At 64.1% G+C, this 57,094-nt stretch carries 55 protein-coding genes and 1 pseudogene (1 of these 56 running past the window's edge); 30 read left to right on the top strand and 26 right to left on the bottom strand.

Going from position 1 to position 57,094, the window contains the following annotated elements; all coding sequences use genetic code 11:
• Positions 1-735 carry the 5' portion of a helix-turn-helix transcriptional regulator gene (locus PUN51_RS04090; RefSeq protein ID WP_275180028.1) on the bottom strand. The gene continues 42 nt to the left of window position 1, outside the view, so only the first 735 of its 777 coding nucleotides appear in the window; it begins with the start codon at positions 733-735; its stop codon lies off the left edge, out of view.
• A gap of 231 nt (positions 736-966) precedes the next feature.
• Between PUN51_RS04090 and PUN51_RS04085 the strand changes: the two genes are divergently transcribed.
• Complete coding sequence (locus PUN51_RS04085; RefSeq protein WP_275180027.1) at positions 967-1,290, top strand: hypothetical protein; 324 nt, start codon at positions 967-969, stop codon at positions 1,288-1,290.
• Between the two features lie 81 nt (positions 1,291-1,371).
• On the opposite strand, the gene PUN51_RS04080 is transcribed toward PUN51_RS04085, so the two are convergent.
• On the bottom strand, positions 1,372-2,934 hold the full coding sequence (locus PUN51_RS04080) for a CehA/McbA family metallohydrolase (RefSeq protein ID WP_275180026.1): 1,563 nt from the start codon (positions 2,932-2,934) through the stop codon (positions 1,372-1,374).
• Positions 2,935-3,187: 253 nt separating this feature from the next.
• On the opposite strand from PUN51_RS04080, the gene PUN51_RS04075 reads away from it, so the two are divergent.
• From PUN51_RS04075 to PUN51_RS04005, 15 genes are all read left to right on the top strand, one after another.
• Positions 3,188-3,361, top strand: a complete 174-nt coding sequence (locus PUN51_RS04075; protein ID WP_159633138.1) for a CsbD family protein — start codon at positions 3,188-3,190, stop codon at positions 3,359-3,361.
• Between the two features lie 803 nt (positions 3,362-4,164).
• Positions 4,165-4,584, top strand: coding sequence for a hypothetical protein (locus PUN51_RS04070; protein ID WP_275180025.1), 420 nt, complete (start codon positions 4,165-4,167; stop codon positions 4,582-4,584).
• A 209-nt stretch (positions 4,585-4,793) separates the two neighbouring features.
• Positions 4,794-6,062, top strand: a complete 1,269-nt coding sequence (locus tag PUN51_RS04065) for an alkaline phosphatase family protein (RefSeq protein ID WP_275180024.1) — start codon at positions 4,794-4,796, stop codon at positions 6,060-6,062.
• Entirely contained in the window at positions 6,059-7,192 is a 1,134-nt protein-coding gene (locus PUN51_RS04060) for an alkaline phosphatase family protein (protein WP_275180023.1), read from the top strand. Before PUN51_RS04065 ends, PUN51_RS04060 begins: the two co-directional genes overlap by 4 nt.
• 584 nt (positions 7,193-7,776) lie before the next feature.
• Positions 7,777-9,285 carry a glycoside hydrolase family 32 protein gene (locus PUN51_RS04055; RefSeq protein ID WP_275180022.1) on the top strand — a complete coding sequence of 503 codons (1,509 nt, stop codon included), beginning with the start codon at positions 7,777-7,779 and terminating at the stop codon, positions 9,283-9,285.
• The gene (locus PUN51_RS04050) at positions 9,285-10,283 is read left to right on the top strand and encodes an aldo/keto reductase family protein (protein ID WP_275180021.1); all 999 of its coding nucleotides are present in this window, start codon (positions 9,285-9,287) and stop codon (positions 10,281-10,283) included. The genes PUN51_RS04055 and PUN51_RS04050 overlap by 1 nt, the downstream gene beginning before the upstream one ends.
• 248 nt (positions 10,284-10,531) lie before the next feature.
• Positions 10,532-11,545: a LacI family DNA-binding transcriptional regulator gene (locus tag PUN51_RS04045; RefSeq protein ID WP_275180020.1), complete on the top strand. Its 1,014-nt coding sequence runs from the start codon at positions 10,532-10,534 to the stop codon at positions 11,543-11,545.
• A 78-nt stretch (positions 11,546-11,623) separates the two neighbouring features.
• The gene (locus PUN51_RS04040; protein ID WP_275180019.1) at positions 11,624-13,294 is read left to right on the top strand and encodes an ABC transporter substrate-binding protein; all 1,671 of its coding nucleotides are present in this window, start codon (positions 11,624-11,626) and stop codon (positions 13,292-13,294) included.
• Positions 13,295-13,386: 92 nt separating this feature from the next.
• On the top strand, positions 13,387-14,364 hold the full coding sequence (locus PUN51_RS04035; protein WP_224025977.1) for an ABC transporter permease: 978 nt from the start codon (positions 13,387-13,389) through the stop codon (positions 14,362-14,364).
• A 32-nt stretch (positions 14,365-14,396) separates the two neighbouring features.
• Positions 14,397-15,323 (top strand): ABC transporter permease, encoded by a 927-nt coding sequence (locus PUN51_RS04030; RefSeq protein ID WP_275180018.1) that lies wholly within the window; start codon positions 14,397-14,399, stop codon positions 15,321-15,323.
• Positions 15,320-16,267, top strand: a complete 948-nt coding sequence (locus tag PUN51_RS04025; RefSeq protein ID WP_275180017.1) for an ABC transporter ATP-binding protein — start codon at positions 15,320-15,322, stop codon at positions 16,265-16,267. The genes PUN51_RS04030 and PUN51_RS04025 overlap by 4 nt, the downstream gene beginning before the upstream one ends.
• Positions 16,264-17,334, top strand: coding sequence for an ABC transporter ATP-binding protein (locus PUN51_RS04020; protein WP_275180016.1), 1,071 nt, complete (start codon positions 16,264-16,266; stop codon positions 17,332-17,334). Before PUN51_RS04025 ends, PUN51_RS04020 begins: the two co-directional genes overlap by 4 nt.
• A gap of 320 nt (positions 17,335-17,654) precedes the next feature.
• Entirely contained in the window at positions 17,655-19,079 is a 1,425-nt protein-coding gene (locus PUN51_RS04015) for a glycoside hydrolase family 32 protein (protein ID WP_275180015.1), read from the top strand.
• Between the two features lie 91 nt (positions 19,080-19,170).
• Positions 19,171-20,175, top strand: a complete 1,005-nt coding sequence (locus PUN51_RS04010) for a PfkB family carbohydrate kinase (protein WP_275180014.1) — start codon at positions 19,171-19,173, stop codon at positions 20,173-20,175.
• 64 nt (positions 20,176-20,239) lie between these two features.
• Positions 20,240-20,497 (top strand): ParB family protein, encoded by a 258-nt coding sequence (locus PUN51_RS04005; protein WP_275180013.1) that lies wholly within the window; start codon positions 20,240-20,242, stop codon positions 20,495-20,497.
• A gap of 114 nt (positions 20,498-20,611) precedes the next feature.
• Here the strand turns inward: PUN51_RS04005 and PUN51_RS04000 are convergent, their stop codons facing one another.
• Positions 20,612-21,190 (bottom strand): DoxX family protein, encoded by a 579-nt coding sequence (locus tag PUN51_RS04000; RefSeq protein WP_201302463.1) that lies wholly within the window; start codon positions 21,188-21,190, stop codon positions 20,612-20,614.
• A gap of 254 nt (positions 21,191-21,444) precedes the next feature.
• Here PUN51_RS04000 and PUN51_RS03995 point away from each other — a divergent pair, with 254 nt between their 5' ends.
• A complete protein-coding gene (locus tag PUN51_RS03995) occupies positions 21,445-21,702 on the top strand; it encodes a hypothetical protein (protein WP_275180012.1) in 258 nt (85 codons plus the stop codon).
• 21 nt (positions 21,703-21,723) lie between these two features.
• On the opposite strand, the gene PUN51_RS03990 is transcribed toward PUN51_RS03995, so the two are convergent.
• Together PUN51_RS03990 and PUN51_RS03985 are read right to left on the bottom strand one after the other, a co-directional pair.
• On the bottom strand, positions 21,724-22,032 hold the full coding sequence (locus PUN51_RS03990; RefSeq protein WP_308209019.1) for a CHY zinc finger protein: 309 nt from the start codon (positions 22,030-22,032) through the stop codon (positions 21,724-21,726).
• 17 nt (positions 22,033-22,049) lie between these two features.
• The gene (locus PUN51_RS03985) at positions 22,050-22,715 is read right to left on the bottom strand and encodes a biotin transporter BioY (protein ID WP_224025965.1); all 666 of its coding nucleotides are present in this window, start codon (positions 22,713-22,715) and stop codon (positions 22,050-22,052) included.
• Between the two features lie 363 nt (positions 22,716-23,078).
• On the opposite strand from PUN51_RS03985, the gene PUN51_RS03980 reads away from it, so the two are divergent.
• Positions 23,079-24,743: a phosphodiester glycosidase family protein gene (locus tag PUN51_RS03980; RefSeq protein ID WP_275180010.1), complete on the top strand. Its 1,665-nt coding sequence runs from the start codon at positions 23,079-23,081 to the stop codon at positions 24,741-24,743.
• Positions 24,744-24,854: 111 nt separating this feature from the next.
• Here the strand turns inward: PUN51_RS03980 and PUN51_RS03975 are convergent.
• From PUN51_RS03975 to PUN51_RS03945, 7 genes and pseudogenes are all read right to left on the bottom strand, one after another.
• Positions 24,855-24,977 (bottom strand): annotated as a pseudogene (locus PUN51_RS03975) (gfo/Idh/MocA family oxidoreductase); the annotation flags it as partial.
• 165 nt (positions 24,978-25,142) lie between these two features.
• Positions 25,143-25,292 (bottom strand): hypothetical protein, encoded by a 150-nt coding sequence (locus PUN51_RS03970; protein WP_275180009.1) that lies wholly within the window; start codon positions 25,290-25,292, stop codon positions 25,143-25,145.
• A gap of 63 nt (positions 25,293-25,355) precedes the next feature.
• The gene (locus tag PUN51_RS03965) at positions 25,356-26,351 is read right to left on the bottom strand and encodes a carbohydrate kinase family protein (RefSeq protein ID WP_275180008.1); all 996 of its coding nucleotides are present in this window, start codon (positions 26,349-26,351) and stop codon (positions 25,356-25,358) included.
• A gap of 46 nt (positions 26,352-26,397) precedes the next feature.
• Positions 26,398-27,459 carry an NAD(P)-dependent alcohol dehydrogenase gene (locus PUN51_RS03960; protein WP_275180007.1) on the bottom strand — a complete coding sequence of 354 codons (1,062 nt, stop codon included), beginning with the start codon at positions 27,457-27,459 and terminating at the stop codon, positions 26,398-26,400.
• A gap of 31 nt (positions 27,460-27,490) precedes the next feature.
• Positions 27,491-28,408 carry a carbohydrate ABC transporter permease gene (locus PUN51_RS03955; RefSeq protein WP_275180006.1) on the bottom strand — a complete coding sequence of 306 codons (918 nt, stop codon included), beginning with the start codon at positions 28,406-28,408 and terminating at the stop codon, positions 27,491-27,493.
• Positions 28,405-29,373, bottom strand: coding sequence for a carbohydrate ABC transporter permease (locus PUN51_RS03950; protein ID WP_275180005.1), 969 nt, complete (start codon positions 29,371-29,373; stop codon positions 28,405-28,407). The genes PUN51_RS03955 and PUN51_RS03950 overlap by 4 nt, the downstream gene beginning before the upstream one ends.
• A gap of 26 nt (positions 29,374-29,399) precedes the next feature.
• Positions 29,400-30,746: an ABC transporter substrate-binding protein gene (locus tag PUN51_RS03945; RefSeq protein ID WP_275180004.1), complete on the bottom strand. Its 1,347-nt coding sequence runs from the start codon at positions 30,744-30,746 to the stop codon at positions 29,400-29,402.
• Positions 30,747-31,018: 272 nt separating this feature from the next.
• Here PUN51_RS03945 and PUN51_RS03940 point away from each other — a divergent pair, with 272 nt between their 5' ends.
• From PUN51_RS03940 to PUN51_RS03905, 8 genes are all read left to right on the top strand, one after another.
• Entirely contained in the window at positions 31,019-31,942 is a 924-nt protein-coding gene (locus PUN51_RS03940) for an AraC family transcriptional regulator (protein ID WP_275180003.1), read from the top strand.
• A 181-nt stretch (positions 31,943-32,123) separates the two neighbouring features.
• Positions 32,124-33,167, top strand: coding sequence for a LacI family DNA-binding transcriptional regulator (locus PUN51_RS03935; protein WP_275180001.1), 1,044 nt, complete (start codon positions 32,124-32,126; stop codon positions 33,165-33,167).
• A gap of 167 nt (positions 33,168-33,334) precedes the next feature.
• On the top strand, positions 33,335-34,144 hold the full coding sequence (locus tag PUN51_RS03930) for an ABC transporter permease (RefSeq protein WP_224025958.1): 810 nt from the start codon (positions 33,335-33,337) through the stop codon (positions 34,142-34,144).
• A 7-nt stretch (positions 34,145-34,151) separates the two neighbouring features.
• On the top strand, positions 34,152-35,117 hold the full coding sequence (locus PUN51_RS03925; RefSeq protein WP_275180000.1) for a carbohydrate ABC transporter permease: 966 nt from the start codon (positions 34,152-34,154) through the stop codon (positions 35,115-35,117).
• 90 nt (positions 35,118-35,207) lie between these two features.
• Entirely contained in the window at positions 35,208-36,818 is a 1,611-nt protein-coding gene (locus PUN51_RS03920) for an ABC transporter substrate-binding protein (RefSeq protein WP_275179999.1), read from the top strand.
• Positions 36,819-36,938: 120 nt separating this feature from the next.
• The gene (locus PUN51_RS03915; RefSeq protein ID WP_275179998.1) at positions 36,939-38,453 is read left to right on the top strand and encodes a glycoside hydrolase family 32 protein; all 1,515 of its coding nucleotides are present in this window, start codon (positions 36,939-36,941) and stop codon (positions 38,451-38,453) included.
• Positions 38,453-39,451 (top strand): aldo/keto reductase family protein, encoded by a 999-nt coding sequence (locus tag PUN51_RS03910; RefSeq protein WP_275179997.1) that lies wholly within the window; start codon positions 38,453-38,455, stop codon positions 39,449-39,451. Before PUN51_RS03915 ends, PUN51_RS03910 begins: the two co-directional genes overlap by 1 nt.
• Positions 39,452-39,550: 99 nt before the next feature.
• The gene (locus PUN51_RS03905) at positions 39,551-40,510 is read left to right on the top strand and encodes a PfkB family carbohydrate kinase (RefSeq protein WP_275179996.1); all 960 of its coding nucleotides are present in this window, start codon (positions 39,551-39,553) and stop codon (positions 40,508-40,510) included.
• Positions 40,511-41,037: 527 nt separating this feature from the next.
• On the opposite strand, the gene PUN51_RS03900 is transcribed toward PUN51_RS03905, so the two are convergent.
• The 4 genes from PUN51_RS03900 to PUN51_RS03885 form a co-directional block, all read right to left on the bottom strand.
• Positions 41,038-42,075 (bottom strand): 2-keto-3-deoxygluconate permease, encoded by a 1,038-nt coding sequence (locus tag PUN51_RS03900; RefSeq protein ID WP_275179995.1) that lies wholly within the window; start codon positions 42,073-42,075, stop codon positions 41,038-41,040.
• Positions 42,076-42,146: 71 nt separating this feature from the next.
• Positions 42,147-43,190: a zinc-dependent alcohol dehydrogenase gene (locus tag PUN51_RS03895; protein ID WP_275179994.1), complete on the bottom strand. Its 1,044-nt coding sequence runs from the start codon at positions 43,188-43,190 to the stop codon at positions 42,147-42,149.
• 50 nt (positions 43,191-43,240) lie between these two features.
• Positions 43,241-44,539, bottom strand: a complete 1,299-nt coding sequence (locus tag PUN51_RS03890; protein WP_275179993.1) for a four-carbon acid sugar kinase family protein — start codon at positions 44,537-44,539, stop codon at positions 43,241-43,243.
• Between the two features lies 1 nt (position 44,540).
• Entirely contained in the window at positions 44,541-45,806 is a 1,266-nt protein-coding gene (locus PUN51_RS03885; RefSeq protein ID WP_275179992.1) for a RuBisCO large subunit C-terminal-like domain-containing protein, read from the bottom strand.
• 266 nt (positions 45,807-46,072) lie between these two features.
• Between PUN51_RS03885 and PUN51_RS03880 the strand changes: the two genes are divergently transcribed.
• A complete protein-coding gene (locus PUN51_RS03880) occupies positions 46,073-46,939 on the top strand; it encodes a GntR family transcriptional regulator (RefSeq protein ID WP_275179991.1) in 867 nt (288 codons plus the stop codon).
• 587 nt (positions 46,940-47,526) lie between these two features.
• Positions 47,527-47,838, top strand: a complete 312-nt coding sequence (locus PUN51_RS03875) for a 4a-hydroxytetrahydrobiopterin dehydratase (protein WP_275179990.1) — start codon at positions 47,527-47,529, stop codon at positions 47,836-47,838.
• A 143-nt stretch (positions 47,839-47,981) separates the two neighbouring features.
• Here PUN51_RS03875 and PUN51_RS03870 read toward each other — a convergent pair whose 3' ends face one another.
• The 8 genes from PUN51_RS03870 to PUN51_RS03840 all read right to left on the bottom strand — a co-directional run bounded on the left by PUN51_RS03870 (position 47,982) and on the right by PUN51_RS03840 (position 54,360).
• The gene (locus PUN51_RS03870; RefSeq protein ID WP_275179989.1) at positions 47,982-48,866 is read right to left on the bottom strand and encodes an alpha/beta hydrolase; all 885 of its coding nucleotides are present in this window, start codon (positions 48,864-48,866) and stop codon (positions 47,982-47,984) included.
• A complete protein-coding gene (locus tag PUN51_RS20740; protein ID WP_308209017.1) occupies positions 48,863-49,051 on the bottom strand; it encodes a hypothetical protein in 189 nt (62 codons plus the stop codon). The genes PUN51_RS03870 and PUN51_RS20740 overlap by 4 nt, the downstream gene beginning before the upstream one ends.
• The gene (locus PUN51_RS03865; protein WP_308209016.1) at positions 49,051-49,521 is read right to left on the bottom strand and encodes a TetR/AcrR family transcriptional regulator; all 471 of its coding nucleotides are present in this window, start codon (positions 49,519-49,521) and stop codon (positions 49,051-49,053) included. Before PUN51_RS03865 ends, PUN51_RS20740 begins: the two co-directional genes overlap by 1 nt.
• Positions 49,518-50,669 carry a class I adenylate-forming enzyme family protein gene (locus tag PUN51_RS03860; RefSeq protein WP_275179987.1) on the bottom strand — a complete coding sequence of 384 codons (1,152 nt, stop codon included), beginning with the start codon at positions 50,667-50,669 and terminating at the stop codon, positions 49,518-49,520. The genes PUN51_RS03865 and PUN51_RS03860 overlap by 4 nt, the downstream gene beginning before the upstream one ends.
• A gap of 271 nt (positions 50,670-50,940) precedes the next feature.
• Entirely contained in the window at positions 50,941-51,486 is a 546-nt protein-coding gene (locus PUN51_RS03855; RefSeq protein WP_275179986.1) for an NAD(P)H-dependent oxidoreductase, read from the bottom strand.
• Positions 51,483-52,352, bottom strand: coding sequence for an SDR family NAD(P)-dependent oxidoreductase (locus PUN51_RS03850; protein ID WP_275179985.1), 870 nt, complete (start codon positions 52,350-52,352; stop codon positions 51,483-51,485). The genes PUN51_RS03855 and PUN51_RS03850 overlap by 4 nt, the downstream gene beginning before the upstream one ends.
• 256 nt (positions 52,353-52,608) lie before the next feature.
• Positions 52,609-53,610, bottom strand: coding sequence for an alcohol dehydrogenase (locus PUN51_RS03845; protein ID WP_275179984.1), 1,002 nt, complete (start codon positions 53,608-53,610; stop codon positions 52,609-52,611).
• A gap of 72 nt (positions 53,611-53,682) precedes the next feature.
• The gene (locus PUN51_RS03840; RefSeq protein WP_224025944.1) at positions 53,683-54,360 is read right to left on the bottom strand and encodes an NADPH-dependent F420 reductase; all 678 of its coding nucleotides are present in this window, start codon (positions 54,358-54,360) and stop codon (positions 53,683-53,685) included.
• Between the two features lie 127 nt (positions 54,361-54,487).
• On the opposite strand from PUN51_RS03840, the gene PUN51_RS03835 reads away from it, so the two are divergent.
• Positions 54,488-55,075 (top strand): TetR/AcrR family transcriptional regulator, encoded by a 588-nt coding sequence (locus PUN51_RS03835; RefSeq protein ID WP_224025943.1) that lies wholly within the window; start codon positions 54,488-54,490, stop codon positions 55,073-55,075.
• Here PUN51_RS03835 and PUN51_RS20810 read toward each other — a convergent pair.
• Both PUN51_RS20810 and PUN51_RS03830 read right to left on the bottom strand, forming a co-directional pair.
• Positions 55,072-55,521 (bottom strand): IclR family transcriptional regulator domain-containing protein, encoded by a 450-nt coding sequence (locus PUN51_RS20810; RefSeq protein ID WP_374114915.1) that lies wholly within the window; start codon positions 55,519-55,521, stop codon positions 55,072-55,074. The two genes, PUN51_RS03835 and PUN51_RS20810, sit on opposite strands and share 4 nt — an antisense overlap.
• Before the next feature lie 188 nt (positions 55,522-55,709).
• Positions 55,710-56,021, bottom strand: a complete 312-nt coding sequence (locus PUN51_RS03830) for a helix-turn-helix domain-containing protein (RefSeq protein ID WP_275179983.1) — start codon at positions 56,019-56,021, stop codon at positions 55,710-55,712.
• A 769-nt stretch (positions 56,022-56,790) separates the two neighbouring features.
• On the opposite strand from PUN51_RS03830, the gene PUN51_RS03825 reads away from it, so the two are divergent.
• The coding region (locus PUN51_RS03825) for a hypothetical protein (RefSeq protein ID WP_275179982.1) at positions 56,791-57,094 on the top strand (304 nt) is incomplete at its 3' end.

The following is a 57,094-nucleotide window of genomic DNA, read 5'->3' as shown; positions in this document are numbered from 1 at the left end:
GGGGGCCGCTGTAAACAGCCTGACGGCGTCCACGCGGTTGGTGCACCTGAGCTTCGAGTAGGAGTGTTCCAGGTGTTTGGATACCGTCCGCGGGCTGATTCCCAGAAGGTGGCCGACAGCTGTGCTTTTAAGGCCTTGCGCCACAAGCGCCAGGATTTCTGCCTCGCGGTCTGTCAGACCGAACCCGTCGGCAGGCCACGGATTGTTCGTTGCAGTAGGCGGCGGCTGTGAATAGGCCGTGTCGAGGAGGCACAGCATTGGCTGGATTTCCCTGGCAAGGACCATTTCCCTGTCGCTGAAATCATGATTCCAGCGGTTCATGACCCAACTGTGCAATATTCCCGGGCCCGCCAGTGCCGTCCGTAGCGACAATTGACGGTTAATCCGCATCTCCCGGAAGCCTTCACGATAAAGCCTCGATTCGTGGAACTCCCGGTCGGAAACAATGTCGCTGAGGCGCCGCGGGCGCCACACGCCGGCCATGGAGTCGCCTAAGGCGCTTGTGACGAGCGGATGGTCGTTTCGGAATTCAAGCAGTTTTCGGGCAAGATCACCGAACGGGTGGTTCCCGGGGCGGGCGTAGACCTCCGCCCGGACCTGCTGCATATCCAGCTCATTCCATGCCAGCCCATCGCAGGGGAAAAGCTTCGACAGGAGCTCGCTCGCCGCTTTCAGATAAGTCCCGCGGTCCGGCAGCCGGACGAGCTCGCCGGCAAGGTCACCAACAGCATCCATTCTTCTGCCCACCAAAAACGAATGGTTCGTCTTCCAAGGCTAGGGGCCGGAATTCAGCACATTCAAGGGTTTGCCAGTTGTAGGGGCTACCCCATTTGGTCCGCACCCGCTATGCGCAGAATTGCGTATGTAAGCCGCATGCAAGGGGTTCTATATTCGCCTTGCCGGACGTGGCAGGCCATCCACCCGCGCGTCTGCAAGAAACGGACCCGACCCAAGAAGGAGAAGATCATGGCAGTCGCAATCATCATGGAGTTCGACGGGTCGACGCTTGAACAATATGACGAGATCAACAAGAAAATGGGCTTGACCCCAGGCGGTCCCGGTCCCGCAGGTTCGATATCCCATTGGGCCACGGCTACGGATAAAGGATTCCAAGTCACCGACGTCTGGGAGAGCCGTGAGCAGTTCGACACCTTCGCCCAGGAAAAGATCGGACCTCTCAGCATGGAATTGGGCTTTGCGGCACCCCCGAAACTGACTTTCCATGAGGTGCACAATTACCTTACGTCCAATACCGACAGCCTCAGGACGTCGGTCCCGGCGCGGCAGTGACGGAGCCCAACAGCTGAAGAAGGTCCCGGGGCCGGTCCCTCGCAGGAGCCGGCCCCTGGGCCTTTTTCCGTCAATCGACCCCTATTTGGCGCCGAGGAAGATCGGGTTGGTCAATGCGGCCATTGGACCCAGCAGCAGCGTCGTCCCCATATTGGTCCCGTTGCTCGCCGTGCCGTCGGCCATGGGATGGCGCACCTCGGCCCGCACGTAGGCGGAGAGCTGGGCGGTGGTGATCCAGGTGTGGGTGCCCTGGCCGGAGGCCGGGAGCGTCACCTGCTGGGTCTGCCCTTCATCAGTGATGATCCGGATGACACCGTTGGGGACACCACTGACGTCGATGCTGACTGTCACCGGGGCATCGGCTTTGACGTCGAGCCGCTCCCCCACTCCTGCCTTCCGGCCGGCTGCGGACACGGTGAAGTCCAGGGAGATGCCGGCGGACTCGGCAATCCAGCTGCGGCCGTTGCGGATGCCGTCCAGGATGGCGTCGTGGGAAAGCGCTGCGGCGTTAACGACGTTATGCGGCAGGCCGATGACCTGCGGCTCGCTGTGTGCGTCGCTGTTGCCCATCGCAGGGACCCAGCGGCCGCCGGTGCGCACCGAACTGGCGAGCATGGAGTCCCACGTGTTGATGGCGTACTCATCGTCCGCGGTCCATGGACCGGTCCAGACTTCAACCGCGTCCGCGGCGTCGTAGCCGAATTTCCAGCGGCATGCGACATAGGGGCAGTACGGGTGGGCGGGGACGAGCAGGCCACCGGAGGCGTGGATGTGCTGGGCCTCCTGCTCGAAGCCCTTGTCGCGGGCGCGGTAGCGCCAGTCGATCCAGTCTCCCGGCTCGATCCCAAGGGCGAGGTAATGACCGTTGCGGGTGGTAACTTCCTCACCGGTGAGGATGAGCAGGTCGTCGCCGGCCAGCGGACCCCATACGCCGTGGGAGGCGGGAGTGTTGTGGTCGGTGCTGATCATGAAGTCGAGTTTCGCTGCCCTCGCGCCGGCGGCCACCTCCGCCGGCGTGCGCTTGCCATCCGAGTAAATGGTGTGCAGATGGGCGTCACCGCGGTACCAGGCGGGGCCACGGCCCCTGGCCTGCTTGGGCGGGTACTGGGGACGGAACGGGGTAGCGTCGGGCCCGTACTCAAGGGTGACATTGACGGTGTAGTCCATGCCCTGTTCGGCCACCTGATAAGGGCCCAGGGCAATATTCCAGGTGCCTTTGCCCACCGGTCCGGGCAGGTAGCCAGGGGTTGCTTCAGCGGCGCTGATGAAGAATTCGGTGCGGAAGCCGCCGGACCAGCCGCGGAAACCCTTCCCGGCAAGATCGGTGCCCTTCTCGTCGAAGACGCCGATGTCGCAGGCGTTGGACAACAGTCCGGGGGTAACTGTGGGTTTGCTGTAGCTGTAGGACACGCTGATCTTGTTAACGCCGGCGGGGACCTCGACCGGCAGGTACACAAAGTCCGCGGCACCGGGATCCAAGTGGCCGGTGATGGTCTTGGTCCTGCTGCTGCCCGAGTCGGCAGCGGCAAAGGACATCGGGGCCAGGGTCACGGCAGCACCGGCCAGTGCGGCGGCAAGGAATCCACGGCGGGAGGGGGACAGGAAAACACTTTCAGCCTCGTGGGCTTTACATGGTGAACTCACCGCCCGAGTCTCACGATGCGGACCGAACGGGAAGCGACGTGATGGCAAACACCATCTGAACCACGATGATTAATTGGGAGCCGCATAGCAGTTACCGGCCCTCGAATGGGACCTGGCCTGCAGCCGCTTTCGCCAGCCGGGGGCATCCGGGAAGCGGGCAAAGCAGCGACAACACTTGAAATTGGGAACCTAAGCATGCTTACTATGGATGCAGCCGAATGCGAACGGCTGCCACACCACAGGAGGTAAGACCATGGGACTGGGTGACAAGATCGATAATGCTGCCGAGAAGGCAGGCGGCAAGGCCAAGGAAGCTGCAGGCGCAGCCAGCGGCGATGAGAGCCTGCGGGCCGAAGGCCAGGCAGACCAGGCCAAGGGTGACTTGAAGCAGGCCGGGGAAAAGGTCAAGGATGCTTTCAAGCACTGACCGGATCAAGGGAAAGGCGCGCTCAGCGAACGGGGCGCGCCTTTTTTGTGTCCATCGCCGGGACGCCAACCACCGGTGCCTGCCCGCGCAAATCCCGGCGCCAATCATGCGGAGTTTCGCCCGGATGTCCCGGCCGCGTGGTCCTATGCTCTGGCTATGCACCCCTTAGTGTCGATCGGCCTGGTGTTCCTCACCGGATTTGCCTGGATGGGTACCGTAGTGATCTTGCTGGTGTCTTTGGCGAAGGCCCGACGGCGGTCGCGAACCCGGGCAGGCAATGGCGTTGGGGGTCCGGAAGCCCAAAAAGCTGAGGCGGCGGCAGCGCGGACCTCACGCGCCGCCCTTTAATCAGGACGATGACCAGCCAGCGGGCCACCCGGACTAATCACCGGAGCTCCACAGTTGCATCAATCTCCAGTGCCGTTCAATGGCTGATCCCGGAGCCACTCGTCCGGGTCAGGTCAGTACTGGCCAACAGTTGAGCCTGCCCGCGTAGGATTGCCGGAAGATCAACACACTGGGGGACGCGTGGTTCTTTGCCGAAGGCAGGCATCTGGACGGTACGGGAGCTCGGCCGCCTCGCACAAGGCTGGCTTCCTCTTCCGGCGGCCGGGGCCGGTCCTCACTGGGGCTCCGAAGTGAATGACGGCCAGCAGCAGCCAGCCCACCCTCCCCAGCCGCGCCATTCTCCGCGGGTCCAGTATCAGCACCAGCCGTACGGATACCCGCAGCCAGGCTGGCCGGGGCCTCCGCCGAAAAAGAAAAGCCGGCTTGGATGGATCCTCGGCGGTATCGCGCTGGCAGTGGCCCTGCTGTGCATTCTCGTCTTCGCGGGATGCTCGGCGCTGGGCCAGGAGATCAACGGTGGCGGCGGCTCCCAGGAGGAGAAGGCGAGTGCCATGAGGGCCCGCGCGGACAACCTACCGGAGAATGATTGGGTGGAGGTCTCCCGCCACGACCCCAAGGTTGATCCCGGGTGTCTCTCCATCGACACATCCTGTTTGCGGCTGAGCGCACGGTGGACCGTGGCCCACAAGGTCAGCCTTGAATCTGCGGCAAGCAGGTTCGGCATGACGTCCGGAACGGGCGACGCCGCCCTGGGACGGTACGTGGGTTGCATCAGGACCGGAACTGGTGGAACAAGCCGGGAGTCACTGTGCATCGAGGAGTCTCCCGAAGGCTCAGATTCCTACGAAATCACCATTCAGATGGAGCGTGACTGAGGACTGGCTCCAGGGACGGACCAGTCCGCCCCCGCAGAACCTCCAGTGAACTTTCCATGAACAGCCCCGGTTCGGAGCCAAGACCGTGACAAGCCGTGATCTACTGGTGAGCGCAAAATCTTACCGACCAGTAACTTCAGGTCCGGCGACCGGCCCAGGGCGGGGGGCGTGCCCGCGTCGCCGTCCTCCTCACCTGCAAGGAACCAGACGTGAACCTCTCCAGACGCCACTTCCTTGGCGCCGCAGGAACCGCTGCCGCGACCACCTTGGCCGCCGGCAGCGCCTTCCGGCCGGCCGCCGCCGCACCGTCCACGCTTCCGGCGCCCGGCGACTCGGGCATCGAGCACATCGTCGTCGTGATGATGGAAAACCGCTCCTTCGACCACTTCCTGGGCTGGCTGCCCGGTGCTGACGGCACGCAGTCCGGCCTCAGCTACACCGACCGCTACGGCATCCCCCACTCCACCTACCATTTGACCGACTTTCAAGGCTGCGGCCATCCGGACCCGGACCACTCCTACGAGGGCGGCCGGATCCAGTACAACGGCGGCAGAAACGACGGTTGGCTGCGGGCGGGTGAGAACGACGAGTTCGCCGTGGGTTACTACAGCGCGCCGGATCTGGACTTCTGGCGCCAGGCCGGACCGGACTGGACTGTCTGCGACCGATACTTCGCCGCCACCATGGCCGAAACGTACCCGAACCGCTTCTACCAACACGCTGCGGCCACGGACAGGATCCACAACTCCTCCACCACCTCCACCCTTCCCACCATTTGGGACCGGCTGGCCGCGGCAGGTGTTTCAGGCAAGTACTACTACGGCGACATCCCATTCACGGCACTGTGGGGAACCAAGTACCAGGGCATCTCCCGCCAGTACGCGGAGTTCCTTGCGGACTGCTCCGCGGGCGCTCTGCCTTCCGTCTCTTTTGTTGACCCGCGCTTCACGGACGAAGGCTCAGGAACCTCCGGCGACGACCATCCGCACGCGGACATCCGCTCCGGCGAAACGTTCCTCGCCGAGGTCTACAACGCGGTCACGTCCGGCCCAGGCTGGGCGAACACCATGCTTGTGGTCAATTACGACGAATGGGGCGGTTTCTATGACCACGTGCCCCCGGCGACGGCACCGGACACCAGCCCGGAAACAGCGTTGCGCGGATTCCGTGTTCCCTCCTTGGTGGTCTCACCCCGCGCACGCCGCCGATACGTTGCGCACGACGTCTACGACCACACCTCGGTCCTCAAGGCCATCGAGTGGCGCTGGAACCTGCCTCCCCTGACGCCCCGGGACCAGGCCGCACGCAATATTGCCGAGGTCCTGGACTTCGGAACGCCCGCAAACCTTGCCGCCCCCACGTATCTGGTCCCGCCCTTTGTGGCCGGCCCTGCCTGCACCCCGGTGGGCCCGCCTCCGGCCGAGGAATGGTCCGGCCTGAAAGAAAAAGCACTTGCTGACGGATGGAAGCTCCCGTGAAAATCAAACTCCGCCCCGCCCTGGCCGCCATGGCCGTGCTTGCCGCCGCCCTCGCCGGAACTGCGGCCACCCTCAACCCCGCCGCCGCCATCAGCGCCCCCACTGCGTCGACACCAAGCCAGGGCTACCTGCCAGGAGCCAACCACGTCTTCGTGATCAACCTCGAAAACAAGGGCTACGACGAAACGTGGGGCCCGGCGTCGGCCGCTCCCTACCTCTCCCAGACCCTGCGCAGCCAGGGCGTCCTGCTGAACCAGTACTACGGCACAGCGCACAACTCCCAGCCCAACTATGTTGCCCAGATTTCCGGGCAGGGCCCCAACGCCCAGATGCAGGCCGACTGCCAGACCTACACGCCGTTCGTGGGCGCCGGCACCGCGAGCCCCGGCCAGGCCGTCGGTGACGGGTGCGTCTTCCCCACTGGCGTTCCCACCGTCGCCGGTCAGCTGAAAGCGGCCGGCAAAACCTGGAAGGGCTACATGGAGGACATGGGCTCTCCCTGCCGGCACCCTGCCCTGGGCGCCGTCGATGATACGCAGAAGGCGCGGGTGGGCGACCAGTATGCGGCGCGGCACAACCCGTTCGTGTACTTCGCGGGGATCACCGGATCGCCCGACTGCGCCGCGAACGACGTCGACCTGACCGCCTTAGCAACCGACCTCGCCTCCGCTGCCACCACGCCCAACCTGTCGATGATCACCCCCAACCTGTGCCACGACGGGCACGATTCCCCCTGCGTTGACGGACATCCGGGCGGGCTTGCGAGCGCCGACGAATGGCTCAAGCAGTGGGTTCCGGCCATCACGTCCTCCCCCGCGTTCAAGCAGGACGGCGTCCTGGTCATTACCTTCGACGAGTCCGACGGGCCGCAGTCGGACGCGAGCGCCTGCTGCGGGGAAGGTCCCGGACCGAACGCTGCGCTGCCCGGCATCACAGGGATGGGCGGCGGCAGGGTGGGAGCCCTGGTGCTGTCTCCGTTCACCAAGGGCGGGACATGGTCCACCACCCCCTACAACCACTACAGCCTGCTGGCCAGCATCGAGGACACATTCGGCCTGCCGTACCTGGGGTACGCCGGAACGCCCGGACTCAACCGGTTCGGACTTGACGTCTACAACGCAAAGGTCTGACGCGCACAGGGCTCCGGCCGCCGACCCCGGATAGCAGCATCGCCGGGCGCGCTCCAGACCCTGGCGCTCTTTGACAACCGACGGGTAACGCGGGTAACTTGGATCACACCGCAGTAACGCGTGTTACCTAAAGGGGTTGGGCCACAAGCCCTCCCGGGAGAGGGCGCGTTTTCTCAAGAAGTAAAGGTGACGGTTCAATGGCGGCGGCGGGAAATGCGGCGTCGTCGAAGGACGCCGTTTAGCCACCTCCGGAGATATGACGGTGAGCGCCTTCCAGAACGTGGCACCTGGTGGACGCCGCCCTGACAGCAGGACAGTCGACCACTGCCGGCCAGCAGTTGGTCGACTGTCCGCCGCTAAAACGCTCTTCAGTCTGACCGCGAAATCAACGTCGAAGAGCACATCCCCCACCCACCCTTCACCTTGCTGATGAAGACAGGAAAGAGATATTCCATCATGACACAAAACCCGATTCTTCAGGCCGGCCCAGGCGCCGCCTGTCCGGGTCAGGGCAGCATCTTCATGCCAACCCACGGCCTCTCCATGGCACTGCGGACCGCGCACACGGCCATCAAACGAGAACAATGAACAGCGTCACCCCGACCCTCGACACCTACCGGCCGGCCATCCACTACGCTGCCAGGAACACATGGCTTAACGATCCCAACGGACTGGTCTTCCACGAGGGCGTCTACCATCTCTATTACCAGAACAACCCCTACGGAAACGTTCACAGCAACATGTCGTGGGGCCATGCCACCTCAGCAGACCTGGTCAGCTGGGAGGAACAACCGGTAGCAATCCCCTGCGATGAAACCGAGGAAATCTTCTCCGGCAGCGTCGTGGTGGACACCGGCAACACCAGTGGATTCGGCGCAGACGGAAAAGCCCCCTTGGTGGCCATTTACACTAGTGCATACAAACCGGGTTCCCCCCATCAGGGCACCCAGGCCCAGTCCATTGCATGGAGCACTGACGGCGGCTACGCCTGGACGAAGTATGCCGGCAACCCGGTCCTCACCAGGAACTCACCGGAATTCCGGGACCCAAAAGTCTTCCGCTATAACGGCCCCGCCGGCAGCTACTGGGTCATGGTGGCCGTCGAAGCACATGACTTCACTGTCCTGCTTTACCGCTCGGAAGACCTCAAGAACTGGGAATACCTCAGCACCTTCGGCCCTGCAAACGGCACCGGCGGGATCTGGGAGTGCCCGGACCTCTTCGAGCTGCCGCTGAACGGTGACACCTCGGTCAGGAAATGGGTCCTGACGGTGAACATGAACCCCGGAGGCCCGAACGGCGGGTCGGCAGGCCAGTATTTCGTGGGAGAGTTCGACGGCGCCACGTTCCGCTCCGAGACAAGCCTCACCGAGGGTATGCAGGATCCGGAGCGCGTACCCGACTACCAGTGGCTTGACTGGGGCCGGGACTACTATGCAGCCGTCTCGTTCAGCAACGTTCCAAAAGGCCGGCGGTTGATGATCGGCTGGATGAACAACTGGCAGTATGCCAACCACATTCCCACCGCTCCCTGGCGCAGTCCCATGAGCCTGGTCAGGGACATTTCCCTTGTTTCCGTGAACGGTCAACCCAGGCTCGTTCAGCAACCCGCGCCGGAAGTAAAAGCAACGTCGGAGTCCGGCCCCTTGCAGTGGCTAACCATAAACGGCCAGGCAGCAGTCGAGGGCGGCGCAGCAGTACAGGCCATTGACATCATCTTTACGCCGGGCGGTGCCGAGGAGTTCGGCCTTGTTGTCAGGGGTTCAGCCGACGGCACGGCCGGGACGCGGATCGGGATCCGGCCCCGCAGCGGAGAACTCATCGTGGACCGTACCCGCTCCGGGGACACCGGCTTTCACGAAGCTTTCCCCTCCACCAGCCTCGCTCCGATTGCCGCCCGGCAGGACGGCAGTTACGCGCTCCAGATCTTCGTTGACCACTGCTCCGTGGAAATTTTCGCCAACGATGGGCTCGCCACCGTGACTGAACTGATCTTCCCTGACCGTGCCCAGACATCCCTCACCCTGTACTCCACTGGTGGCACGGCCGACGCTGCGCTCCAACTCATCGATTTAGGAAAGGAAAAAGCCTGATGGAACACCGCAAGCTGGGATCCTCCGGCCTATACATCAGCGAAATCGCGTACGGAAACTGGTTCACACACGGTGAGCAGATTGACCAGGATGCAGCGACGCAGTGCGTCAAGCAAGCACTGGATTTGGGCATCACCACCTTCGACACCGCCGATGCCTATGCCGGAACCCGGGCCGAGCAAGCGTTGGGCGAGGCGCTCAAAGGGACCCGCCGTGAAAGCGTCGAGATCTTCACCAAGGCCTACTTCCCTACGGGGGACGGCCGGAACGACCGCGGCCTGTCAAGAAAACACCTCATGGAGTCCATCAACTCATCGCTGCGCCGTCTCCAAACCGACTACGTCGACCTCTACCAGGCCCACAGGTACGACTACGAGACCCCGCTGGAAGAGACCATGCAGGCCTTTGCCGATATCGTCCGGGCCGGGAAAGCGCACTATATCGGAGTCTCAGAGTGGACGACGGACGAGCTACGGTCGGGCGCCGCCCTGGCCAACGAACTTGGCATCCAGCTCATCTCCAACCAGCCGCAGTATTCCATGCTCTGGCGCGTCATCGAACAGGAAATCATTCCACTGAGCGAGCAGCTGGGCATAAGCCAGATCTGTTGGTCTCCGCTCGCCCAGGGAGTCCTCACCGGCAAGTACGCTCCCGGCGCCGCGGCCCCACAGGGTTCCCGCTTCCGCGCCGACAACGGCGGCCTGAAAAACGACCACCGCTTTCTCAGCGAGGACATCCTCACCCGTGTCCAGCAACTGAAACCCCTGGCCGAAGAGACCGGACTGTCGATGGCAGCCTTCGCTGTCGCATGGGTACTGCAGAACCCCAATGTCTCGGCAGCCATCGTGGGAGCATCCCGGCCCGGGCAACTCGTCGACAACGTCCAGGCTGCAGGAGTCAAGCTTGACCCGGAACTGCTCGTGATGATCGATGAGATCCTCGGCCCGGTGGTCGAAAGAGACCCGGGGAAGGTCGAGTCCTTCAAGAACCGTCCCTAACCGCCACACGTCCCGGCCGGAAGACGGCTGGGGATGTCCGCGCCCACCAGCGGCTATTGACACCCCTTAGTAACGCGGGTAACTTGGATCACACGCGCAAGGTAACGCGAGTTACTTGCAATCGGGCAGGACAGATGTCCTCCCGGCAGAACTGGCACTACCCGGCTCAATGAAGACCACTGGAGCATTCAATGGCGAAAAACGCCTCCTCAAGCAAACCCGTTGCTGCACGGCAGCGTGGTGTCACCATGAGTGACGTCGCCAAGCATGCCGGAGTCTCCCGGACGGCTGTCTCATTCGTGCTGAGCAACCGCGAAAACGCCAGCATCTCGGAAGAGACGCGGACCCGGATCGCCGACGCCGTCCAGGCCTTGGGCTACCGTCCAAATGCCGGGGCCAGGGCGTTGGCATCCCAGCGCAGCGACTGGTACGGGATTGTCACAGAGATCGTGACCGCACCCTTCGCAGTGGACATCATCAAAGGCGCCCAGGACCAGGCCTGGATCGACCATCGATTCCTCCTTATTGCCCCGTCGGACCAGGGCGATACGGCCGGCCCCAACCAAGGAATGGAGGAGGCTGCCGTTGAGAAGTTGCTGGAGCAGCGGGTGGAAGGCCTGCTGTACGCGGCAACGCACCACCGCGGTGTACATGTGCCCCCAAGCGCGCACGAAGTGCCCACGGTGCTCGTCAACTGTTTCGACCTGGACGGAAAGCTGCCCTCGATCGTCCCCGACGAAAGGGCCGGCGGACGGGTGGCCATCGAACGCCTCCTCCAGGCCGGCCACACCAGGATCGGTGTGATCAACCTGGACCCGGGCATCCCTGCAGCTGTCGGGCGTCTGCAGGGGGTCCGGGAATCCCTGGCCGACGCAGGCCTTGAGCTCGATCCGGAGCTGGTGGTGGCCGGGTATGCAACGGCAGACGGCGGCTACGACGCTGCCTGCCAAATCCTTGACCGGTACCCGGCCAAGGAGAGGCCAACCGCACTTTTTTGCCTCAATGACCGCATGGCCATGGGCGCTTACGACGCCATAAAAGAACGTGGCCTGGCCATCCCCGGTGACATCGCCGTGATCGGCTTCGACAACCAGGAACTCATCGCGGCCTACCTCAGGCCCAAGCTGACCACGGTTGCGTTGCCGTTCGAAAAGATGGGCGCTCTGGGAGTCCAGACGCTTGCCGCCCTTACAGCAGGACAGCCGATCCCTGCCGGCCAGCAGTTGGTCGACTGTCCGCTGCTAGAACGCTCTTCGGTCTGACCGCGAAATCAACGTCGAAGAGCAAATCCCCCACCCACCCTTCACCTTGCTGATGAAGACAGGAAGAGATAACCCATCATGACACAAACCAGGTTCTTCACGTCTGCCCGCATTGCCGCGGCCGGACTGGCCGTAGGCGCGATGCTGACCGGCTGCTCTGCCACGGGCAACAAGCCCGCCGGCACCGACGCCGCAGCCAACGCCGGCGCGTTCCTCACCATCCCCCGCGAAGACATGGGCACGTTCGTGCAGAACTTCAACCCGTTCGCACCAACCGTCAACCCCATGGTCCAGCAGTCCATTTACGAGTCACTCCTCATCTTCAACCCCGCCAAGGGAGACACCGTGCCGTGGCTGGCCACCGACTGGAAGGCCGCGGACGACGGCAAATCCATCACCTTCACCTTGCGTGATGGTGTGAAGTGGTCCGACGGCCAGCCGTTCGTTGCCGACGACGTCGCGTACACGTTCGAGCTTCAGAAGAAGCTGAAGGGCGGCTACGAGTACCTCGACGGCGTCACGGCACAAGGCAACAAGGTCACGTTCAACTTCAACAAGCCCTGGTCCCCCGCACTCTACGACGTCGGCCAACTCAGCATCCTGCCCAAACACATCTGGTCCGCACTGGCCGATCCGGAGAAGGAGGCCAACGCCAAACCGGTAGGCACCGGGCCGTACACCGAGGTGGACAGCTTCCAGGCCCAGTCCTTCGTGCTGAAGAAGAACCCCAACTACTGGCAGCCGGAGAAACAGAAGATCGCCGGCATCAAGATGCTCGCCTTCGCCGGGAACGACGGGGCCAACCTCGCCGCAGCCAACGGCGACGTGGACTGGGCTCCGCAGTACATTCCGAACATCGGGAAGACCTTCGTCTCAAAGGACAAGGACCACCGGCACTACTGGTTCCCGCCCACGGGCGCCATGATCAACTGGCAGCTGAACACCACCAGGGCGCCGTTCAACGACGTGGACGTCCGCAAGGCGCTGAGCATGGCCGTGGACCGGGACCAGGTCACCAAGATCGGCATGAGCGGCTACGCCCAGCCGGCCGACTGCACCGGGCTCTCCGGCAACTACGAGACCTGGAAGAACACCCAGGTCAAGGACAACTGCACCTGGACCAACCACGACGTCCAGAAAGCCAATGAGCTGCTGGACAAGGCGGGCTACGCCAAGGGCGCCGACGGCAAGCGCACGCTCAAGGACGGCAAGCCGTTCGAGTTCAAGATCTCCGTGGGTTCAAGCTCGTCCGACTGGCTCTCGGTTGCGAACGTGATCTCCCAGAACCTGGCAGAAGTCGGTGTGACCGCGAAAGTGGACTCCCCGGACTGGGCCGCTGTTGTGTCAGGCTACGAAACCGGTGACTTTGACTCCGGCATCGTCTGGAGCGCCAACGACCCCAGCCCGTACAAGTACTTCAACACCTCCATGGGCTCCTCCACGGTGAAGCCGGTGGGTACCAAGACGTTCGACAACTACCACCGTTTCGGCGACCCCAAAGCCGATGCCCTGCTGACGGAGTTCGCTACCGCCACGGACCAGTCCAAGCAGAAGGATATTGCCAACAAGCTGCAGGAAGAGTACAACGACGCCGCACCGCTGGTGCCGCTCTTCTCCGGCCCGGAGTGGGGTGCCTACAACGACACCCGCTTCATTGGCTGGCCCACCCAGGACAACCCCTACGCCACCCTCTCGGTTCGCGCACCCACCACGGTTCTGGTGCTGACCAGCCTGGAACCGCGCAAGTAAGGGCCTGGCCGCCCACCGCGCGACACCGCTGGCCGCCGGACTATCCGGCGGCCAGCCCCCACACTTCACCACTCCCGAATTGGAGGGAAACCGTGCGCTTCATCCTGCGCCGCCTGGGTTTCTACCTGATCGCCTTCTGGGCATCCATCACCCTGAATTTCCTGCTCCCCCGCTTCATGCCCGGGGACCCCGTCTCCCGAATGTTCGCCCGCTCCCAGGACCGAATGCAGCCCGAACAGATTGAGGCCCTGCGCAAGTTGCTCGGCGTCGACGACCGGCCCATCTGGGAACAGTACGCCGGCTACCTCCAGAACATCCTCACCGGGCAGATGGGGGTATCGATTTCACGGTTCCCCACACCGGTCACCGAGGTCATCTCGTCCCAGATCGGCTGGACCCTGCTGCTCGGCGGGACCGCCCTGGTGATTGCCGCCGTCGTCGGTAACCTGCTGGGCATCCTGGCAGCGTGGCGCCGCGGCGGCGCGGTCGATTCAGCCCTGCCTCCCGTGCTGGTCTTCATCGGTTCGTTTCCATACTTCTGGCTTGCGATGGGCGCGCTGTACCTGTTCGGCGTGGTGTTGGGCTGGTTCCCGATCCGGCACGCGTTCACGGACGGCCTGGAGCCGGCGTTCACCACTGAGTTCCTCGGAGACGTCGCCGCCCACCTCGTACTCCCGGCGCTGACCATCGTGCTGGTCTCCATCGGTGGCTGGATGCTTGGCATGCGGAACACCATGATCGCCACCAACTCCGAGGACTACATCACCATGGCCGAAGCCAAGGGCCTCCGCCCGGCCCGCATCATGCTCCGGTACGCCGCCCGGAACGCGATGCTTCCGTCCGTCACCAGCTTCGGCATGGGCCTGGGCTTCGTCGTGGGCGGGGCCCTTCTCACCGAGGTGGTGTTCGCCTACCCCGGCGTCGGCTACCAACTCCTCAACGCCGTCCAGGGCCTTGACTACCCACTCATGCAGGGCCTGTTCCTGACCATCACCGCCGCCGTGCTGCTGGCGAACTTCCTGGTGGACATCCTCTACGTCCGCCTCGACCCCCGCGTGCGCAGCAACTGAGCACTGCGTACCCCGTAACCAAGGGACCGACCATGACCAGCGTTATCCTCCAGCAGCCAACCGAAGCAAAAGCTGCCCGCAAAACCAACCGCGGCTTCATCCACGGACTCACCACCAACAAGAAGGCCATGACCGGCATGGCCATCATGCTCGTCTTCATCGTCCTGGCGCTGGCCGCGCCCATGCTGTTCCCAGGCGACCCCTCCCGGATCACCGGCATGGCCTCACTGGAACCGGACGGCGAGCACTGGCTCGGAACCACCGCCAAGGGCCAGGACGTGCTCGCCCTGACCGTCCACGGCGCCCGGAGTTCCCTGTTCGTGGGCCTTACCGTCGGCTTTGCGTCAACCTTCGTCGGTATCCTCGTCGGGCTGGCATCGGCCTATTTCGGGAAATTCGTCGACGAAACACTGTCGCTGCTGACCAACGTCTTCCTCCTCCTTCCCGGCCTGCCGCTGCTCGTCATCCTGGCCGCCTTCCTGCCCCCGGGACTGGGCACCGTGATCCTGGTACTCACCGTCACCGGATGGGCCGGCTCGGCTCGCGTTCTCCGGTCACAGGCCCTGTCCATCCGTTCCAAGGACTTCGTGGCTGCCGCCGTTGTGTCCGGCGAGCGAGCCGGACGGATCATGTTCCGCGAAATCCTGCCGAACATGGCATCGATCGTGATGGGAACACTGCTCGCCTGCGTCATCTACGGCATCGGGGCCCAAGCCGGCCTCGAATTCCTTGGACTGGGTGATGTCAGCACCGTCTCCTGGGGCAACAACCTCTTCTGGGCCGGAAACGAAGGCGCCCTGCTCACCGGAAGCTGGTGGGTCTTCGTCCCCTCCGGCCTCTGCATCGCCCTGGTGGCATTCGCCCTGGCACTCATCAACTACGCAGTCGACGAAGTAACCAACCCGCGGCTGCGGAAGATCCGCAAACCCGCACCCACCGAAAGGAGCGCGGCACAGTGACCGTCTCCCAGACCTCCTTCGGCTCCCACGAACCAGTCCTCGACGTCAAGAACCTCACCGTCAAGTACATCGGAGACACCCGCTCGACCACGGCCGTGGACAACGTCTCCTTCAGCATCGGTGCCGGCGAGGTGTTCGGGCTGGCCGGCGAATCGGGTTGTGGAAAGTCGACCATCGCCAACTCAATCATGCGGCTGCTCAAGGACCCGGCGAAGATCGCTGCCGGCAGCATCTCCTTCGGAGGCAGGAACGTGCTGGCGATGAGCCAGGACGAGTTGCGCCGTTTTCGCTGGCAGGACGTTGCCATGGTGTTCCAGTCAGCCATGAATTCGCTGAACCCGGTGCTGACCATCGGGGAGCAGATGGCCGACATTTTCACCACGCACGCCGGTTACTCGCGCCAGGAATCCCTTCGACGCGCTGCACAGCTGCTGGAACTGGTCAGAATCGATCCCGCCCGCCTCAAGTCGTACCCGCATCAACTTTCCGGCGGGATGCGGCAGCGGGCCGTCATCGCCATGGCCGTGGCACTCAAGCCGTCACTTCTGATTCTGGACGAGCCAACCACCGCGCTGGATGTGGTGGTGCAACAGGAGATCATGGCGCAGATCAAGGACCTCCAGCGCGAACTGGGCTTCTCCGTCCTGTTCATCACCCACGACATGTCCCTGATGGTGGAACTCTCCCACCGCATGGCCGTCATGTACGGCGGCCGCATCGTGGAGACCGCCAAAGCCCAGGACATCTACACCACACCCGGCCACCCCTACACCCAGGCCCTCATGGGCGCTTTCCCGCCGCTCACGGGCCCGCGGGTCCCGCTCAAGGGCCTGCCCGAAGGCGTGAAGTTCCGGAACATCCCGGACCTTACCGAAATTGCGCCGGGCCACTTCGTGGCACCGTTTGACGCCGAAGCCGCCGTCTTTGAAGGAGCAGCACAATGAGCCACACCGTCCACTCCCCAACACGGCCGGATGTTTCCACCCGGACCCCGGCTCTGGAGGTGCGCGGACTGGGAAAGTCATTCCACACCGGCGGCCTGTTCTCCAGCCAGACCGTCCGGGCACTGCACCATGTAGACCTCACCATCGGCCGCGGAGAAATCGTGGCACTCGTCGGGGAATCAGGTTCCGGCAAAAGCACCCTGGCCCGCTGTGTCGCGAGGCTTGAGAAACCCAGCGAAGGCGCCATACTGCTCGACGGCGTCGACGTCCTCAAACGCGACCGCTTCCTGGCCTCACGCACGTTCCGCTCCCGGCTTCAGATGGTCTTCCAGGACCCCTTCGGCTCCCTCAACCCCGTACACCGGGTCGAGCACTTCCTGCGACGGTCACTCGTGATTCACGGCAAAGGCGGCTCCGGCCGGCGCGGAACCGAAGAGCAGACCCGGCATCGTCTCGAGGAGCTCATGACCACCGTCGGGCTGCAGGCTGACATGCTCAACTCCTACCCCCACGAACTCTCAGGCGGGCAACGTCAACGGATCGCCATCGCACGCGCGCTCGCCGTCGAACCTCAAGTCATCCTGGCCGACGAACCAACGTCCATGCTGGACGTATCGGTCCGCATCGGCGTGCTGAACCTGACGCGGAAACTACGCGATGAACAGGGCATTTCCATGCTCTACATCACCCATGACCTCGCCTCAGCCCGGTACCTCGCGGACCGGACGGCTGTCATGTTCGCCGGCGAAATCGTGGAAGAGGGCGAATCCCTGGACCTGCTGGCCAACCCGGCCCACCCCTACACCCAATTGCTGGTCTCGGCTGTTCCGGATCCGGCCCGTGCCGGCTCCTACGACCCCCTTCACCGCGCCCGGCTCCGGCAGGCTGTCATGGCTTCCACCACCTGCGCCTTCGAAGGCGATCCGGATCAGCGCTGCTCAGCCGAGGAACCCGTCCGGCACCAGGTGGGCGATCCGCTGGACCGCCACTGGGTCCGCTGCCACCTGTACCGGCCAGGCGCCGGCGGCGGCCACGCACTTTCAACGGAACCGCAGCCTGCAACCTGAAGTTCCTGTGTCACAAACAGGCCACCCGTCCCGTCTGTCCTGGCAGGTGCACGGTACATCGAATACGACAGCAGCACCGCCCTGCGCTGCCCGAAAACATCAATATCCATGCTGTAGCAGCACCGAAGCTGTCTACCGAAAGGGAACCCATGCAAAATTTACCCCCTGTCTCCCGGCGTGCCCTCCTCACCGGAAGTGGAGCGGTTGCCTTCACAGGATCGCTCGCACTCTCCGCCTCCCTGGCCCAGCCGGCAGGAGCAGCACCACCAGAGACCCCAAGCGCCACTCCGGCCAAGCCGCCCTTTAAAGGACCAACCCGCATGCGCCCGACTTATCACTTCAGCGTCCCCGACAACTGGAAAAACGACCCTCAGCGGCCCATCTACATCGATGGCGAATACCACTACTACTACCTCTACAACGGCGATTACCTGCAGGGTGGTGGAGGCACATCGTGGCGCCGCGCGACCACCACCGACCACGTCTCCTTCCGCGACCGCGGCGTCGCCATTCCAAAATTCAGCAACGACAACGGCGACTGCTGGTCAGGATGCCTTGTCATCGACGAACGAAACACTGCCGGATACGGCGAGAACGCCGTGATCGCCCTCGTAACGCAGGCGCCCCAAGGCCGCCAGGCCCAATACCTCTGGTACTCCACGGACCGTGGGCGCTCGTTCCAGCCCGGTGACCCGGCCCCGGTCCTGCCCAACCCCGGAGTACAGGACTTCCGCGACCCGAAAGTGATCTGGGACGCCGACCGGGGTCAGTGGTTCATGGTCAACGCCGAAGGGCAGAAGCTCGGCTTCTACACATCCCCCAACCTGCGCTCCTGGCAGCGGGTCGGCGAGTTCATCCGCACTGATCTGGGGCTGCTTGAGTGCCCCGACCTTTTTCAAATGACCGCCGACGACGGTACTTCGCACTGGGTCCTCGGCACGAGCGCCAACGGCAAAGGCCGCGGCCTGCCCGCAACCTACGCATACTGGATTGGGTCATTCAACGGCACCTCGTTTGTTCCCGACCAGGCCGAGCCGGAATGGCTGGACTACGGCTATGACTTCTACGGAGCAGTCACCTACCCCCACCACGACACCTCCGGAGCAGAGGATGCCACCCTGCGCCGGGCGCTCGGATGGGCGAACTTCTGGGACTACCCCCACAACACCCCGACCCTGGCGACTGACGCGTACAACGGCGACGACATGATCGTGCGCGATGTCCGGCTGAAGAAGGAAGGTACCAGCTACCACCTCGTCTCAGCCCCGACAGCCGGCCTGAGCGACCACGTTAAGCAAAGCCACCGCCTTGGTGACGTCACTGTCACCGGCACCCGGGACCTCGATATCAACTCACTGGGCTATGACCTGAACTGTGAGCTGAGGTGGGATCCGGCCAGCCCGCCCGCCAACGTTGGCCTTGAGATCTGCCGTGCAGCCGGCGGGGGCCGGCACGTCGCAGCCGGCGCATTCCTCCGCGGCCCCTTCGTGTACGTGAACCGGCGACCCACCATCAACCCAACCGGCGGGGAAAGCCAGACGCCCTTCGACCCCTCGGCAGGGCGCCTAACGCTCCGTATCCTCGTTGACCGGACAAGCGTCGAACTGTTCGTAGGAGACGGACGGGTAGTGCACTCACACCGGGTGTTCCCCCTTGACGGCGACAATGGCATCCGTCTTTACGCACACGAGGGAACTGCCACCTTCGGCAACCTCACGATCAACGAAATCAGCGCGCTGTCATAACCCAACGCAAAACGCTGCGGGCAGGCCGTCCTGCCATCAGCCGCCGAATGGCCTGCCCGCTCCCCTACCATCACCTGCCGGAGAGAAGATCATGGCAAACCCCAAAACAACTCCCCATGACACCCAACGCTTCCTGGACGTCCTGGTCGTCGGCGAAGCACTCGTCGACGTGGTCACCACTCCGGACGGCCAGGTTGAGCATCCCGGTGGATCGCCGGCCAACGTCGCCTACGGCCTAGGGCTTTTGGGCGTCGCCACCGGGCTGCTGACGGCCATCGCCCCGGATGCACGCGGCACACTGATAGAAGGGCACCTACACCGGGCAGGAGTGACTCTCCTGCCGGGATCAAAGCTTCTCGCGCGCACGGCAACGGCCGCAGCAATCCTTGGGTCTGACGGCTCCGCGGAGTACGACTTCGACATCCACTGGGAACTGCCACCAGCAACGCCTGCCTACTTGCCGAAAATCCTCCACACGGGTTCCATAGCCACCTTCCTGGACCCGGGGGCGGGCGTGGTCAAAGCCCTGATGGAACAAGCCCACGCACAGTGCACCGTGACCTACGATCCGAACATCCGTCCCTCGTTGCTGGGCAGCCATGCAGAAGCGAAAGGGATTTTCGAAGAACTCGTATCCCTGACCGGCGTCGTGAAACTCAGCGACGAAGACGCCCACTGGCTCTATCCCAACAAGACCCTTGAGGAAATCGCCGACCATATCCTCCGGCTCGGCACCGGCCTGGCGGTCATAACAAAAGGGGCCGAAGGGTCCCAATTCACCTCCGCTGCCGCAGGCGTCACAATCCCTGCGGTGAGGACCTCGGTCGTGGACACCATTGGCGCTGGGGACTCCTACATGGCCGCGCTCATCCTTGGTCTCCTCACCCGGGGAACTGAAGGCTTCGCCCCTGCTGTCCTGGAGCAGCTGGGACGCACTGCAGCCACAGCGGCGGCCATCACCGTACAGCGGGCCGGAGCCAACCCGCCGACTTTGGACGAACTGAAAGGTGCAGTCGAAGCACCGGACTCCGCAACATCGAGACCCGCAACAGAACAAACCCACCAGAGCACTCCTGTAGTGGCTTCTGTGCCCTGACATGCTTCGACCCGAAAGGTGAAGAGGGGCACTGCAGGGAACCGCGAAGAGCACGGCCGGCAAAATGGCGCGCTACACCACTGCCACAGTGGGACCCCTCGTCCACCGTTCCGTACTGGTGCAGGTCCGCGCGGCCCTTCAGGCCGCCGGACCCGGGGAAGGGTACGCCTCGCTCTCTGATCTCGTGGTTGCCGCGACGATGGCGGAAGTCAAGCGACTCCAACGCAAATACAACGAGGGTCAGACCTGGCCCGGTATTCCTGCCGGAAAGCTCCGGCGGGGACGGCCCACCCTTGGTGAGGCTACGACGCGCAAGGAGTAGCCGTGACCTTCAAGAATCCAGTGCCAACCGGGCTGCCGTGCTGCCTGATAACTACTGCAGCCGGATCACGCAGCGAGAAGGGAGGGGGCTGGCGTGGCGCACCGGCATGCTGGTTCAGGACGGTTGAGAGGACCCGTCCTCCGCCGGCGTGGCGCTCGAGGCAGGCGTGTGGTCCGCAGCAAGCGCCTGGCGGCGACGGTAAATCTGGATACCGATAGCCACCGGTATGGCAGTGACGGCGACTGCCCGCATCCACGGCCTGTCCAAAACATGACCGGTGAGGGCATCCAGGGAAACCCGCCCTGGTCCCCCGATCGCGAAGGACGTGGCCGCGAGCCCGAGCACTGCGGGGTATTCCAGGCCGCCGTCCATGGCGAAGAAGCCGTTCGGCGCGTGCACACTGGCCGCCACCCCCATGGTGGTAGCAGCGGCCGCTCCCGCCGCAGGCGTGGCGAACCCCAGGGCAAGCGCCAGCCCGGCACCGGCTTCACCGAGACCAGCCAGCATGGCACTGGTCTTCGCAGGGCGGAAGCCCATGGCATCCATGCCCTTGCTGGTCTCCTCAATACCGCCGCCGCCAAACCAACCGAAGAGTTTCTGCGACCCGTGTGCGACGAGCACACCGCCAAGCGCGGCACGGAACAGGGTACGGGCCGCCGTGGTGGCGGCCGGCGTTACATTTTCATTACTCACGCTGATGAACCCTTCGGTCAGTGGTGCGGGATCAAGCCTTGACGCCATTCTAGGACTCAGGAGACGGGGAATGCTGGGGACTGGAAAGATAACGGCCCGGCGACCGCGGCGCACGTGACGGCTTTGTCATGGGCGAGGTGGCTGATGGCTGACATGGCCGTAGTTGGAATCTTCGTGGCCTGCATGGGCTTCGTGTAGTGGATCGGTCAACTTTTGACTGGCGTCGCCGGGCAAGACGGAGCGTAGGGCGGACAGTGAATGCTGATGCGCTCAGGTGGCTGATCCTGCTGGCAAGACTGGGCTTGTTCGGCTACCTGCTGGCCAAGACCTTCCTCGCGGGACCTGCAGTCTTCATCCCCATCGGGGTCTATTTGGCCCTTGCCGGTGTGCTCGCGGTCAGGCCACCTACGTCCGGACTGGGCGCGGGTCTGCTTTTTGGCCTCGGGATTTTCATCCTGCTTGGCGGCGGGATCTGCATCATGGCCCTCTCGCAGATGAGTCGCCAGATTTGAATCCATCCCGGTTGCCCGGCGTTACGTCGTTTGGAAGTACAGGTGCGTGTGGGCGCCACACCGTTCGTTAAAACGCGCGCCGCAGTAGGGGCACGATGAGCTTGCCAGATAGGTATGGATGGACATCTCACCTTTGCAGACACCGCAGAGAACTGCCGGCTCGGACCACTCGTTCCGCGGCCACGTTTGGGCCCGGTGATCTGCCTCCTCATGGCATAGATGGCAGGGATAGTACCGACGACAGCACTTGAACTTGATCGCTATCACGTCTTCCTGGGTGTGGTAGTGAATGCAGCGGGTTTGGTCATCCACGGTCCTGCCGAAAATCATCATGGGTCCGGCCCCGCTCACTTCACCCGGCGCACGAGGATGTCCGGGAAGGCTCGGTGCGCGGCCACCGCTGCTGCGGACGCCACCGCGTCCTTCACAATGTCGCCCGGGTAGAAGATCAGGTCACTGGCGAAGGCAGCCGGCCACGACAGCTTGAGGTTGACCATCATGCCGAGCACGCCGGGCAGGTGCGATGCCACCACGGTAACCACGACGGCGGAGAGGAAGAACCAGAGGCCGCGCCGCTTGGCCGGGACGCGCCGGATGACCTGCTCCGCGGCCATGCCGACAAGCAGGGCGGCGAGGATGAACCCCGCGATGTATCCGGCCGATCCGCCGGCGAGGACCTGCAGTCCCGCCCGGCCGCCGGAGAAGATCGGCAGGCCAGCGAACGCCAGGAGGAGGTACAGCGCTACAGCGGCTGCGGCACGCGGTCCGCCCAGGACGAGGCCGGTCACCATGATGGCCAGGGTCTGCAGGGTGATGGGCACCCCGAAGCCGCCGACAGGGATGCCCGGGACGATCGCCGAGGCTGCGATCAACGCGGCGAACACGGAAATAAGGGCCAGTGACTGCGCATCCCATATCCGGCGGGTCGTGCGGGGTCCGGTCCCGGCCGCGGGGCGCGGTGCCTGGGCCGGGGACTGGGACGGGGCCGGGCTCGGCGTCGCCGGTCGGGTCATGGTTCCTCCTGTGGTGTTGGGCTGGGTCCTGCGAAGAAGGCTACACAGCCCTGCCTCCGGCCTTTTTGTAGCGAGGCCACCACCATGCCGGTGATCTTTGGACCAACCACTACAAAAGCGGACGGCCCGTCGAGCCGACACCGAAGGGCGGCGCTGGCCCCGGCCAGGAACCCATCGAAATCAACACCATTTGTGCCGACGCGTGGGGCCGCGTGGGGAGTCGAGGAACTTCATCGGCGTCACAGCCGCACGGAACATCCGGACACGGTCTTCCCAACGCGTGATGAACACTTGCCGAAAGCATGTTTAACCCCGGCGCGTGGGAGCCCGCTCTGACTTCGAGGCACCCTAAGGTCGGTAACCATGATCACCCCCAATCATCGTCACCGCCGTGCGGTCATCACCGCACTGGCCGTGTCCCTCCCCTTCGCCTTCCTCACCCCCGCAGGCCCCTCCACCGCGGCACCCACGGCACCGGCTCCCGATCAGAAGGCCGCCGCGCCGTCGTCCACCCACCTGGACCTCGGCGCCAAGGACCTCTCCGAGACCCGCAACGTAACCACCCTGGCCCCGGGCCTGACCCGGGCCACAATCACCCGCGGCACCCCCAACCAGGACTTCTTCTGGACCGCCGAAGTCGCGGTCCCCTCCACGTCGCCGGACCCTGACGCCCCCGCCTCCGCGCTGTCCACCCAGTCGCAGGCCCAGATGGTCGCAGACAAGCTCAACGCCGCCGGTCTTACTGCCCGGGTTGAACACGTCCAGTCACCCCAGCTGGCCGACGCCGGCGGCGACCTCGGCTACCGGGTCCGCGTGGGCCAGTTCGGGTCCAAGGCGGACGGCTCCCCCACCGTCGACCAGGTCAAGGCCGCCGGCTACAAAGCCTCGGTGATCTACACAGGCTGGGACGGCGATGCCGGTACCAGCGAGGACGACCGCGGCCCCTGGAACCTGCAGGTCCTCACCATTGACCCGAAGGAATTCCACGGAGACCTCAGCTCCTCCTTCGGCCCCAACCTCGAAGACCGCGAAGCGACAAGCCAGCTCTCCGCTGCTTCCGGTGCGCTGGCAGCGGTGAACGGCGGATTCTTCACCATGGACCCGGCAGCAGGCGCCCCAGGGGACCCAGCCGGAGCCGCAGTCCACGACGGGAAGGTCCTCAGCGAACCCGTCGGCGACCGGCCTTCCCTGGTTCTGGACAAGAACGGCACCACTATCGAGCGCCTGCACTGGCACGGCACCGTCACCGCGCCCGGGTCGGCAGAACTCCCCCTGGACGGGATCGACCGCGTGCCCGGGCTCATCCGCAACTGCGGCGGCACCGACGACACCCCGACCAACCTTCCGCTGCACGACTTCACCTGCACGGACGCCAACGAAATCGTCGCCTTCACCCCCGAATACGGCCCCAGCACCCCGGCCGGCCCCGGACTCGAGGCCGTCCTGGACGCGCAGGGCACCGTCACCGCGGTCAACCACACCCGCGGCAGCGCCGTCCCCGCCGGCGGCCAGACCCTGCAGGCCATCGGTTCGGACGTCGACAAGCTCGCCGCCATGGCCGTGCCCGGCAAGAAGCTGAAAGTCGACACGGACTTGCTCACCGAAAATGGCAAAACCTTGACCACCACGCCGACTACGGACGTTGTCAACGGCGGCCCGACTCTGGTCCGGAACGGCCAGCTGGACGTCACCGCCAAGCGCGACGGCATGGTCCGGACCAACGACAGCAACAGCTTCTTCTACGGCTGGGTCCACAAGCGCAACCCCCGCACCTTCGCCGGCGTGGACGCCCAGGGCCGGACCCTGCTGGTCACCGCCGACGGCCGCCAAACCACCTCCTTGGGCCTGAGCCTGAACGAGGAAGCACACGTGGCCAAGTCGCTCGGCATGGTCAACGCCATGAACCTCGACGGCGGCGGATCCACCACCATGGTCGAGGGTGGCCAGGTCATGAACTCACCGTCGGACGCCACCGGCGAACGCCCCGTCGGTGACGCGCTCCTGCTCCTGCCCGGCCGAAAGAACTAGATACACCAAGGGAGAGCGGCGCATGGATACATGCCCCGCTCTCCCTCTCTTTGCCCTGTCCCGCTGTCCGTACGGCCACGGCCGCCGGGTCGGGCGCGGTTGCCTGCTCTTTCAGATCTGAACGACAATCGATTTTGCGGCCGCTGATTCCTCGATGGCTGCCAAGACCCGCTGGACCTGCAACCCCTCCTCGAACGATGGTGACGGGGCTTGACCGTCACGTATGGCGCCCAGACCCAGGCCCGGCTGGGCTTCGGGAATGTAGTCGGCGTTCTGCCCGTCTTTGCCGGTGAAGATCGTGGGCTGGCCGACAGCTCCGCGTGGATGGTCGCCGAGACACTCAGGACCTTTGGTTCGCCCAGCAGGTGGTGCGCGTAGTCGAGGACGTGGATGCCAATCTCAGCCAGGGGGCTCCTCTTCCATCCCCGCCACGGCGAGGGTCTCAACACCGTGGATGCTGCTGTAGGCCTTCAAATGCTGTTGGCCTGCCCAGCCGATGCCGACGACACTGACCTTCAGTGCGGGGGTTTGTAGCTGCTCGGAGTTCACGAAAGATGGTTCCTTATCTATGACTGGCCGCAATTCTGTGTGGATGTGTCCTGGAGGGTGAAGTCACCGCACTGGTGCTGCGGCGGACAGCGGTCCCAGTTCAGTGGTATGGGGAGGGTCGGCTCCCGGCCGGGAGCAGGTGATCCCGCCGGCCCGGTTGGCATATGCGGCCAGGGCATGGAGCTCGTCCGTGCCCAGCGTCTGCAGGCGTTGTCTTCCGGCTGCCCCAAGCGTTCCGAGCTGGGCAAGGCCGGCGATGACAGCGGCCATGAAAGAGTCGCCGGCGCCCACGGTGTCAGCCACGGTGACGGGTTCTGCTTGCATTTCAATGCGCGCGCGCCGGGTGATGATGACCGGGCCAGCGGCGCCCCGGGTCAGGGCTGCAATGGACGGTCCCAGTTCCAGCCAGGCTGCAAGGCTTTCCTCCGGGCTGCGGTCGGGGTACAGCCAGGCCAGGTCTTCGTCGCTGGCCTTAACGATGTCGCTGGCCGCCACAAACCGTTCCGCCCGTGTACGAGCTGCGGTGACATCAGGGCTGATGGCCGGCCGGCAGTTGGGGTCGTAGCTGATCGTTGCCCCCTCCCCCGCCGCCTCGAGAAGGCCAAGGACGGCCTGGTCCCCTGGCCCCAGTAGAGCCCCAATTGATCCTGCGTGCACATGGGAGGAAGTCTCGACGGCGGCCAACGCAGGCAGTGTTGCCCCCGCCAGGTCCCAGCTGATGTCGAACGCATAAGCGGCGGCACCGCGGGCACCTAACGTTGCGGTGGCCGTCGACGTCGGTGCGCTGCCGCCCCTGATCACCGCGACGCCGTTGGACTGGAGGTGCTCTTCGATCATGAGACCGTACTGATCATCGGCGTAGTGCGTCACCAAATTGCTGGCAAAGCCCAAGCGGGCCACCCCGACTGCGACGTTGAGGGGACTCCCGCCCGCGTGGACCCGGGCCGGAGTTGTCCGTCCGGCTTCCCGGATGACGTCGACGAGCGATTCACCAATGACGGTGACGATGGCTCCCCGTTCAGCCGGTAGGCGCGCAGGTGTGGGTCCGGTATCGGTCATGGCTTGCTTCCTCGCAGTTCTCTTCATCAGTCCCGGGAGCATGGATCTAGCGGCCCGGGTAGACCACGGCTTTAAGCTGTCCACGCTGCTTGCCGGCCTTAAGTGCCTCTTCTGACTGGGCGAGGTTGAATTTGCCGGTGACCAGGATGTCCAGGTCCACTTTCCCGTCAGCAATCAGCTGGATGGCCAGCGGCCAGGTGTTGGTGTAGCGGAAAACGCCAGAGAGCCAGATCTCCCGGTTCTGGATGTAGGAGACGGGCAGCTCCACGTCGTCAGCTCCGAGCCCCACCAGGATGACGCGGCCGGCGGGTGCCACTGCCTTGATCCCGGCGCGGACCGCCTGGGGTGCGCCGGAGGCGTCAATGAACGCATCGACGTCGAGCCCTTCCACACTGTCGGTCTTCGCGTTGAGCGCGCGCGTGGCGCCGTGCTGGAGGGCGAACGCGAGCCGGTCCTCGGCGATATCGGAGATGTAGATTTCGGTGGCGCCGAAGGCGCGGGCGGCCTGGGCGGCGATAATGCCGATGGGCCCGGCTCCGGCGATCAGGACCCTGCTGCCGGGCTTGATCCCGGCGCGTTCGCAAGCCCAGAGACCCACGGAGAGAGGTTCGATCAAGGCGGCGGCCTCGTCGCTGACGCTGTCCGGGATGTCGTAGGCAAAGTCCGACTGGATGGTCACGTACTCGGCGAACGCGCCGTCGACCGGCGGGGTGGCGTAGAACTCGATGTCCGGGCACAGGTTGTAGCGGCCGGCCTTGCACTGCTTGCACGTACGGCAAGGCCGTTGGGGTTCGACGGCGACGCGCTGGCCGATGCGGGCGGGGTCAACGGAGCTGCCGACGGCGGCGATCCGGCCGGAGAGTTCGTGGCCCAGGATGAGCGGGTGGTCCACAACGTAAGGGCCGATCCGGCCGTGCTCGTAGTAGTGGACGTCGCTGCCGCAGACACCGACGGCGGCCACCTGCACCAGTACCTGGTCCGCATCGGGTTGCGGGAGCGGCAAGGTTTCCATGGACATGTCGCCCTGGCTCTTCAGGACGCTGGCCCGCATGGTCGCGGGCAGTTTCGCGTGGGCGCGGGGGCGGAACCGGGTTGTGGGAGTTGTCATCGGAGCGATCCTTTCGAAAGCGGCGTGCACGTTACTTGACAGCGCCCAGGGAGAGGCCCTGGACGAGTTTGTCCTGGGCGGCAAAACCGGCGAACAGCACCGGCAGGGAAATGACGACGGCGGCCGCGCAGACTTTGGCGAGGAACAATCCCTGCCCGGACACGAAGCCGGTCAGGAAGACCGGGGCGGTGCCCGCCACCACGCCGGTGAGGACGCGGGCAAGGAGCAGTTCGTTCCAGCTGAAGATGAAGCAGATCAGGGCGGTGGCGGCGATGCCCGGCATCGCGACCGGGGCGATGACCTTGCGCAGGATCAGCAGGAGGTTGGCGCCGTCGATTTGGGCCGCCTCCAGCATTTCTTCGGGAACTTCGGCGAGGAAGGACCGCATCATCCACACCGCGATGGGCAGGTTCATGGAGGTGTACATCAGGATCAGGAACCAGATGTTGTCCAGTGCCCCTACAGTGCGGGCGAACAGGTAAAGCGGCAGGATCGCAGCCACCACGGGCATCATCTTCGTCGAGAGGAAGAAGAACATGACATCGGTCCACTTCTTCACCGGCCGGATGGAGAGTGCGTAGGCGGCGGGGATGGCCAGCACCAGGACCAGGACCGTGGACAGGATGGATGCGGTGGCGGAGTTGATCAGGGACGGCCACGGGCTGACGCCGGACGTCTCGCCGAAGAATTCCCGGTAGGCGTCCAAGGTCAGGCTTGCCGTGATCGACGGCGGATTGGTGGCCGCATCCGTCTCGGAGTGGAACGAGGTCAGGATGATCCACACCACCGGGGATGCAAAGAGCAGGGCCAGCAGCCACGCAGCGACACCGGCAGCGGTGTTGTTGCGCGTGGGGTCCATCCTCGTGTTACCGCGCTTGCGGTTACCGGTGGTCAGCGCTGTGGGGCGAGGTGGGGTGCTCTGCGGTGCAGCAGGGGTAAGGGTGCTCATCGTGCTGCCTCCTTCTTGAAGAGTGAAAAGACGGTGCGGAGTGCGAAGGTCGCCACGATGATGGTGCCGATGACCACCACGACGCCGGCGGCGGAGGCCAGGCCACATTCGTTGGCGTAGTAGAACGTCTGGTAAATGGCGTAGGGCAGGTTGGCGGTGCCCAGGCCGCCCGCCGTGAGGGTGAAGACGGAGTCAAAGTTCTGCACGATGTAGATGGCGCCGAGCAGACCGCCGAGTTCCAGGTACTGGCGCAGATGTGGCAGCGTCAGGTGCCGGAAGATCGCCCAAGGTGTGGCGCCGTCCATTTGGGCCGCTTCCACTGTGTCCATGGGTCGCGACTGCAAACCGGCGAGCAGGATGAGCATCATGAACGGCGTCCACTGCCATACGAGGGAGACGACGACGGCTGCGAGGGGTGCTTGGGACAGCAGGTCCAGCTGCGGGGCAGCGCTGCTGCCGAAAAGCGACCAGAGCCAGGTGAGGATGCCGTTTATCAGCCCGTAAGCGGGATTCAGGAGGGCGTGCTTCCAGATCAGCGCGGCAGCCACGGGGACCACCAGGAACGGTGCGATCAGCAGGGTTCGTGCCAATCCCCTGCCCAGGAACTTCTTGTCCAGCAGCAGGGCCAGGCCCAGCCCGATGAGCAGGCTGGCGAGCACCACAGAGACGGTGAGGACGATGGTGGTGAAGATCGCCTGCCGCAGGTCCGGGTCGGTGAGGACGGTGATGTAGTTTTCCAGCCCGGCGAAGGCCGTCTTGCTGGGGCTAAGGCTGTTCCAGTTCAGGAACGAGATGAACAACGTCACCACGAAAGGAAGCTGGGTTACCACGATGAGGAAGATCAGGGCCGGGAGCAGCGGCGCACGCCGTGCCCAGGCCATGGCGCGTTCACGGGATGGCGCACGTCGTGTGGGTTTGGCTGCGGTGTGTCCCGGTCGGGAGATACGCGCCGTTGCGGTAGTCATGGGATTCTCCTGCGGTTCGGTTGGTGCTACTTGTACTTGTTGCCGATTTTTTGGGCGGCGTCCTGGCCCTTGGCCAAAGCGTCCGCCACCGTGCCCTGCCCCGCGATGGCGGAACTGACGCCCTGCGAAACGTTTGTGCCCAGGGCAGCGAACTCGGGGATGCCCACAAACTGGATTCCGACGGCGGGTCGCGGCTGGGTGCCGGGGTTCTTGGGATCGGCGTTCTCGATGGCGAACCGCTCCGCGGTGAAGAAGGGGGCAGCCTTCTGGAATTCCGCATTTTCATAGGTGGAGACGCGTTTGCCGGAGGGGACTTTGGCCCAGCCGAGCTTGGATGCCACGAGATGTTCGTAGTCCTTGGAGCTGGCCCAGGCTACGAACTTCCCGGCGGCATCCTGTTTCCTGGAGGCGGCCTGCATGGCCCAGGACCAGGTCCAGAGCCAGCCCGAGGACTTGGTCTCCTTAATGGGAGCCTGGGCGTAGCCGATTTTGCCTTTGACCGGAGAGGAGTCGGCTTCAAGGGCACCCGCGGCCGAGGTGGCGTCGTACCACATGGCCGTTTTGCCCTGGCTCATGTTGTTCAGGCACTCGGTGAAGCCTGCCTGGGCGGCTCCTGCTTCACCGTGTTGGCGGACCAGGTTGGTGTAGAACTCGGTGGCGGCGGTGAACTCCGGGCTGTTGACCTGGGCATTCCAGTCCTTGTCGAACCAGGTGCCGCCAAAGGTGTTCACCACTGTGGTCAGGGGCGCGAAGACCTGGCCCCAGCCGGGCTGGCCGCGCAGGCAGATGCCTTTCATGCCGGGTGCTGCGCCGTCTACTTTCGCCGCGATGTCGGCCACTTGGTCCCAGGTGGGTTTGTCCGGCATGGTGAGACCTTTGGCCTCGAGGATGTCCTTCCGGTACATCAGGAAGGACGATTCACCATAGAACGGTTCGCCGTAGAGCCTGCCGTCCGTACCGGTGAGGGAAGCAGTGTAGGCGGGGAGGATATCCGCCTGGTCGAAGCCGGGGTCCTTGGCCACGCTGTCCAGCGGTGCCAGCCAGCCGTTGGCGGAATAGAACGGGATTTCGTAGTTGGACAGCGATGCGACATCGTATTGACCGGCCTGGCTGGAGAACTCCTGGCTGATCTTGGCCCGGACGTCGTTCTCCGGCAGGATCGTGAAGTTGACGTTAATGCCGGTTTCTTTGGTGAAGTTGTCTGCGGTGAGCTTCTGCAGGTCCTCCATTTGGGGGTTGTTGACCATCAGGACGTTGATGCTGTTGGGGTTGCCGGCGGAATTGCCTCCGCCGGCACCCGCGCAGGCCGTGGCGCCCAGAGCGATGCAGAGGGCTCCGGCGGACAGGACGGCAGCGCGCGTTTTCGGGCGCATTAAGGACTCCTTTGTTCTTCAGGAAGATTCAGGGCAGATGCACCCGACTGCTGCGTCAGGGTGCCGGTCTGGTGTGCGGCCGGCCTCCGGGATCCCGGTGCCGTGCTCTTGTTCCTCAACAGTAGGTGTGCGGGATGTGCCACAACTAGCGTCACCGTTGCCCGTTTCTGATACTTATTTTCCGATCTGATAAGCCTCATCAGCCGGTACGCTGGTGAGGGCTCAGGGGATGCTGTCCAAAATTCATAACCACCGGATACACGGAGACTGCCATGGCCACAGTGGATGATGCCGAGGAAGCGACTGCCCGGCTGGCCGAAAGACTTCTGGGCATGCGGGCCAACCGCGAAGTGATTCCCCCGGATCCCAACCACTCGGTGCGGTGGCACCAGCACAGCTACCCAAGCCCGCTGGCACGGTGGAACTACCATCCTGAGTACGAGATCCACCTCATCCGCAAGGGCACCGGAAAATTCATCGTCGGCGACCACATCGGCACCTTTGAGGCCGGCCACGTGTCGATCGTGGGGTCTGGCCTGCCGCACGACTGGGTCAGCGACCTGGAGCCGGACGAAGTACTGGAGAACCGGGACGCTGTCATCCAGTTCGACGGGAAGTGGGTGGAGCAGGCGTCCGGCGTGGTCCCCGAGCTGGCCGAGGTCCGTCCGTTGCTCGAACAGTCAGCGCGTGGCATCGAATTCCTGGGACAAACCGCAGCGGCAGCGGCGGTGGCCATTGAGGCCATGGGCCAGACCACCGGCCTGGAGCGCCTCCAGCACCTGTTTGAATTGTTCGCACTCCTTGCCGCGGCGCCGGAAGGTGACCGCCGGTATCTCGCGGAAGAATGGTTCAGGCCGCAGCTGGACGGACAGGCCGCCGCCGTCGTCGACCTTGTCCTGGAGTACGTGTTCAGCAATCACTCCGGCAGCGTCCGGATGTCTGAGGCTGCTGCCCTGGTGGGGATGCCGGAGCCCACCTTTTCCAAGTACTTCAAGCGCGCCACCGGACAGAACTTCAGTGACCTGGTCCGGAAACTGCGGCTGGCACATGCCCGGCGCCTGCTCGAGCGCAGCGATAAGGCGGTGTCAGACATCTGCTATGAAGTCGGCTTCACCAACCTCTCCAATTTCAACCGACACTTCCTCAACGACACGGGAGAAACCCCGCGGCACTACCGCCAACGCACACAGAAATGAGAGTGCGGCCTGTTTGGGATGAGAATGCCGCCTCCCACATTCCATGCCCTGCAAACACTGGGACCCCGCGTGCAGGCTGAATAAGTAACATCTTGACGCCGCCGTGTGGTGCAGGTTACTGTTCTTTCTGTCGGTTATACGAATAACTGATACGCATAACTAACGGCCCAAGGAGGTGCCCATGGCCCGGTCCCGCCCCCACTCCGGACCCACCATGCATGACGTGGCGGCTGCCGCAGGAGTTTCCCAGGCCACCGTCTCCCTGGTCCTGAATTCAGCGTCCGGTTCCAGGTTCTCGGACGAAACCCGCCAGCGGGTGAAGGACGCGGTGCAGCAGCTTGGCTACCGTACTAACGCCCACGCCAAAACCCTCCGGGAAGGTATTTCCGGAATCATCGGGTTCCTTGGTGACGCCGTTGCCACCACACCTTTCGCAGGAAAGATCATTGAAGGTGCACAGGAACGCGCATGGGAAGACGGCTTGCTTCTGCTGACCATGAACACCGGCGGGGACAAAACACTGGAATCAGCGTCGCTGGATTCCATGCTCTCCTACAAGGTTGCCGGCGTCGTTTACGCGGGGATGTACCACCGCCGGCTCGATGTCCCCGAGGCGCTGGAGGCCGTCCCCTCGGTGGTGCTGAATTCCCAGGACCGAAAGCTGCGCCTTCCCAGCGTCGCCCCGGATGAGGAACTGGGGGGTTACACCGCCACCCGGCACCTCATCGAAGCCGGACATACGCAGGTAGCGATGATCAACATCGAAGCCCTGGAAAGTGAACTCCCCGCAGCCGTGGGACGCTTCAACGGTTACACCAAAGCACTGACCGAGGCCGGCATCCCGGTGTCATCGGAGCTGGTCCGCTTCGGCACCGGCAACGAAGACGACGGTTTCACCTATGCGACGGAGTTGCTGACATCCGGCAAGCCCCCGACCGCCATCTTCTGCGCCAATGACCGCACCGCATGGGGGGCCTACCAGGCCGCCGCGGAGCTGCACCTTTCGATCCCCGGCGATGTATCCATCGTGGGCTTCGACAACCAGGAGACTCTGGCCCCGCACCTGAGGCCGGGACTCACCACTCTAGAGCTGCCTTTTGTCGAGATGGGGCGCCGTGCCGTTGACCTCATCCTGCAGCGTGCCCAACCTGACGGGCGGGTCGAGTTCATGACCTGCCCGCTGATTGAACGGAACTCAGTGACACACCCAAAGGAGAAGCCATGAGCCGCGTCCTGGCTCGGCCCACGCCGGCAGCGCCCCCGGCGTCCCCGGCTCGAACGCGCCAACGGAAGGCCTTTTCGCTGCGCCTGAAGAGAGTGGCGAGGGCGTGGCAGTTATACGTATTACTAATCCCGTCGCTCCTCTACATCGCAGTTTTCAAGTATTGGCCGATGTACGGGGTACAAATAGCTTTCCGCAACTACAACCCGGTGGATGGATTCACCGGAAGCCCCTGGGTTGGACTGCAGCACTTCATTCGGTTCGTCAACTCCTACCAGTTCAGCCAGGTGGTTGGTAACACCCTCTGGATCGCTGTCCTGGGCCTGCTGCTGGCCTTCCCCATTCCGATCATCCTCGCGCTCCTGGTCAACCAACTCCAGAGCGAACGGTTCAAGAAGTTCACCCAAACCGTGCTCTATTCGCCGGCCTTCATCTCGACGGTGGTCGTTGTGGGCATCATGTTCGTCCTGCTTTCCCCGCGGTCGGGCCTGGTCAACAACGCCATTCAACTGGCAGGCGGCCAACCGGTGTTCTTCATGGGCTCCCCGGAGTGGTTCCGGCCCGTCTACGTCATTTCAGATGTGTGGCAAAACGCGGGCTTTTCCATGATCGTGTATCTGGCTGCCTTGTCCGGGATCGACCCCGCACTGCATGACGCCGCCAAGGTTGACGGCGCCTCCAAGCTGCAACGCATCCGGCACGTCGACCTGCCCGGCATCATGCCCGTCATAACGGTGCTGTTCATCCTCGCCATCGGAAACCTGCTCAACGTGGGATTCGAAAAAGCCCTGCTGATGCAAACAAACCTGAACCTGCCGACGTCGGAAATCATCCAAACGTACGTCTACCACGCAGGCCTGCAGCAGGCGCAGTTCAGCTACTCGGCCGCCATAGGCCTGTTCAATTCCGTCCTCAACCTCGTGCTGCTGCTGACCTTCAACTGGGTAGCGCGCCGGGCCAACCAAGCAACCCTGTGGTGATGCCGTCATGTCCCTGAACACCGAAGCCGTGGCCGCCCCGGCCCCCGTCAATCAACCCCAACCCCTTCGCAGGCGGTCGACGTCGTTCCGCGACAAATGGGCCGACTCCGCCTTCAACATCGCGTCCGTCACCATCCTGACGCTGTCCATCGTCGCCGTCGTCTATCCCTTGTACTTCATCCTCATCGCCTCGATCAGCGATCCCAACGCCGTTTACGAAGGCAAAGTGTGGCTGTTCCCTTCCGGGGTCACGCTGGAGGGATACCAGCGGATCCTCGCGGACAGCCGGATCTGGAATGGCCTGGGCAACACGGTCATCTATACGGTCCTGGGGACGGCGATCAGCGTGACCACTATCCTGTTCGGTGCCTACGCGCTGTCCCGCAAGGACATGCCGGGCAGGAAGTTCCTGATGCTGCTCTTCGTCATCACCATGTTCTTCGACGGCGGCCTGATCACCAAGTACCTGGTAGTGCGGGACCTGGGCATGCTGGACACTGTCTGGGCAGTCGTGCTGCCAGGGGCAGTGGGAGTCTGGAACCTGATTATCGCCCGGTCCTTCTTCGAGAACACCATCCCCGGGGAGCTCCGGGAAGCTGCCCAGATGGACGGCGCCAACGATTTCACCTTCTTCTTCAAGATGGTGCTCCCCCTGTCCAAGCCGCTCATCATGCTCATGATCATGGTCCATGTGGTGGCGCACTGGAATTCGTTCTTTGACGCCCTGATCTTCCTCAACGACGACACCAAGTACCCCCTGCAGCTCGTGCTGAGAAACATCCTCATCCAGTCCGATGTCTCCTCCGCCGGCACCACCGGCGGCGACATCGAGTCCTACGCCGCCGCGCAGCGCATCGGTGAGCTGACCAAGTACGCCATGATCGTCGTCTCCAGCCTGCCGCTGATGATCGCGCTGCCCTTCATGCAAAAACACTTCACCAAAGGCACCATGATCGGCGCCGTCAAGAGCTAGGCCCCGGAACCGGAAGCAAACGCCCGACGGCGGTACCCACCTTCCGCCGGTATCACCCCTCCCCCGCAAAACAAGAAAAGGAAACGACCCATGGCTACAAGCCGCAAACTCGCCATCCTAGGCACCCTCATGGCAGGAACGATGCTGTTCACCGCATGCTCGGGCAACTCCAAGGGAACCGGCGACATCAAGGACTCCTCGGCAGAAGCCGGGTTCCAGGAAACCGGCTTCCCCATCGTCAAGAACCAGCTGACCCTGAAGTTCTCCGGAACAAAGACCGCCCTCGCTCCCGACTACAGCACCATGACCCTGGTGCAGCAGTGGGAAAAGGACACCAACATCCACATCGACTGGCAGAACCTCCCGGAGACTGTCTTTAAGGAAAAGAAGAACCTGATCCTGGCCAGCGGCGACCTCCCTGACGCCTTTTTCAACAGCGGCCTTACCGACGCCGAAATCGGCACCTACTCAGCAAACGGCACACTCATTCCGCTCGAAGGCCTCATCGAGAAGAACGCACCCAACCTTTCCAAACTTCTCGCGGCGCGGCCGGACATCAAGGCCGCCATCACTTCATCTGACGGCCACATCTACTCGCTGCCCTCCATCGAGGAACTTGGCCTGGTCCAATTCCCCAACGAGATGGCCATCAATACCGCATGGCTGGACAAGCTCGGCATCCCGATGCCGAAGACCGTGAACGAACTGCACGACGCCCTGCTCGCCTTCAAAACCAAGGACGCCTCGGGCACCGGCAAGACCATCCCCTTGAGCTTCATGCCCAGTTCCTGGTGCGGGGACATCGTCGACCTCATCGCAGCTCTTGGCGGCGTTCCGGACAACATGGACCACCGCATCGTCCAGGACGGCAAAGTCATCTACACGGCCACCCAGGACGGCTACAAGAAAGCAATCCAGACCCTGCACCAGTGGTACCAGGAAGGCCTGATCGATCCCGAATCCTTCTCGCAGGATGACAAGGCCTACCTGGCCAAGGGAAAGGCCGGAACAGAAAACCTCGGCTCCTTCGTCTGGTGGGAAATCAAGGAAATGGTCGGGGCTGACCGCGCCGGCGACTACAAACTGCTGCCCGTGCTCGAGGGGGTGGATGGCAAGAGGCTGGCCAGCCAGTCCAATAACCAGGAAATCGCCCGCGGAGCCTTCGCTATCACCCGGGCCGATAAGTACCCTGCCGCAACCATGCGCTGGGCCGACAACCTCTATGACCCCATCCAGTCAGCCCAGGCCAACTGGGGCCCCATCGGCGAGACCCTGCAGAAAGACCCGGCAACCGGCCTGCTGACCCAGATTCCGGCGCCGGCCGGTATGAGTGAAGGCGAACGGCGCCAAAAAGTGGCACCGGGAGGACCCAAGGCCAACACCGCAGAAAACTTCCAGAAAGTCGTAGCGCCCGAGCCCCGGGCCGCTGAACGGCAGAAGACGGTTGAAGAAAACTACAAGCCGTTCGCCGCAAACGATGGATACCCGCCAGTGGCGCTCTCCAACGAAGAACTCCAGCAGATCAGCACCATTGAGACCGACGTTGCCACTCTCGTGAAGCAGAACACCGCTAAATGGATTGTCTCCGGCGGCATCGACCAGGAGTGGGACGGCTACGTTTCGCAGCTGAAGAACGTCGGCGTCGACACAATGATCGACGTTTACCAGCAGGCATACAACCGGTTCAAGAACAACTCCTGACCATCTGATTTCCCACAGCGGACCGGGCACGGAACGTCCGTGCCCGGTCCCCGGCCTGCCCCCAATCAAATCTTCCGGCCCCACGCGAACGGGCCACATCCATGAAATGAGACCTGCTCCATGAACACCGTTGCGCCCACCCTTGAGGCTTATCGCCCTGCGATGCACTACACGGCCAAGGACACCTGGCTCAACGATCCCAACGGCCTCGTTTTCCATGAGGGCATGTACCACCTTTACTACCAGAACAATCCCTTCGGGAACATCCACAGCAACATGTCATGGGGGCACGCCACCTCCACCGACCTCGTCAACTGGGAAGAGCATCAGGTCGCCATCCCGTGTGACGACATTGAGGAGATCTTTTCGGGCAGCATCGTGGTGGACCATGGGAATTCCTCTGGTTTCGGCGTGGGAGGCGTTGCACCACTGGTGGCCATCTACACCAGTGCCTACAAGCTCGGTTCGGCCCATCCCGGCATCCAGGCCCAGTCCCTCGCCTGGAGCATCGACGGCGGCTACTCCTGGACCAAATACTCGGGCAACCCTGTCCTGACCAGGAACTCCCCCGAATTCCGCGACCCCAAAGTCTTCCGCTACAACGGCCCGGCCGGCAGCTACTGGGTGATGGCCGCCGTCGAAGCCCACGATTTCGCCGTGCTTCTCTACCGCTCCGACGACCTCCGTCACTGGGACTACCTGAGCACCTTCGGTCCGGCAAACGGCACCGGCGGGATCTGGGAATGCCCCGACCTCTTCGAGCTGCCGGTCGACGGTCTTCCCGGGACCACAAAATGGGTTCTTACCGTGAACATGAACCCCGGCGGCCCCAACGGGGGCTCCGCCGGACAGTACTTCGTGGGAGAGTTCGACGGCGTGAGCTTCCGTTCCGAAACGACCCTCACCGAGGGCATGCAGGACCCCGGGCTGGTAGATCAGTACCAGTGGCTGGACTGGGGCCGGGACTACTACGCTGCCGTGTCCTTCAGCAACGTCCCGGACGGCCGAAGGCTCATGATCGGCTGGATGAACAACTGGCAATATGCCAACCAGATTCCCACCTCCCCCTGGCGCAGCCCCATGAGCCTTGTCCGGGAAGTTTCCCTGGCCATGGTGGACGGACAGCCGCGGCTTGTGCAACAACCAGCCCCCGAGTGCACCGCAGGGTCGCGGCCCGGGCCGGCACAGCGGGTGTCCCTGAGCGGGACGGTGGCGGTCGACGGCGGCGCAGCAGTGCAGCTGGTCGACGTCACCTTTACGCCCGGAACGGCCCGCGAATTTGGTCTCGTGGTCCGTGGCGCACCTGACGGAGCGGCCGGGTCCTCCGGCACCCGGATCAGCATCAGCCCTGGAGCAGGCGAACTGGTGCTGGACCGGACGAACTCCGGCGACTCCGGCTTCCACCCGGCATTTCCTTCTGTCAGCAAAGCACCCTTGCGGGCACTGGACGGTAGCTATACGCTGCGGATCTTTATTGACCACTGCTCCGTCGAGGTCTTCGCGCAGGACGGCCTCGTGACTCTTACCGAGTTGATCTTCCCGGACCCGGCCCAAACGGCCATCACCCTGTTCTCCGCCAACGGTTCAGCCGAGGCACTTCTACAGCTGACTGCAGTCGGACAGGGCAACGCGTAGTGGAATACCGCAAGCTTGGCTCGTCCGGCATGTACCTCAGCGAGATCGCCTACGGCAACTGGTACACCCACGGAGAGCAAATCGACCAGGACACCGCCACCGCTTGTGTCCAGCAGGCTCTGGACCTGGGAATCACCACCTTCGACACCGCCGACGCCTACGCCGGAACCCGGGCGGAATCAACTCTCGGCGAGGCACTTGCGGGGGTCAGGCGCGAGAGCGTTGAAATCTGTACCAAGGTCTACTTCCCCACCGGCGAAGGCCGAAACGACCGCGGCCTTTCACGCAAACACATCATGGAGTCAATGAACGGCTCCCTTCGCCGGCTCCAGACCGAGTACGTGGACCTCTACCAGGCACACCGCTACGACTACGAGACGCCGCTGGAAGAGACCATGCAGGCCTTCGCCGACATCGTCAGGGCCGGAAAAGCACACTACATCGGAGTGTCCGAATGGACGGCCGACGAAATCAGCGCCGGGGCTGCCCTGGCAAAGGAACACGGCGTTCAGCTCGTCTCCAACCAGCCCCAGTACTCCATGCTCTGGCGCGTCATCGAAGCACAGGTTGTCCCCCTCAGCGAGGACCTGGGGATTGGACAAAATTGCTGGTCTCCCCTCGCCCAGGGAGTCCTCACCGGCAAATACGCACCCGGGCAAGCAGTTCCACAGGGCTCCCGTTTCCGCGGCCCGGACGGAAAGCTCAAGGATGACCACCGCTTTCTTGGCCACGACATCCTCACCCGCGTCCAGCGACTCCTGCCGCTGGTCGCGGAAGCCGGACTGTCCATGTCGGCATTCGCCGTCGCCTGGGTACTGCAGAACCCCAACGTGTCCGCGGCGATTGTCGGCGCCTCACGCCCCGAACAACTCGTCGACAACACGAAGGCGTCCGGGGCAAGGCTGGACCCGAAGCTGCTCGCAGAAGCCGATGAGATCCTCGGCCCCGTGGTCGAGAGGGACCCGGAAAAGGTCGAGTCCTTCCTTACGCGCCCTTGAAAACTGACAGCCAGACCTTGGACCCACGATTCGGCGCCGCCTTCCGCGGTCCGACCACGACCGCCAGATGACCCCGACTCCTGTCCCGAGAGGCACAGCATGGAACACCTCAAAGCAGCCCGCCAAGAAGCCCAGAAGCCCCTTGACGCCGTCGTTGTCGGTGAAGCACTGATCGACGTGGTCACCACCCCGGACAGCCAGGTGGAGCATCCCGGCGGATCTCCCGCCAATGTGGCCTACGGACTCGGACGTCTTGGCGTGCATACCGGCCTGCTCACGGCCATCGCACCCGACGCCCGGGGAGTATCGATAGAGGACCACCTCCGGCGGGCAGGAGTAGCTCTCCTGCCCGGATCAAAATCCCTCACCCGCACGGCAACAGCAACAGCAACCCTTGCACCCGGCGGATCCGCCGCATACGACTTCGACATCCACTGGGACCTGCCAACAACTACGCCCGCCTGCTTTCCCAAAATTCTGCACACCGGTTCCATAGCCACCTTCCTGGACCCCGGGGCCGGTGCGGTCAAAGCCCTGCTCGAACAAGCCCACACGCAGTCCACCATCACCTACGATCCGAATATCAGGCCCTCCCTGCTCGGCAGCCACGCCGAAGCGAAGGGGATCTTTGAAGAACTCGTCTCCCTGACCGACGTCGTCAAACTCAGCGACGAGGACGCCCGCTGGCTCTACCCCCGGCGAACATTGGAGGAAACCGCTGACCACATCCTCCGACTGGGCGCCGGGTTGGCAGTGATCACCAAGGGAGCCGAAGGCTCCCAGTTCACCTCCTCGGACGCACGCATCACCATCCCCGCCGTCAAAGCCACGGTCGCGGACACCATAGGCGCCGGTGACTCTTTCATGGCCGCACTCATTATGGGCCTCCTCACCCGCGGCACCGAAGGCTTCGCCCCCACCGTCATGGAGCAACTCGGACGAACCGCAGCCACAGCAGCGGCGATCACCGTGCAGCGCCCCGGAGCGAAGCCGCCGACCCTGGACGAACTGACATCTGCTGTCGAGCTACCCTCACTTACACATGGAGCATCCGCATAGAGCAGCAACTTCCTACGTCAAGACATCACGGACCAAGTTCAAGTCATGCTGCCGCGCTGACGACGTGAGCCCCAGCGCGCAGAGCCGCTCCCGGTAACCAGGTGGGCTCCTGGCAAACCGACGCGCCTTGGTACTCACCCAGGAATGCGAAAGGGAACCTCTAGCCAAGCTGTTTGTGGATGGTTGCTCCGTCGCCGTGGAAGATCAGGATTCGGCTTTGGCCGTCGATCCAGACCCAGAAGTAGCTGGCGTCCTCGCTGATTTCGTCCAAGGTGCCTTGTTCGGGTGCGAATCCGTGTCGTTTCACAAGCACTCGGTCGCCGGGGTTTAGGTGGACCCAGTTGTGATAGCTCAATGGGCGGGCTCCGACTGTCACCGTCGACAAGTCAGCCATTTGTGCCTCCGCAATCATTGTTGTTCCTTTCATACTGGTATTCCGCCTGGTGCCCAGCTTCAGTAGGGACAGATGTGGATATAAGGAAGCGGGGCGTGCTCTGTGCACGCCCCGCTCATTTCCTTTAGTACTGCTAGGTCAGTTCCGGAGTACTACCTGCGTGCTTGGGAGTTGGTGCCTCCTGTTCGCGGGAGTTGTCGTCTGACTCCTGGAGACGGGCCCTTTTCTGAAGTCGCTTTGCCCATGCTGACGTTACGATCGGGCAGAGCACAGCGGAGACGACGACTGATGCTGCCACGAGGACGGTGGCGTGGTCGGCGGCCGGGGCGTAGACAGGGTTGGCTGTTGCGATGATGGCGGGGACGAGGGCTGCGTTGCCGGCTGTGGTTGCTGCGGCGAGGCCGGCGACGCCGTCGCCACCGGTGAGTTTGTCGGCGAGGAGCAGCACTGCTCCGCCGACGAAGACCACGAACAGGCCGAGTGCGATGCCGAGCAGGCCTGCTTCAACGACTGCGTTGAGGTTGATGGTCAGGCCGAGGGCCAGGCCCAGGAACGGGACCATGGCCGGTACCAGTGGGGCCAGGAGGCTCCTCATATTTTTATCCAGGTTCCCGAGGAGCATGCCCAGGGCCAGCGGGAGGATGGCGCCGACGAGTGCCTGCCAGGGGAAGGCTGACAGGCCGGCGATGCCAAGGGTGACCATGGTCAGGAAGGGACCCGATTCCAAGGACAGGATGGAGTAGGCGCCAGCGTCGCGCTTGCGGCCGAACTGGCCCATGAGGGAGATGTAGAGCCCGCCGTTGGTGTCGTTCAGGGCAGCAACCAACGCGAGGGTGGACAGGCCGGCGAGGATTCCGGAGTCGATGGGGGCCTCGCCGAGGAAGCGCCCGGCGATCACGCCGATGAGGATCGCGAAGAGGATTTTGGAGCCGAGGAGCACGCCGCCCTTTTTGAGGATGTAGGGCGTTGATTTGACCTCGAGAGTGGCGCCGAGGCAGACGAAGAACACGGCCAGCAGCGGCGCCAGGCCGGTGAAGAAGGCTCCTGTGAAGGATCCGAAGAACTTACCGGCGTCCGGGGCCAGGGTGTGGATGACGGCACCGATGCCGAGGGGCACCAGCATCATGCCGCCGGGGACCTTCTCCAGAGCTTTCTTGATGGGAATCGACATTGATTTCTCCTGTTGAATAGCTGAGCGGTTGGGAACTGCGGTTCGGTCCGTCAGTTCCGTTGCTTGTGGGGTTAGCCGAGGCCAGGGATGAGCAGGACTTTGCAGGCGTCGCCGGTGAGCAGTTCCACTGCGTCGTCGATCTCGCTGAGCTTCTTGCGGTGGGTGATGAGCCAGTCGAGCTCGAGCTTTCCTGAGTCCAGCAGCAGCAGGCTCTGTTCCCAGGTTTCCCAGAGCTTGCGGCCGAAGATGCCGCGCAGGGTGATGCCCTTTTTGTTGATGTAGGCGGCGATGTCGACCTCTGCCGGGCGGCTGGGGTGTCCGACGGTGATGACGGTGGCCTCGCGGCGGACGGCTTCGAAGAGAGTAGTCAGGGTGCCCGGGGCTCCGGAGCATTCGAAGGCAACGTCGAATCCGCCACGGCGGCTGGTGAGTTCGCGGCAGCGCTCAACGATGCCGTCGTTGGGGTGAAGGGCGGTCGCGCCGAGCTTTTCGGCTTGCGCGCGGCGGTAGGGGTTGGGGTCGACGGCGATGACGTGGGAGGCGCCCATGAGCAGTGCCAGGTTTACAACAACAAGGCCGACGGGGCCTGCGCCGCTGACGAGCACTGCCCTGCCCGCGACGGAGTAGTTGGCGCGCTGGATGGCGTGGACGGCGACGCCGGCGGCTTCGAGTAGGGCACCGGATTCGAGGGACAGGCCGGTGGGGAGTTTGACGCAGATGTCCTGGGGGACGGCTGCGTATTCGGCGAAGACGCCGTCGATGTGCATGCCGAGGATGCCGGTGCGTTCGCAGGTGTGGGCGTCACCGGTGCGGCAGGGAAAGCATTGGCCGCAGGTCAGGTGGCTTTCGAGGGCGACCTGGTCGCCCACGTTCAGGCCGGTGACGCCGGGGCCAACCTCGACGATGGTTCCTGCGCCTTCGTGGCCGAGGATGACCGGGAGGTTGAGGTTGAAGGCCTGGGCGGAGGGGGTCCATTCGTAGAGTTCACGGTCCGTGCCGCACAGGGAGGCTGCGCCGACTTCGATGACGACGGAGCCTTCTGTTGCTTTGGGGTCGCCGGCGTCCGTGACGTAAGTGACGCCTCGTTCGGCTGCGTTTTTGACTACTGCCCGCATTGGGGGCCGCCTTTCACTGGTTCTTGATGCGTGGAGGGAATTTGTGTGTGTCAGCTGGGGAGCTGGCCGGCGAAGCGGCGCAGGATGTCGGTGGGTCCCACTTGTCCGCCTTTGAGCAGCAGCCGGCATCCGCTGACTGCGGAGGCGCCATCGGCGCGGAGGATGGGGCCGGCGGTGACGAACTGGTCCGATACCCGGAGTTGGCGCACGCCCATGGCGATGAGTGCGTGGCTGGAGGTATCGCCGCCACAGACGGCGATGTCCCGCGTGAGCCCGGCAACGGCCATGCGGGCAGCGATGCCGCCGATCAAGGTGCCTACGTAGCCGGCGTCCACTGGTGTGCTTGCTCCGTAGCGTGGGTCTGCCGCGCCGCGGGTGGTGTGAACGACGACATTGCGCCCTGCCTGGAGCGCGGCGGAAACCCGCTCATCCAGAGCCGCAACCAATGCGGGGTCGTCGCGCTGCAGCAGCTCGGCAGGGACCGGGACGTCCTCCCAGCCATTGGAGGTTGCGTCGTTGATCTGCTCCGCTGTGGTACTGGAGGCCGAGGCGCTGACGGCCACCACGGGTCCTGAGGGCTTCTGCGGGCCGGGGGTGCGTGCAGCCTGGTCCGAATTGGACCGGGCCAGCGCGGCCATGATGCCCCCGGATCCGACCACGATCGAGGGACCGTGACCGTGTTCTTCCCGGGTAAGTGCTTCTGCGACGGCGTCCATGTGGTGTTCGTCGACGGCGTCGACCACGAAGGCCTGCGCCCCGGGTTCCCGCCTCCGGTCCGCCCAGGCGTCCTTGAAGGTTCCGTCGTCATAAGCCGGCAGATGGATGGCCCCCGGTACCTCGTCGTCGCCGAACTGTTCAGCCAGGACCTGACGCAGGTCTGCTTCGGACATGGGCGTTGAAGGGTGGCGGGACATGACCGGGTGACGGTCCAGCCGGTAGATCTTGCCTGCGTAGGTTGCGTAATGGTTGCTGAAGGCGGTGTATCGGCCGAAAGCGGGTTGGGCCGGGACTACCGGGATGGGTCCGTGCAGCGGGAACTGCTGGTGGAGCAGTTGGATGCCGCGGCCGATGCTCCCGATGGTGGTGGAACTGTCGAAGGTGGAGCAGACCTTGTAGAGCAGCACTTCCAGGTTCAGCGTGGCGATGCCTGCAAGGTCACGTATGACCAGGTTGTCGAAGGCCGTGCCGGACAGGGAACGGGCGGGCCCGGCGAACCCGACGACGTCGGTGTCCGAGGGCAGTGGGGCGTCCCCGATGACCAGCGCGGCTTCGAGCCCATAACGGTGGGCTTGGGCGAGGACATCGGCGGCTCCGGTGAGGTCGTCGGCGACGAAACCGAAAGCGGGCATGTCAGGCACCTTTCGCGAATGTCTGGACTGCGTGCAGGAGAGCCTCGTCCCCGGTGTGGGCGAGTTTGTCCGCTGCGCTCTGCAGGGGCACTCCGTCGACGGCTGCTTCCCAGGCCTGGCGGAGGCTGCGCACTCCGGCTCCTGGTCCGTCCGGGTGGGCGGCGACTCCGCCTCCGGCGAGCATCATCAGATCGGTGGAACCCACCGCGTCGAACGTGGGGCCCGGGGTGGTGACGTTCTGCCCGGACGACAACACGGGAAGCGGTGCGATGGTTTGGCCGAGCGGTTCGAGCAGGCTGCGGATGTTAGAGGCTACTTCTTCGTCGAGTTCGTAGAACTTGCTGCCCAACCCGCTGGCGTGCAGGTGGTCGGCACCGGCCAGACGGGCTATCTGCTGCCACACCCGGTAATCCATGCCCAGGGCCTTGGACCTCATGGAGGCCGCGAGACCCGCCCGGTGGCCGTGGATGGGAACCTCGGCGAAGCTGCGCAACAGCGCCAGGGCCGGCAGCCCCATCACGGGAATGTTCAGCATTACGCAGTGGCCCCCGGCCTCAACGACCAGGTCGTGGCGCTTCTGAAGGCCGGCGAGGTCACCGGTGATGTTGAAGGCGTACATGGTCGAGTGGCCGGTGACCTGCTCGGCGGCCCGGATCTCTTCTGTGGCGACTGCGACCCTGCGTTCCAGCGGCAGATAGGCCGGATCAGTCATGAGTTCATCGTCCTTGATCAGGTCGATGGACGCCATCGCCAGATCGCGGACAACCAGCCGGAACTCCACTTCGGAAAGCCCGACGTTGGGCTTGACGATGGTGCCAACCATCACGCCCTGGACATTGCTGATGAGCTTGCGGGTCCCGTCGATACCGAAGGCCGGACCCGGGTGGGCGGCGACGAAGTCCTCCGGCAACTGGATGTCCTGAAGACGGCAGGCGTAAAGATCGCCGAGTTCGAAAAGATTGCCTGCAATGGCTGTCTGCAGCGTTGCCAGGTCGGTTCCGACGTTCTCCATGGGGAAATCAACAGTGACCAATGCTGCACGGACCTTTTCCGGGTTCACCCGTGATGGCAGGGAAGGGCGGCAAAAGCCGAGTTCCTGCACATCCGAGATCCGGGCCGCGTGCCGCTCCCGGATCCGGGCGGATTCGCCCGGGACCGGCAGGAAGGTGCCGCTGGACTGTTCGCCAGCCATGATGGCGGCGGCCTTTTCCGGGTCAATTTCGGATTCTAGGTAGTAGGTGCAACGCACCGAGCGCGGGTCGCGCATGGAACTCTCCAATGTGGGGGTTTGAAACTTACGTATCCGACTGTCACCTGCAGGTACTTTCACTTCGCTCACGCGCCGATGCGGGCTCAAGCAGGTGACTCGGGACTTCGCGTTCAGAGCAGCTTCTGTGATCCGGAACCGAACTTGTACGTACCTTTGATACGTACAATAATCGGTGGTGTGGGTCACGTCAAGGCCGCTTATTGTTGTTCAGCCGAGGGGCAGGAAGGCGAGGGCTAAGATTTGAACAGGGCAGAGGAGGCAACGTGAGTTCGGAACCAGCAGTAACATCGGCAGAGCAGGCGGGACGCACCAGCCCTCTGAACCGGGAAGACGGAGGTCCTCTCCACGCCCAAATCCGGGACATCCTCCACCGGCAAATCGTAGAGATGGGACTTTCCCCGGGATCTTCACTCCCTACCGAGGATGAGCTGACGAGGCAGTTCGGCGTCTCTCGGAGCGTCGTGCGCCAAGCGTTGTCCGGCCTCGCCGACCTGGGCCTGATTCGTCGCCAGCGCGGCCGCGGCAGCGTCGTAGCTGCAACACCTGTCCTTCGCCGGCACGTACAGCGCGCCGGCGGCCTCGACGAACAAGCCGCAGCACACGGCCAGCGCTTGCGCACTCACGTCCTCAGCGTGGAACCATCCGAGCCACCCAAGGCCGGCGTCGAGGCCCTCAACACCTCGAATACCTGGAAGATCGAGCGGGTTCGCTATCTCGACGACCTTCCCGTGGCCTTCATGCGAACCTGGGTCCCTCGCGACTTCTTCCCGCACTTCACCGCAGAACTGCTGGAAAACGCCTCACTCCTGAACCTGATGCGGGACCACGGCTACCACCCCGCCGGCGGACCCCGCCAAGTACAGGCAGTCTCATCGGATCCCGACCTGGCCGGGAAGCTCAACATCAACACGCGCGAACCGCTGCTCCTGCTCCAGGGCGTTACCCGCGACGCCCTGGGCCATGGTCTGGAATGGTTCAACGTCTGGCACAGCCCCAACACAGTCTTCGACGTCGACGCACAAGTCACAACCCAACCCGGACGCGTCTCCCAAGAGCACATCCGCCGCCTTCGGACCCTGACCCAGCAACTGGAATCTGAACTATCAGATCTTGAGCGAGGGGCACACTAAAGGCTGCGAGACCGCCGCACAGACGCATCTTGGCGGAAACGTTGAAGTCCAGCACCCCGCGGGAGCGCAGCTGAAGAAAAGATAAGTTGCGGAATACTTACCCCGCCTCGCGCCCGAGTGTCCTAATTTTTCTGCGTGTACTCGAGGCGACGCTTTAATGCACCCAGAACCGGATGCGGCTCAAACGCAACAACGGTCTGCGTAAGACATGCTTGGAGGCGTGGCGCAAGACGACAGGCCCTTGTCCTGCGGAAACACTTTGCCCGAGGTGGAACTCGAACCACATTCCATCCCCTGCAGGCACTGGGAATCCGCGAAAAATATGCGGAATCCGAAGCAGTTCGCCGACGGTACCGAGGCACTCCGATATGAAAATTGTGGACATTGTTTCACATAGTGTCTAGGGGCTCAGAGAAGGACGCGCCTGGCATCGAGACTAAACCTTCCCCCAACCGCCCCGGCGCGACGGCGTCATCCCCACCAAATGCCGAGCTTCAACCGCCGTCGCCGGTGCCCGCCATCACCCTTAGGGGGCGTGCTGCCTCCGGGGGTAGCCCACGGCGACCCTCCGGAGCCATGATGGCACTATGACTGATCCCCAACGGAAGCTGTCCGCCGCCGAACTCACCGAAGCAGGACTTACGGGCTGGCGCCTGACCGGCGAGGCCATCACGGCCACCTTCAAGACCCGGAAGTTCTCCACCGGGCTGGAGCTCGTGAACCGCATCGGCGCCTCCGCCGAGGAGGCCAACCACCACCCCGACATCACGCTCACCTACCCCCATGTAGGCGTCACGCTCTCAAGCCATGACGTCGGCGGCATCACCAGCCGCGACATCGACCTCGCCCGCACCATCAGCGGCCACGCCGCGGACCTCGGGGTCGCCACCGCGGAGTAAGTCCGCGCAGTCGAGCAGGGGGCGAAGGCTCGTCGAGGCGCAAAGCCGCCTTTACGGAATCACCATTATCGGCGCTCGAAAATCGCTCGGAGAGACGGCAGTCAGAACTCCAGGCCATTGACCTTTTCACGTGCTGGCGCCGCTCACATTCCGGCCAGGGCGGCGCGGACACTCTCGGCGACAGCAGCAGCGCCCGTGTGGCCCATGATGATGGTGTAGTGGTTGACGTCCGGCACCTGCGTGACTCGCAGCGCGGGAAGCTTCGCTGCCCACGACTCCAGGTATCCGGGGGCATAGAGGGCCGTCGGTTCGTTCAGCAGTCCCCGGGGCGCCCGGAGGACATCGGTGTTTACCGTCAGGCCGTCCAGTGCCGCCAACAGCGAAGCACCGCGGTGCAGGTCCGCCGTATCTTCCGCCATCGCCTCGTACCGCGTGGCGGGCCGAAGTTCCGGTTCTTCGCCGGTGAGGTCGTAGTCCACATATGCATCCACGAGCGGACCCCAGTCGGCGCTGAAGGCGGGGTGCTGCCTCCAGAAGGAACGGTAAACCTCGCGGCTTGGGAAGGTGGCATTGAGCCGCTCGGCAGCAGGACCCAGGACCGAGGAGATGACTTCTTCGTCCGAAAGGCCGGCCGGAACCTGCAGGGGCAGGCCCCCGTCCACCAGTACCAGCGAACGGATGCGTTCCGGGAACAGGTCCGCAAGGACAAGCGATGCGAAGCCGCCCATGGAGTGCCCCACCACGACCAAGGGCCCATCCGCCAGGTCCTGTGCGTGCGTGGTCATTCCGTATGGTCCAGGCAACTGGTTGCTGCGCCCGCGCCCGCGCAGGTCCGGAGCGATGATCCGGACGTCGGGCAGGGCTTCGGCGAGATAGGCCCAGGACTTGTGGGAAGCGGTGACACCATGGACAGCAAGGACGGTTGGAGCGGCAGGATCATCCGGGCCCCAGATGGCAGTGTGGAGTGTTCCGCCGCGTACCGCCACTTCCGTCGTGCGGTAGGTTTCCTGGCTGGCTTTCTGAGTCATGGCAACGTCCCTTCCTGGGGCGGGGTGGTTATGGTGGCGGCGTCAGGAGCAAGGCCCCGCTCGATGAACTGCATCATTTCTTCAAATACTGCTTCGGGTACCTCGGGTCTCGCTCCCTCGACCGGCGGTGCGCCTTCCTCGTCCCACAGGACCCAGCGCATGCCGATTAGTTCGCCGATGCCCATCAGGGCCCACGCTGCGACGGTGGGTCCATGTCCCTGACTTCCCCGCTGGACTGCGCCGCCTTCAGCCCTTCGATGTAGCCGTTCACGATCCGGGTGTAATGCAGCCGCAAAGCCCCCGGGGAAACAAACTCGGCCTGCCGGATGATCCGGTACAGTGCCGGGTGCTGGGCGGTGAAGCGGAAGAACGCGCGGAAACCTGCCCGTTCCGATTCCATACGGTTGGGGGCATTTCGTGCCGCGTCGGTCATGGCGTGGCGGACCCGGCGGTTGAGGTCCTCCACCACTTCATCGAAGATGGTCTGCTTGCCGTCGAAGTACAGGTAGAAGGTCCCGAGCCCGACGCCGGCCGCCTCGGTGATCTTCACGATCGAGGCGTCGTGATAGCCCACCGATGCGAACACCGCTTCGGCTGCTTCCAGCAGCTTGGCCCGGGTGCGGTTTCCCCTGGCGGTGCGCGGTGCCGTGCTCATGGCCGGCCTCCCGCCGCGGGTTCGTGTCCGGGAGCGGGACGTCCGGACAACTCCTGGCGCAGCTTGGCGCGGGGAACCTTGTTCAGCGCCGTCCGTGGCAGGCCTGACACCATCTCGATCCGTGCCGGGACCTTGAACCGGGCCAGCTGTGAGCTGCAGTGCTCCAGCAGTTCCTGTTCGTCCGTGACCATGCCGGATCGGACCACCACGAAGGCCAGGCCGCTTTCGCCCCAGCGGGGGTCCTCCACACCCACCACGGCTGCCTGCCCAACTGCGGGATGGCCCAGGAGGACGGCCTCGACTTCGGACGGCGCCACGTTCTCGCCGCCGGAGATGTAGATGTCCTTGAGCCTGTCCACTACCCTGATGTAGCCCTCGGCGTCCCGTTCCACGAGGTCGCCGGAGTGCAGCCAGCCGCCGGCCAGGACGGCTGCTGTGGCTGCGGGATCCCGGAAGTAGCCGGCAAACACGCCCGGGCCGCCCACCAGGAGCTCACCGCTGGCCGCACCTTCAAGGATTTCGCCGGTGGCCGGATCAGCGACCGCCACGGACACATGCGGATACGGTTTGCCGGAGTACCCCACCATCCGTTCGGCGTCCTCGTTGGGCAGGCAGAGCACGTTGGGTGACGCCTCGGTCAGCCCGTAACCCTGGCTCAGCGCCACTCCCCTGCGGTGCCAGATCCGCAGCAGCGGCGCAGGCATCGGTGCGCCACCCACCACGGCATGCCGGAGGCTGCCGAGCTCGGCAGTGGCGAAATCCGGATGCTCGGCAAGCATGAGGTACTGGGTGGGGACCCCCATCAGCATCGTGACGCGGCGTTCCGGTATCAGCTGCAGGACCCGGCCGGGATCGAACCCGCGTTCGAGGACCACGGTGGCACCCACCCACCAGGCCAGCAGTTGCTGGATGTTCCAGCCGCCCACGTGGAACTGTGGCAGGACGGCCAGCACCACGTCGCTGCTGCCCATGTCGACGGTGCGTGACAGCGAGAGGTTGTTCCAGAAGCAGTTTGCGTGCGTCAGTACTGCAGCCTTGCTGGCCCCCTCGGTTCCGGAGGTGAAGATCATCAGCAGGGCGTCGTCGTCGTGCACGTCCCGCCGAAAGGTGGTATCCGGCGCCGGGGTTACCCGCGTGGGCGGCGGCACGGATTTCTCCACGCCGCCGGGGCCCAGCGAGGAGCCGCGCAGGCGGTGCGGGAGCAGGGCGCAGGCTGCGGCCTAAGGCGCCTGTAGTGTGGACTCCTGCATTACAATTTTCCACATTATGGACAGCTTGGAGGTTTAGCCGCCGGGCGGGAACCGGCCGGGCCGCCACTCCCACGCGCAGCGACGACGGCGGTCCGGGCCGGTCCAGCAGGAGTGCTCGCATCATCTCACCAATCCTGGGCGGGAGGCCTTCGGCTTGATCCCTGACTGCTCAGCGTGCAGCGACAGGGACGGCCGACAACAGCTCCCGGTAGCGCGCGGCATGCGCCGCCAGTTCCTCCGGCGTAACCCGGGGCACCGCATGCAGGACCAGCGGTTCTGCCATTTCCAGGCCGCAGAGGTGCGCGGTGGCCTCCAGGGGCCGCAGCAGTTCGGCCATGGAGAAGCGGTTGTACCCTGTCGGCGCATATGAGGATTCGGGACCGCCGGTTGAGATGACCAGTTGCAGCCGCTTACCGTGCAAGGCCTCCCCGCCGGGGCCGTAGGCGAAACCGTACGTGAGCACCTGGTCCATCCACTCTTTCAGCACGCCGGGAACGGAATACCAGTGCCAGGGGAACTGCAGGACGATGGTGTCATGCTCGCGCAGGAGTTCCTGATCCCGGGAGGGGTCGACGCGCCGGTCGGGATAGGCGGAGGCGAGTTCATGGACGGTCACGCCGTCGAGGTCCCGGATGGCGGCGGCGAGCTGGGAGGTGATCCGGGAGGCGGCCAGGTCCGGGTGGGCTACGACGACGAGGGTCCGGTGTGCGGTCATGGAAGGTTGGTGCTTCTTTCAGAATCCGGTTCAAGGCCGACCAGGGAGGCGCTGACCTGCCAGAGGCGGTCCGCGTCGGCCCTGCTGTAACTGCGTTTGGATGATTTCTTGGCTGTGCTGTTGGCGAAGTACTGGCCCGTGACATTTTCAAGCTCAGGCGCGGAAGCAAGGTGGATCGAGGTCCGGGCCCCTTCCTCCGGCGTCTTCATCCAGCGCTGGACCAACGGCGTGAGGAAAGCCTGTACCCGGCCCGGGTCCTCGGCCCCGAACGCTGTCGCCACCACACCGGGGTGCAGCGCGTTCGCCGTGACTCCGGTGCCGGCCAGCCGGGCGGCAAGGGCGTACGTGAACAGAACGTTTGCCAGTTTCGATTGGTTATAGGCCCGCTGGCCCGAGTAGGAAAGTTCGGCCTGCAGGTCCGCGAAATTCATCCGCCCCATGGCCTGCGCTCCGGAGGAGACCGTCACGACCCGGGCCGGCGCGCTCTCCTTCAGCCGCTCGAGGAGCAGGTTGGTGAGCAGGAACGGTGCGAGGTGGTTCAGGGCGAAGGTGTATTCGAGGCCGTCCGCGGTGGTGCGGCGGGTGTTCCAGAAGCCGCCCACGTTGTTGATCAAAACGTCGAGGCGGTCCAGGGTCTGCCGCACCTCGCCGGCCAGGCGGCGGACCTCCTGCTGGGAGGATAGGTCTGCAATGAAAACGTCCACGGGGGCCGACGCCACGTCGCGGATCTCCTCCGCAGCCCGGGCGGCCCGGTCAGGGTCACGTCCCGTGATGGCAACCCGTGCCCCCAGTGCCGCCAGGCTCAGCGCTGTGGCCTTGCCGATGCCGCCGGTGCCCCCGGTAATGAGGACAGTCTTTCCTGCCATTGATTGCATTGGATTTCCGTTCTCTGTTCGTTAATCGTCGACGGCCACGGCGCCGACACCGTGCCCAGGTTCGGCGACGGCGCCGACAGGCTGGCTGTTACGCCTGCGGTTGGATGCGCAGATCGTGACAAATTCTTGATTTCCACCAAGGGACCGCGGCTGGAATCCCCGTAAAGCCATCTCCTCCACGACTTGGAAGCTGCGTTGCCCGGCCTCCTCCGGACATATCTTGGGAGGAGGCCGGGCCGCGCCTGCGTTAGTCGTTGGTGAGGACGACGCGGAATCGTGCCTTGCCTGACATCATGCGGTCGAAACCTTCTGCGGCGTTTTCCAGCGGGTAGGTTTCGATCATGGGGCGCACTCCAGTGAGGGCTGCGAACCGAAGTGTGTCCTCGGAGTCTTTCGCCGTTCCCGAGGCATGGCCGGCGACGGCGCTGCTGCCCATGACGAGGTCGGCGGCGCTGACGGAGAGGGGCTCGTGGGGGACGCCGAGGACCACAAGCCGCCCGCGGGCTGCGAGACCGGGGACGGTGGCCGACATGGACGGGGCATCGGTGACGGTAGCCAGGACCACGCTCGCGCCGCCGAGGCGCTTGAGCTCGGCGGCGACGTCGGTAATGGTGCTGTCGATGTAGTGGTGCGCGCCGAGTTCCTTAGCGAACGTTTCCTTCTCGGCACCCCGTGCGATGGCGACAGTTTCGAAGCCCATCTTGGCGGCGAACTGCACGCCGAGGTGACCGAGGCCGCCGAGTCCAAGCACGGCGACGACGTCCCCCGGGCGTGCGCCGCTGTGGCGGAGCCCGTTGAACGTAGTCACGCCCGCGCACATCAGCGGGGCCGCCTCGGCGAAGCTGAGCGCGTCGGGGATCGCGGCCAGGGCCTCAGCCGGAGCCACCAGGTATTCGGCGTAGCCACCGTCAGAGGTCAGGCCGGTGATCTTCCCTGTCTGGCAGGAGACGAAATCCCCCCGACGGCACGGATCGCATTCGAAGCATGCCCCGCCGAACCAGCCCACGCCTACGCGCTGGCCTTCGGTCCACTGCGTGACACCTTCGCCCAAGGTCGCAACGGTTCCGGCGACCTCGTGCCCGGGGGTCCGAGGGTAGGAGGAAGCGAAGCCGGCGGCGGGCATGGAGTCGCTGTGGCAGATACCGTTGGCGGCGACCTTAATAAGGACGTGGCCCCGAGGGACCTCGGGGACGCTGAGCTCGACGGTCGCAAGGGAAGTGCCGGGAGCGGTGAATTGAATGGCTTTCATGGTGACGGTGCCTTTCGTCGGTGCAGGAGAGTGGTCAGCAGCCCGTAGGACGGGGCGCGACGGTGTTGCCGGTCAGCGGACGATTTTGAAGTTGAATGCCGGTGTTCCGAGGGCGCCCCAGAGGCGGAGCCAGACGGGCAGGAGCATTTCGGTTCCGCGGGCTGTGGTGATGTCGCCGAGGTCGATGACATCCTGGTGGCCAAAGTCCTTCAACAGGCCGCTGACGATGGTCTTGGCCTCGGCATCGTTGCCGGAAACGAAGACCGTGCCGGGATCGGAGAGCTGTCCCGGGCGGGCCATCAGGTCGGCGTTCATCGTGTTGAGGGACTTCACTACGCGGGCTCCGGGGAAGGCGCGTTGGATCTGCTCGCCCAGGGAGTCGGTGTCTTTGACGAACAGGGTTGGGGGCATGCCGTTGCTGAAGTCGAGTGGGTTGGCGATGTCGAGAATGATCTTGCCTTCGAGGTTTTCCTCCCCTGCCGCGCCCAGCACTTCGAGGGATGCGCCGCCGTTGGTGGCGTTGACGATGAGTTCCGCCCCCAGGGCGGCGTCAGCGAAGCTCGCGACATTGATGCCCGGGTTTTCTGCAGCCCATGTGGCGAAGGGCGGGGTGCCCATGGCGTCCGCGTCAACGCGGGCCAGCGTAGCTTCGGCATCGCGGGTGCCTACGGTGACTGAGTGGCCCAGCTCGGCCAACCGTGCCGCGATGGTGCGGCCGACCATTCCGGTTCCAAGGACTGCTGTCTTCATGATGTTCTCCCGGTGTTTTAAGGTTCAGGGCACGAGACCCTACGTGACGGATCGTTCTCAAGTTTGTGACGGATCGTTCCGTCTGTCAAACTAGGATCAGGCAACGTAGGAATTGAAGGAGTGTGCGATGCGCAGAACGGGTGAGGAAAACCGCCGCAATATTCTTGAGGTGGCCACGCGCCTGTTCTACACGCGGGGTATCAGGGCAGTGGGGATGGATACGGTCATCAAGGAGTGCGGCGTTGGCAACGCCACCGTTTACCGTCAATTCCCCACCAAGGATGCCCTCGCCACGGCCTACGTGGAAGGCCGCGCAGACGCCTGGTTCGAGCGCATGCGCAACACCGCCGGGGAACACGCGGACCCACGGGACAAGCTCATCGCCATTTTCGAAGTACTCGCCACGGACTGCGCCCGCAGCACCTACCGGGGATGCCCCATGCTGAATACCAACACTGAGTTTCCAGAAGGCCATCACCCGGCACACCAGGCAGCCGTTACCCACAAACAACAAATCCGAGACTGGTTCTACTCCTTGGCGGCTGAGGCTGGCGCCGACGAACCCGACCAGCTCGCCGAAGAACTCCTCATCGTCCTCAATGGGGCCTACGCCACCGCGTCCGTCCTTGACGGTGGCACGTACGGAAAACGCGCCGTCGAGCTGGCCCGGCGCCTCATCACCAGCGCCTGCGCACCACGCGCTGCCATGACCTAGTTCCACCGCCAGCGGCGACCCGCAAACGAGCAACCGCTCAACAACACCCGCAGTCTCGCCGCCGGGCCTGATGCGCGCCAGGCCTTTGCAGGCCGCCAGCCGACAGCCTGGTCAGATTCGCTATTCGCTGCGCTCGGGAATCGATTCGGGGCAGGACGCGACCAGTTAGCCCCCCGCCCAGGGCAAGCGGGGTGTTTCGGGTCCTTGCGCAAGCGGTCTAGCGCGCCGGCCTGAAGCCCCTCTCCCCCGAAATGGCGGCGGCAACGCGCTGCACCGAGGGAAGGAGTTCCCCGCATGCGGTGCGCTGGCATGTAAGGGGGTTGCCGAGACGCTGATGGCCCCCACGATGGATCCTGAGCGTCCCGGACGGGTGCTGCGACACAGCGGATCCCCGGTTCGTTCTCATCCATGTCGTATGAGTAGCCGCCCTTGCGGTAGTGGTGAATGCACCCGACGAAGTCATCATCGGCATTGGGGCCTGTAGTGCTGGCGCGGGGGCGCCGGTGTCGTCAGCCGGTGCCTCCGCGCGCCAGCGCTGCACCCAGGCAGCGGGATCATCAGTTAACAACATTGCCCTACCGATACCCGTGCGCGTCAGAGACATGCGCAGGCCGACCCGTGAGCGCATCTCCGCTCACTGATAGCCGGGAATTTTGACGAGGTAGAGAACCGAGCCGTGATCGGGGACGGCCATGTGCACGGTGTCCAGCACCTGGCCAGCCAGGGTGTCCAGATGAGGTGTTGCGACGGCGGCCAGCGGGTTGGACGAGAGGGCGTTGAACCCCAGCACGATCAGGGTTGGTCCCAGGCCGAGACCCACGAGTGCGTCCCGGAGGTAGCCTTCGCTTTTGAGTACCTGCGGGAGCCGATGCACCGTGCTGAGCGGCGGCCCGGTGATGCGCGGCAGCTCTGAAGCCTCCTTGGCGCCGCCGGAGACGAGATGCACCAGGGAAAGTCCGGTCAGCAGCGTGGGTATAGGCCACCCCGGGCCCACCCGACAGCACCGGAAACGAGGAACCACAATGACCCACACCCCGCAGGCGGAAGGCCCAGGGGCCAGGGTCCTGTACCCGCCACCCCCGCACACCTGAATTGGCCCCGCGGCGGCCAGGCCACAGCCCGCGGCCCAACCCGTCAGGCGACGCGACCGCGAGCTTTGTCAACACGGAAAAGCAAAGATCCCTCTGACGAGGGGAAACACTGTGCCCGAGGTGGGACTCGAACTACAGTCCAGCCCTGCAAGCACGGGGAAGTGGCGGAAATACGCGGAATCCGAGCGGGTCCGAGCGATCTCCTCCCCAGTCCAAAGGCCAAAGTGTGGACAATGTCCACACCCCAACAAACGGTCTTTAGGCCACCTGGGACCGTCCGAATTCGTCGCGACTAAGCCCTTCGCCAGGACACGTCCAGGTTCGGAGTTCGTCCCCTTCAGACGGTGCACCATGTACCTTCTGCCAAGCGAACAGAATCACCATTCTCGGCTCTTTTAACCCGACGCTGATTCCTGTCGTCGAATGGGCGGTCGACGGCTGTCTAGTGTGCGGGCTGGCAGTGAATCGATCCTGCCGGGCAGCAATGGTGGTTTCAAATTTTGTGGAGCAGCCCTGAAACAGCTCACAGTTCACCCACAGGAGAGGGAAAGGACCTGGACAGCGCGCCCCCGCAGGATTGGAACAACTTCGAAATACGGAGTGGCATCAACAAGGAGAAAACTGATGAAGAACGTCCGGAGAATCGCGGCAGGGGCCAGCCTTGTCGGTGCACTGATCGGAGGCGGCGCCCTCACTGCAGCCGCACTGCCGGCCAACGCTGCCACCACGGCGCCCAGCCCGTCCAGCACCGCCCAAGCCGGTGCCGCCCATGGAAACGAAACAGCCCTCACCGGGGACACGGCGGACAAGGTCAAGGCCGCCGTCCTGGCCGCCAACGCCGGCGCCACCATCGATGCCATGACCACCGAAGACGACGGCTCCGCCGCCTACGAAGCCCACATCACCAAATCCGACAACACCCACGCCA

This window comes from Arthrobacter sp. NQ4 (genome assembly GCF_029077345.1).
GTDB lineage: Bacteria > Actinomycetota > Actinomycetes > Actinomycetales > Micrococcaceae > Arthrobacter.
This window is presented reverse-complemented; position numbering and strand designations above follow the sequence as displayed.

Bases quoted from the DNA above. Each gene is read 5' to 3' on its own strand.
- PUN51_RS03875 (WP_275179990.1), top strand. From the start codon at position 47,527: ATGACTGATCCCCAACGGAAGCTGTCCGCCGCCGAACTCACCGAAGCA.
- PUN51_RS03890 (WP_275179993.1), bottom strand. From the start codon at position 44,539: ATGCCCGCTTTCGGTTTCGTCGCCGACGACCTCACCGGAGCCGCCGAT.
- PUN51_RS04085 (WP_275180027.1), top strand. From the start codon at position 967: ATGGCAGTCGCAATCATCATGGAGTTCGACGGGTCGACGCTTGAACAA.
- PUN51_RS03900 (WP_275179995.1), bottom strand. From the start codon at position 42,075: ATGTCGATTCCCATCAAGAAAGCTCTGGAGAAGGTCCCCGGCGGCATG.
- PUN51_RS04005 (WP_275180013.1), top strand. From the start codon at position 20,240: ATGGCGCGCTACACCACTGCCACAGTGGGACCCCTCGTCCACCGTTCC.
- PUN51_RS04030 (WP_275180018.1), top strand. From the start codon at position 14,397: ATGACCAGCGTTATCCTCCAGCAGCCAACCGAAGCAAAAGCTGCCCGC.
- PUN51_RS03985 (WP_224025965.1), bottom strand. From the start codon at position 22,715: ATGACCCGACCGGCGACGCCGAGCCCGGCCCCGTCCCAGTCCCCGGCC.
- PUN51_RS04045 (WP_275180020.1), top strand. From the start codon at position 10,532: ATGAGTGACGTCGCCAAGCATGCCGGAGTCTCCCGGACGGCTGTCTCA.
- PUN51_RS03845 (WP_275179984.1), bottom strand. From the start codon at position 53,610: ATGAAAGCCATTCAATTCACCGCTCCCGGCACTTCCCTTGCGACCGTC.
- PUN51_RS20740 (WP_308209017.1), bottom strand. From the start codon at position 49,051: ATGGGCATCGGCGAACTAATCGGCATGCGCTGGGTCCTGTGGGACGAG.
- PUN51_RS04020 (WP_275180016.1), top strand. From the start codon at position 16,264: ATGAGCCACACCGTCCACTCCCCAACACGGCCGGATGTTTCCACCCGG.
- PUN51_RS03980 (WP_275180010.1), top strand. From the start codon at position 23,079: ATGATCACCCCCAATCATCGTCACCGCCGTGCGGTCATCACCGCACTG.
- PUN51_RS04075 (WP_159633138.1), top strand. From the start codon at position 3,188: ATGGGACTGGGTGACAAGATCGATAATGCTGCCGAGAAGGCAGGCGGC.
- PUN51_RS03870 (WP_275179989.1), bottom strand. From the start codon at position 48,866: ATGACTCAGAAAGCCAGCCAGGAAACCTACCGCACGACGGAAGTGGCG.
- PUN51_RS03840 (WP_224025944.1), bottom strand. From the start codon at position 54,360: ATGAAGACAGCAGTCCTTGGAACCGGAATGGTCGGCCGCACCATCGCG.
- PUN51_RS03905 (WP_275179996.1), top strand. From the start codon at position 39,551: ATGGAACACCTCAAAGCAGCCCGCCAAGAAGCCCAGAAGCCCCTTGAC.
- PUN51_RS03855 (WP_275179986.1), bottom strand. From the start codon at position 51,486: ATGACCGCACACCGGACCCTCGTCGTCGTAGCCCACCCGGACCTGGCC.
- PUN51_RS04040 (WP_275180019.1), top strand. From the start codon at position 11,624: ATGACACAAACCAGGTTCTTCACGTCTGCCCGCATTGCCGCGGCCGGA.
- PUN51_RS03940 (WP_275180003.1), top strand. From the start codon at position 31,019: ATGGCCACAGTGGATGATGCCGAGGAAGCGACTGCCCGGCTGGCCGAA.
- PUN51_RS03920 (WP_275179999.1), top strand. From the start codon at position 35,208: ATGGCTACAAGCCGCAAACTCGCCATCCTAGGCACCCTCATGGCAGGA.
- PUN51_RS03950 (WP_275180005.1), bottom strand. From the start codon at position 29,373: ATGACTACCGCAACGGCGCGTATCTCCCGACCGGGACACACCGCAGCC.
- PUN51_RS04055 (WP_275180022.1), top strand. From the start codon at position 7,777: ATGAACAGCGTCACCCCGACCCTCGACACCTACCGGCCGGCCATCCAC.
- PUN51_RS03965 (WP_275180008.1), bottom strand. From the start codon at position 26,351: ATGACCGATACCGGACCCACACCTGCGCGCCTACCGGCTGAACGGGGA.
- PUN51_RS03930 (WP_224025958.1), top strand. From the start codon at position 33,335: ATGTACGGGGTACAAATAGCTTTCCGCAACTACAACCCGGTGGATGGA.
- PUN51_RS03960 (WP_275180007.1), bottom strand. From the start codon at position 27,459: ATGACAACTCCCACAACCCGGTTCCGCCCCCGCGCCCACGCGAAACTG.
- PUN51_RS03955 (WP_275180006.1), bottom strand. From the start codon at position 28,408: ATGAGCACCCTTACCCCTGCTGCACCGCAGAGCACCCCACCTCGCCCC.
- PUN51_RS03865 (WP_308209016.1), bottom strand. From the start codon at position 49,521: ATGAGCACGGCACCGCGCACCGCCAGGGGAAACCGCACCCGGGCCAAG.
- PUN51_RS03885 (WP_275179992.1), bottom strand. From the start codon at position 45,806: ATGCGCGACCCGCGCTCGGTGCGTTGCACCTACTACCTAGAATCCGAA.
- PUN51_RS04050 (WP_275180021.1), top strand. From the start codon at position 9,285: ATGGAACACCGCAAGCTGGGATCCTCCGGCCTATACATCAGCGAAATC.
- PUN51_RS03935 (WP_275180001.1), top strand. From the start codon at position 32,124: ATGGCCCGGTCCCGCCCCCACTCCGGACCCACCATGCATGACGTGGCG.
- PUN51_RS03835 (WP_224025943.1), top strand. From the start codon at position 54,488: ATGCGCAGAACGGGTGAGGAAAACCGCCGCAATATTCTTGAGGTGGCC.
- PUN51_RS03925 (WP_275180000.1), top strand. From the start codon at position 34,152: ATGTCCCTGAACACCGAAGCCGTGGCCGCCCCGGCCCCCGTCAATCAA.
- PUN51_RS03895 (WP_275179994.1), bottom strand. From the start codon at position 43,190: ATGCGGGCAGTAGTCAAAAACGCAGCCGAACGAGGCGTCACTTACGTC.
- PUN51_RS03990 (WP_308209019.1), bottom strand. From the start codon at position 22,032: ATGATTTTCGGCAGGACCGTGGATGACCAAACCCGCTGCATTCACTAC.
- PUN51_RS03850 (WP_275179985.1), bottom strand. From the start codon at position 52,352: ATGGCAGGAAAGACTGTCCTCATTACCGGGGGCACCGGCGGCATCGGC.
- PUN51_RS04015 (WP_275180015.1), top strand. From the start codon at position 17,655: ATGCGCCCGACTTATCACTTCAGCGTCCCCGACAACTGGAAAAACGAC.
- PUN51_RS04010 (WP_275180014.1), top strand. From the start codon at position 19,171: ATGGCAAACCCCAAAACAACTCCCCATGACACCCAACGCTTCCTGGAC.
- PUN51_RS03945 (WP_275180004.1), bottom strand. From the start codon at position 30,746: ATGCGCCCGAAAACGCGCGCTGCCGTCCTGTCCGCCGGAGCCCTCTGC.
- PUN51_RS03915 (WP_275179998.1), top strand. From the start codon at position 36,939: ATGAACACCGTTGCGCCCACCCTTGAGGCTTATCGCCCTGCGATGCAC.